Here is a 54,707-nt window from a genome sequence, read left to right on the forward strand (position 1 = left end):
AGTCCGGGTTCAGCCGGCAGTCTACACGGTCGAAGAACATCATGTGGCCGTATATGCCGGCAGGGACAATCAGACGATCGTCAAAGCGGACCGGCCCAAGGAACTGCTCTGTAACAGCATTCTAACGCCTTCGCTGGCTGCAGGCATCATGAATGCCAAGTATGTCAACGGACTTCCTTTATACCGGATCAGCCAGGAGTTCCTGAGAAATGACATCCACATCTCCCGGCAGGTGATGGCAAACTGGATGATTCAGTGTGCGGACCGATATCTGGGACCGCTTTATGATTACCTTCATAACAGGATGTACCGTTTCCATGTGCTGCAGGCCGATGAGACTCCGGTCAAGGCATCGAAGGATGGGCGTCCGGCCAACAGTAAGAGTTACATGTGGGTTTACCGGACGGGAAAGGGATATGGGGATACCCCTATTATCCTGTATGAATACCAGAAGACCCGGAAAGCAGATCATCCGCGGGAATTTCTGAAAGGATTCACAGGAGTAGTTGTCTGTGACGGATACTCCGCCTGCCGGAAGCTGGACAGGGAGAGCGGGACCATCGTTTTTGCAGGGGGCTGGACCCACGCGAGAAGGTATTTCGCTGACGCCCTGAAAGCATTGCCGAAAAAGGAGCATCCGGCAGCCAAAGATACGGTCGCTTACGAGGCGCTCAAACGGATCGGCGCAATCTACCATCTGGATAACCAGCTCGCTGATCTGAAACCGGATGAGCGCAGAAAACAGCGTCAGATCAATCTCAAACCTCTGGTGGAGGCTTTCTTTGCGTGGGCAAAAGAGATCCAGGCTTCCGGCCGTCTCTCCAAAGGAAAAACACTGGATGGGATAAACTACAGCATCAACCAGGAAGAGGCATTAAAAGTATTCCTGGATGACGGCGAAGTCCCGCTTGATAATAACGCAACGGAAGGAGCGCTGCGCAGCTTCTGCCTGCACAAACATGCATAGAAGCTGCTCGACAGTATCGACGGCGCAAAATCCAGCGCGATCATCTACAGCATTACGGAAACAGCAAAAGCGAATAACCTGAGTCCTTTCCGTTATTTGGAATACGTTCTGACCGTAATGAAGGACCATCAGGAGGATACGGATTACTGTTTTATGGAAGAACTGCTTCCCTGGTCTGAGCAGTTGCCGGAAATCTGCCGGAATAAAACAAAAACAACAAATGTGTAAGCCGGCTGCCGGAAACGGCGGCTATAAAACGGGCCGGTACTCATGGTTTACTGTGTACGTTTTTTATCTATCAGAATATCTGCCTTAGAGTGGAGAAAAGAGGAGTTTTTATGAAGCTGGTACCCGTCCGCCATGATCAATATGGAGAATACCGCCTCACCCTGATGTTCGACTGCTATAAATGGGATCCGCAGTTTCTGGATAAGGGAACCATCGCGCCATATGCCCTGGTCCTGACCCGGGAGGAGCATGAAGAGCTGGCAGAGCTGACAGAGGCGCTCGACCGGGAGACCAGGGCTGCGGAGCAGTTCCTGAACAGGCATCCGGAGCTTTCCGGGCCTCTGGCTCTTCCGCGGAGCCTGAAGAAAGAGATACGATCGATGCGCGGCTATGAGCCGGAGCGGCATATCCGGCTCATGCGGTATGATTTTCACCCTGTGGCAGAGGGCGGATGGGCGGTCAGCGAGGTGAACAGCGACGTGCCCGGCGGATTTGCGGAGGCTTCGCTGATGCCGGAGGCTGCGCTGCGTTATCTGGAAGGGGCAGAGAAGGAAAAATGCCGGTACATAGATTTCGGGGAGATTCTGACAGGGGCGGTTCAGAGAAAGGTGCCGGCCGGAGGCCGGATCATGCTGGTGCACTGTACCTGTTACAGTGATGACAGGCAGGTCATGCAGTTTTTGGGAGACCGGCTGGAGGAGAAGGGCTTCCGCGTCCTTTACGGAGCGGCGGATCATCTGATATTTCAGGGGAGGGAGGCATTCAGCATCCTGGATGGAAATGAAGGGAGGGTGGACGCCATTATCCGCTTTACGCCGTTGGAATGGCTGGTCAAGATGCGGCCAAAGCGCTGGCAGGGGTATTTTGACACGATCACCGTGTCCTGCAACCATCCCATTGCAATCTATGCCCAGACCAAGCGCTTTCCTTTTGTCTGGGATATCCTTGAGAAAAACGGAATCAGCATGTCTGTCTGGAGAAGCCTGCTTCCTGACACGCGGGAGGTCCGGGACGCCAGAGAAAAAGAAGGCTATATCTTCAAGCCTGCGTATGGAAGAGTGGGCGAGAAGATAGGAATTCCCGAAGCCTGCAGCGGGGAGGAATACCGGGAGCTCCTTGCGGAAGTAAAGAGAAGCCCGAAAAAGTTTCTGGCGCAGAAGCGGTTTCAGAGCAGGCCTCTGGAAGGGAAAAACGGGGAAGCGTTTCATCTCTGCCTGGGCTCCTATACGGTGGATGGAGCCCATGCCGGCTACTACGCCCGGGTCAGCGAAACACCCCGGATCGATTCCGGAGCGGCGGATTTGCCGGTTCTGATTGAAAAAGAAGGGAGAAGCTCATGACTGGTAAGGAAGCATATCGAATCTGGGCGCCGGAAGGCGGAAAATGGTCCGGCTGGGTCCGCCCGGTTCCTTTTCTGGCGGCGGAGACAGCTTCCAGAGCCTATCTGGATTTTTATTCTGCCGTGCCAGCGGCAGAATATGTTGATGAAGCATGGGCGGGCGCGGCGGTCATTGTCGATCTGCCCGGGACCGAAAGCGTCAGGGAAGGGATCGCGCTGGCAAAGGCCGGATACCGTCCGGTTCCCATTTACAACGGGACGGTGGAGCAGCAGGGGGCAAGAGCGGCGGCGGACAATCAGTCTGTGGGGAAGGCCCTGGTGATGAGCGCAGCAGAGCTGGCGCAGATTGAGATAAGTGGGGATGCGCTGCCGGCCTTTCTGACGGACAGCGGCCGCAGGAACCGTTTTCGGATGGAGCATTCCCTGTTTGACAACAGCTGGGACATATATCCCCAGGATCTGCCTTCGGCGGAATATTTTCAGAAGAACGAAATCCGGAAAATCATCGTAATCGGAGATGAAATCTCCGCAGATCTGAAGAAGATCCTGTACGGCTTTCAGAAAAAGAAAATGGAAATCTTTTTGGCGGAAAGGTATGGGATACCGAAAAGGGTCGTTCTTCACAGACCGATCCGCCGGATAGGGGACTAAAGGAGCAAAAGAAAGTGATAAGGTATGAAGGCAGGATCGTCCAGTTCGGATTCGGAGCGGTAGGAAAAAGCTTTTATGAGAAGGCGGCGGGAGAAATCTGTTTTGATGAAAACAGATATTTTGTCATTACAGGAGACCCGTCGGAGTTCGAAGCCTATGTAAATCTGGGAGGCATTGTCTCCAATTTTCTGGTCAGAGAGGTGACGAGAGAGAACTTTGCGCAGGTTTTTGAACCATATCTGAGCGAAGGAGATCTTCTGATAGATTTTGCGGATACGGTTGGGACAGGAGATCTCTGCGAGTGGTGCGCCCGGAGAAATGTGATGTACCTCAATACGGGGGAAGCGGACTGGCCAGACCACTGGTACAGCATTTTTGAGGAAAACGAGCGGAAAAACGCTCTGAAGAAAAAATATGCCGGGAGTTCTGCGGAGAACCGTCATCCCATCGTCCTGCAGCACGGCTGCAATCCCGGGCTGGTATCCCATTTTGTGAAGGCTGCCATCGCCTATGTGGCTGACACGCAGCACAGAAGGAACCGGCGCTTAAAGGAGCTGGTCCGCAGCGGAAGGTTTCCGGAGGCGGCCAGGGAGCTTGGCCTGAGAATGATTCATGTCAACGATATCGATCTGCAGGAAATCAGAGACAGCTACCGGAGAGACCGGCTTTTCAGTACCTGGAGCCCGGATTCCTTCTGGTTTGAGATGCTGAGCGAGGCAGCTGCCAGCATCGGGCCTCATGAAGAAATTGATTTTGAAGAGAAATGCAGGCTCACAGACAAGGAAAAGGGATATCTGGAATTCCGGAGTCCTGCGGCGCAGATAAAGGGGCGTACCTTTTATCCGGGCGGAGCCTTTGACGGATTTCTGGTGCCTCACGAAGAGACAGTTTCCATAGCAAGGAGCCTGGAGATACGGGAAAACGGAAGGGCAGTCTACCGTCCCACGGTACTCTTTCTGTACCGTCCCTGCGCTTACGCAGAAGCGTATTTTCGGGATGCCAGGGTCAATGACTACCCAAATCCCGATCCGTCACGGCCTTTGGACTGCGAGAATGAGAATGGGCGGACGATTATCCGGGGCTATGTGTATCCTGCGGATACGGAGATTGTATATCAGGAAAAGCTCACCTCCGGGACGGAGTATGTGGGCGTGCTTCTTCTGGGAGAGCATTTTGAGCCTGTTTGGGTGGGAAACCGGACAGAGCCCTCTTTCCTTTATAAAAAGAAAAAGGGCTCTTACTGGCAGACGCCGACCATTACGCCCGTGGCCGTGTCTGCGCTGGCAGCAGTCTGCTGGATGCTGAAAAACAGGGACAGGGGCGGCATCTATTTTCCGGATGATATTAAAGAATACTCTTATATTATTAAAACTGCTGAGAAATCTATTTCCCGGACAATCTACAAAACCTTTTCCAAAAAGGAGCTGGCGGAAGCGCTGCAGATCGACTTCGGAAGGCTTCAGGTGAAGGATTTGCTGACAGCGCTGTGACAGCCTGAGGATGGCTCTGCGGCGGCTCAGTGGCCGCCGCCACCTCCCCCGCCGCCGCGGCCTCCCCCGCCATAGCCGAAGCCGCCGTGTCCTCCGAAGGAACCGTGGGGCCTGGAAGCATGGAAGGAGCGGCCATAATGGCGGAAACGTCTGGAACGGTAATAGCCGCTGTGGAGAATGGGGCTCTCCGCGGCATTGGGACATTTCAGCGTAATGGCCTTCAGCTTCTTTTCGGACAGGCCGAAGGCTGCCGCGTAGACCAGATACTTTTCTCCCATGGAGCTCTCCATGATGATGCTGTCCTGGCTGAAAGCGTCACTCTTCAGCCAGCGGTAAAAGCTTCTCCATTTTGCGTATTCATTTTCTCCGGACTGGGTGAGCAGGATATAGCTTCCGGCTCGGATTTTGAGAAAGACAGAGCAGGCGATGCAGGCCGCGCCCAGAAGGAAGAAGCCTCCAAAGGCGAAATCCAGGCGGGTAAAACAGGTGATGAGGTTCAGCAGTACCGCAATCACGCCGCATACGAGAAGGAAGGAGGCGCGGGATCTCAGGAGCTTTTGTACCTCAGCATAGTCTGCCTTCTGGAAATAGCCCTCGTTGATGCCCGTATTTACAATGGATTTCTCCAGGCTTTTCACGAAAGCGCCGGTGTTTTCCCAGTCTTGCGAGACCCTGGACTGGAATGCGCTCATCAGGATGGAGCCTGAAGCCGTATGGCGCACCAGCAGGTTATAATAATATGCTTCACAGACCGTCAGAGGCTCTGAAAAGCTGACCGGCGTCTGCTGGGTGGATACGGAAATGGTAATCCGCGCGTCCTCGGATGAAACCTCATCAATTCTGACATAACCCTTACGCGCCAGGCTCAGAAGCAGCGCAGAGTAGACTCCGGGACGGATCTTCGTTGTCTTATGCTTGCAGAATACCAGGAAGGCGGCGAAATTGGGGTCCAGATCACCGGGAATTCCTCTGAAATAGCCTGTATTTTCATCCGCCTTATAAAAGATGTGCTTCTTCCTGATGCGGACGCCTGCAGTGAGGCAGTAGATGACTGCCGCAGCCGCGCCGGCAGCGCACAGAAGGAATGCGATGGTTTTGTAGGTCTGGTACGTCTGTGGAGCTTCCGCATAGGCCTGCTGCTCTGCGCGTATTTCGTCCAGAACGTTGTCCCCGGAGTAATCGTTTGAGGGGGCATATTCCGTAAAAATGTGCCGGTCACTGCCGTATGAGACCAGATCAAACTCGATGTATTCATTGTAGGGCCGGAATTTCAGCTGATCCTTATCCAGCGCAAAGGAAAAGGTATAATAGCCCGGATTGGCGTCCGCGGATTCCGTGACGGGAAAGCTGGCGGCGTTCGTGCCGTAGGTAGTCACCTCGTAATTGCCGGAAGAGGGCATATCCTTGTCCGGGAACAGAATCTGAGCCCGGAAGGAATCCAGGTGCCGGACATTGCTTCCCGAGTAAAGGGCCAGGTACAGGTCAGAACAGTCGTTGTACCGCAGGGCGGCATTGTGCATCTCGTATTCGATCTCGAATACCACCTCTTCCCGGTACAGTCCGTCCACATAGAAAAAGACACACTCATATCTGGCCTGGGATTCGCTGTACGGGCCTTCGCTGTGATACCATTTGCCGGGACCATAGAAAGGATTGGCGCTTACATAGTCGTAATCCTCCCAGTACAGCTTCGGGCTCTCCTCGTAGACGATTTCCGTGCCGTCCTCCAGTACCTGTTTCACGGAAAGTACGGTGTAATCGACCTTTACGCCGTCTATGTAATCCTCCGGCAGATCCCGCCACAGCTCCCAGTAGAGGTTGTCTCTGGAAGCGGCGTGCACGTCAAAGGTCAGCCGTTCTGTGATCCGGACGCTTCCGCCGCTTTCCGGTTCATCCATAACGACAGCAGTATAATCCACATCAGTAATCCTGGCGTAGTCAAAGGGATTCAGCTGCAGATCCGCAAGGGGAGTGCCCTCCGTGATTGTGGAGAAAAGAGGGACCACAATGAGAAAGAACAGGTAGCATATGAGAATTGCCCGAACAAGTTTGTTTTTCATTTTCAATCTTCGTCTCCTGTGGGAATGTATGCCAGCGCCGGCGTACAGGGGGATTATTCCTGATACAGCGCCGCTGTGTTCTGTATATATTTTCAGTATATAAAAAAGGGAAATGCCTGTAAAGATAAATTCACGGCAGCATACTTTTTCTTTAGAACATCAGAAATATATCAGACGGGAATCCCTTTTATTGTGGTAAATTTGGGAAGCCTTTATAAAGCATATTTATATGAGAAGCATGAAAATGCTTTAGAAACAAAGAATAATCCCTCCACAATAATGCCTTCGCATGGTATAATGTCGTCAGACATTATACTGTGCCGGATGGCATCCCCCGGAGGGACCATGTCCGGAGGACATGGTATAATGTCGTCAGACATTATACTGTGCGAAGGAGGAATTTGTGTGCGTGCAGAAGAACGCCGCCAGGCTGTTTTAAAACTGATTGAGCAGTCAGAAAAGCCCGTCAGCGCTGCGGCGCTGGCATCCCGTTTTTCTGTCAGCCGGCAGATTATTGTGGGAGATATCGCGCTGCTGAGAGCAGCCGGGGCAGAGATTTCCGCCACGCCCCGGGGATATGTGATTCTGCGGGACAGGATGGCGGGGATGGTGAAGCGGATTGCCTGCCGGCACAGCGCGGAGGACATGGAGGCGGAGCTGAATGCGGTCGTGGATCAGGGCTGCACTGTAGTGGATGTGATTGTAGAGCACCCGATTTATGGACAGCTCACCGGACCTCTTCATCTTTCCAGCAGATATGATGTGGCCCGGTTTATTGCGCGATCCGCAGAAGAGGACGCCCTGCCGCTTTCCAACCTTACGGAGGGAATCCATCTTCATACGCTGCTGTGCCCGGACGAGGCTGCGTTTCTGCGGGTAAGAGCTGCCCTTGGAGAGCTTGGCATTTTGCTGGAAGGATGAGAATAGGACGGGAAATTCGGGAAATAGATTGACAGAGGCATTTTACGGGAGTATAGTGTGGTATACAGGTGTCATGACACCTGTATGCTGCACTGTTTTTTTATATATACGGGGAGTGGAGGAGAATGGAAAAAATCAAAGCCTTTTTGAAAAGAAAAAATGTTGTGATCTCTGCAAAGCGGTATGGAATTGATGCCCTGGGCGCCATGGCACAGGGCCTGTTCTGTTCGCTCTTGATTGGTACGATTCTGAATACAATCGGAAGCCAGTTTCATGTGGGGTTCCTGACAGCAGAGCTGATTGCTATCAATGGAGTGGGCTATACCATTGGAGGAATGGCTTCTTTTATGAGCGGCGCCGCTATGGCAGTCGCTATCGGCTATGCCCTGCAGGCGCCGCCGCTGGTGCTGTTTTCTCTTGCGACCGTGGGCTATGCCTGTAATGCTCTGGGGCAGGCCGGAGGTCCTCTGGCAGTCCTGTTCGTGGCTGTGATTGCGGCAGAGGCGGGAAAACTGATCAGTAAGGAAACAAAAATAGATATTCTGGTGACGCCGGTTGTCACCACCCTTGTGGGAATCGGAGCCGCCTGGGTGATTGCGCCGCCTGTCGGCGCCGCGGCCGGCGCCTTCGGACAGCTGATTATGCGGGCGACGGATCTGCAGCCCTTCCTGATGGGAATCCTGGTATCTGTGCTTGTAGGCGTAGCGCTGACTCTGCCTATTTCCTCGGCGGCTATCTGCTCTGTTCTGGGGCTGACCGGCCTTGCCGGCGGCGCCGCAGTGGCAGGCTGCTGTGCGCAGATGGTAGGCTTTGCCGTCATGAGCTTTCGGGAAAATGGCTGGGGCGGCCTCGTGAGCCAGGGGCTTGGAACCTCTATGCTTCAGATGCCCAACATTGTAAAGAACCCCCGTATCTGGATTGCGCCCACGCTGGCCTCCGCTGTCACGGGCCCTATTGCTACCTGCGTTTTCCGGCTGCAGATGAACGGAGACGCTATCAATTCCGGCATGGGTACCTGCGGGCTGTGCGGACAGCTGGGTGTGTGGACCGGCTGGATAGCTCCCAGTGAGACAGCTCTGGCCAGCGGGGCGGCAGCTGTCACGCCGACTGCCTTTGACTGGGCAGGGCTGCTCCTGATTTCCTTTGTGCTTCCTGCCATTCTGGCGCCGGCTATCAATCAGGTCTGCCGCAGGCTGGGCTGGGTGAAGGACGGAGATTTAAAGCTTTCCTGAGAAGATAACTGGAAAGAGTATTTTTTACAAAAAAATACGTTTGGACTGGATAACTCTGAGGTTTTGTGATATGCTTAGATAGATAATGATTACGGCGCCGCACACAGTCCTGCCTTTCAGGCATGGAGAGGCAGGACAGTAAAAATGGCAGACAGAAAAGGCGTACGAATCAATACATAAGGAAGGTGAGCAATTGGAAAACTATACCAAGTACAAGCTGAAGGAAAAGGATGAGCTGACGTCCTTACTGGCCGATAAGGACAAGCTTTTCATTATCGCTTGTAACAAATGCTTCAAGGAATTCGAGACGGTTGATGAACCGGAATGCGCCGAGTTCGAGAAACTTGCTGCCGAACAGGGAAAGACTGTTACAGGCAGCGCCAGAGTAGATTTCCTGTGTAACAAAACCCAGACAGAGCAGAAGCTGCAGGATATGATTCCGGAAGGAACAGAGAATGTCATCGTGATTTCCTGCGGACTGGGTATCCAGACCATTGCGGATCTGGCAGGAAAACCCGTATATGCGGCCAGCAATTCATTGAATTATACGGGATACCATGGAATGGCGCTTACAGAGCGCAAATGTGATGCCTGCGCGCAGTGCTATCTGAACGTGACAGGCGGCGTCTGTCCGATTGTGGACTGCTCCAAGAGCCTGGTAAACGGCCAGTGCGGCGGCGCGAAGGACGGAAAATGTGAGGTAGACAGCAGCAAGGACTGCGCCTGGGAGAAGATCTACCGGAGACTGGAGAAGCAGGGACGTCTGGAAGAATTCCTGAATCAGCCGGTACAGCTGCGCGACTATTCCAGGGTGAATGTGAAATTTGTCAATGATTATGTGAAATCCATCCGCGAGAACCGTCTGGATGGCTATTATGGCGGTGTGCATCCCAACGAGCGGAAGGAATTTACCGAGCACCTGCCGCTGAAGCAGTTCCCGGATCCGGAAGAGGTTGTGATTCCTCTTTCCATGCATGCCGGTGCTCCCGCAAATCCTGTGGTACAGGTAGGGGATACCGTGAAGGTGGGACAGAAGATCGGCGAGGCTGCCGGCTTTATCAGCGCTCCCGTACATTCCAGTGTCAGCGGTACGGTCACAGCCATTGAGGAGCATGGACATGCTACGAGAGGCACCTGTCTGTCTGTCGTGATTAAGTCCGATGGAAAGAATACGCTGGACGAGTCTGTAAAGCCCCGCAAGCCCCTGGAGGAGCTGACTCCGGATGAGATTGTGGAAATCGTAAAGGAAGCGGGAATCGTCGGCATGGGCGGAGCAGGGTTCCCGACCTCTGTGAAGCTGAAGCCTGCCAAGCCGGTGGATACGATTCTGCTGAACGGCTGTGAGTGCGAGCCGCTTCTGACTGCGGACCACAGAGTGCTCCTGGAGTATGCGGATGACGTTATCTATGGCCTGAAGGCTATCATGAAGGCAGTAGATGCTGAAAGGGGGCTGATTGTCATTGAGGACAACAAGCCCGATGCCATCGAGCTGATGAAGGAAAAGACCGCAGCCTTTGATAATATGGATGTGGTAGTGGCCAGGACAAAATATCCCCAGGGCGCTGAGAAGATGCTGATCAAGCGCGTGACGGGAAGAAAGGTGCCCAGCGGCGGCCTTCCGGCAGACGTGGGATGCATTGTGAGCAACATCAGCACTACAAAGGCTATTTCTGACGCCATTCAGAAGGGCATGCCTCTGGTAGAGCGTGTGGTGACTGTAACTGGCGAGCATGTAAAGAATCCGGGCAATTTTGTCGTAAAGATTGGTACGAATACCGGGGATCTGCTGGATTACTGCGGCGCTGAGACGGGCGGGGATGTCACTGTCAAGGCCGGAGGGCCAATGATGGGCTTCGTCCTTTCTGATGTAAACGTGCCTATTATGAAGGGATCCAATGGTATTATTGCCGTAGATACAGATCATACCGTGGAGCAGCCCTGTATCAAGTGCGGCCGCTGTATGGATGTGTGTCCGATGGAGCTCTCTCCGCTGTACTTTGCAAAATATGCGGATGAGGAGAACTGGCAGGGTATGAAGGAGAAGAATGTCATGGACTGCGTAGAGTGCAGATGCTGTGAATATATCTGCTCCTCCAAGATTCCGCTGGTTACCAAGATCAAGGCCGGAAAAGCGGCGGTAAGGGGGATGAAGTAATATGTTGATCACAGAAATGAAAGCAAAAGAAACCCTTGCATCGCTGACAGACGGGAAAAAGGTCTTTATCATCAACTGTGAGGGATGCAAGGAAGTGCATTTCCCAGGGAAGGAAGCGAAGGAATTCCAGAAGGAGCTTATCAGTACCGGAAGGGTGACGGGAACCATTACTACAGATTATATCTGTAATCCGGACAATATGAAGCTCCGCCTGTCAAAGCATATGAGCGAGATCGAAGCAGCTGATGCGGTACTGGTATTCTCCTGCGGCGTGGGTGTACAGACTATTTCTGCTTATCTGGAGGATAAGCCTGTATATGCAGCCTGCGATACCTATCCGCTGCCGGGATTCCAGGGAGTGACTCCGCTGGAGTATCAGTGCGACCAGTGCGGCGAGTGCTGGCTGAACCTGACCGGAGGGATCTGCCCGATTACAGCATGCTCCAAGAGCCTGGTGAACGGACAGTGCGGCGGTTCCAAGGACGGCATGTGCGAGGTAGACAGCAGCATGGAATGCGGCTGGGAGCGTATCCAGAGACGCCTGGCGCAGATCGGACGTCTGGATCTGTTAAAATGTCCGACGAATGTGCGGAATTTTGCTACGGATGAAGAGGTTTCCAAATAAAAAGGAACCGTTAAAATTATAATGATTAGGAGCAATGGATAATGAAGATTACAGAGTTATTTGAACGCGGTGAATTTGTTGTTTCTGCAGAAGTTGGACCGCCTAAAGGATTCCATGTGGAGCATCTGCTGGAGGAAGCAAAGACTTATCTGAAAGGCGTACATGCCGTGAATGTGACAGATAACCAGTCCTCCGTTATGCGTCTTGGTTCCCTGGCTATGTGCAAGGCTCTGAAGGATGAGGGGCTGAATCCTATTTTCCAGCTGGCCTGCCGTGACCGCAACCGGATCGCGCTGGAGTCCGACCTCTTAAGTGCGGCTATGTTCGGCATTGACAATGTTCTCTGCCTGACAGGCGACCATACCAAGCTGGGCGATCATCCCCAGGCAAAGCCGGTATTCGATCTGGATTCCGTATCTCTGCTTCACACAGTGGCGAAGCTGGAGGAAGGCGAGGATCTGGGCGGAAACAAGCTGGTAGGAGAGCCGCCGAAGTTCGCGAAGGGAGCCGTTGTATCTCCCTGCAGCGATTCTGTGGACGCGCAGCTTGCAAAGATGGAGAGAAAGGTAGCCGCAGGCGCCGAATATTTCCAGACCCAGGCTGTATTTGAGCCGGAAAAATTCATCAAATTCATGGAGAAGGCAAAGCAGTTCGGAAAGCCGGTACAGCTGGGAATCATCATTCCCAAGTCTGCAGGCATGGTGAAATTCATGAACAACAATGTAGCCGGTATCCATGTGCCGGATGAGATGATCGAGGAGCTGAAAGCAGATCCCGAGAAGGCCAAGGCAGGCATCACCGGAGTGGAGATTGCGGCCCGCATCATCAAGGAATGTAAGCCCTATTGCCAGGGTGTACATATCATGGCCCTTGGCTGGGAGTCCAAGGTGCCGGCTCTGCTGGAGGCAGCCGGACTTTAAATTTTGGACGGCTGGTTTCAGACAGATAAAAGAATTACAAATAACTGCAGATAACTGCAGAAGAGACACCGGATTCAGGTTTTACTGAGTCCGGTGTCTTTGTGTAGAAGGGGTTTTGCCGGAAAAGAAGCCTGGAATCCGTGATTCTACTTCGGAGGGGTGTTCAGACAGCACGCGTTCCATGTCTACTCCTCTGACAGATGGGAAGTGCAATGGGGGCATCTCACAGCCGCAATGGGGATCTCGCTCATACAGTAAGGACATTTTTTAGTGGCCGGCGCTGCCGCGGCTTCTTTTTTATGCCCCAGAGAAGCCAGCTTGTTCACGGCCTTGAGCAGGCAGAAAAGTACAAAAGCCATAATCAGAAAGTTAAGCAGAGCGGAAATGAAATTGGAGGCAAAGCCTGCAATATCGCTCAGCCCGTAGGCCTGCGCCCCTGTCACGAAGTTCAGTATCGGATTGATAAAATTGTCTGTAAGGGAAGTGACGATGCTGGAGAAAGCGCCGCCGATAATGACGCCTACAGCCATGTCCATCATGTTGCCGCGCAGAGCGAAAGCTTTGAATTCCTGGATAAATTTCTTCATTTTTCATTCTCCTTTGTCAGTTGAAATATAGATTTGGAGCATGCCGCGAAGCTGCTCTCTGCTGCCACTATAACACAAAAAAGCTTTCCAGGATACCCGCTGCGGCGTTTTTACTGTTTATTTTCTGAGTTTTTCAGCGGCAGAAGCTTAGTGACATAAACGGCTGATACAGATGAAATGGAGCCTGCAGGAAGTTGGGCTTCAGAGATTTCTGAAAGAATTGACAAAAATATTTGTCAAAACCATTGACAAAGAAAGTTGTCAATGCTATAGTGATATTGACAAGAAAAGTTGTCAATCTACTTGTTGGAAGATGGGGGCACAGAGGATTCCGGAACCTTTGATGCCGCCAGAAGGCCTTTTTGGGCCACGCATGCGGAAAAAACAGAAGAAAAAGGGCAGCGGCAGAATGCAGGCGGCCCGGTCACTCAAAACATATCAGGATATTTCAGGGGGAATGAACGTTGCCATTATTCAATCATTTAAAGGAGTACCGCTCCAGGCTGGGCATCAACCAGACGGAGCTGGGAAAGCTGGCGGGGGTGTCCAGGCAGACTATCAGCCTGATTGAGCGGGGGGATTATTCTCCGTCCGTTACCCTGGCCCTGAAGCTGGCAAAGCTGTGCCAGGTTACTGTGGAAGATATTTTTGTATATGAGGAGGATGAGGAAGAATGAAGACCAGAAAGTCAAACAGTTATGTGAAAACAGGAATGTATCTGCTCATAGGCGCTCTGGCAGGAGGTGTGCTGGGAGCGGGAGCCTATATGATTCTGAGCAGCTGGGGGCAGGGATTCGAGGGTACTCATCCAATTATCTGGACAGTTCGGAAGCGGCCAGAAATGGCTTCCTGTATGCCTGCGCTGTCTTTATTATCTGTATGGTGTACGACAGCTTCTGGCAGATTCGTTATGTGAAACTGATACAGCTGGGCCATCCGGAAAAGACGGCAGATCCCTCCTCCAGAAATTTTCAGAAGAAATGGCTGGAAAGCTGTGATGAGGCAGAGAGGGAAGTGATTTACCGAAGCGCCTATAAGGCTTACGCAATGATGGGAAAGCTGGTTCCGGTACTGCTGGTGGTGACTATGCTCGCCAACCTGTTTTTTAACACGGGAATGCTGGCGGTAGTTATGGTAGCAGTGATCTGGCTGGCAGTGACGATGACCTACACCTGCTCCTGCGTAGCACTGAAAGAAGAGAAGGCGCTGATGAAGTAGAGTTCTGCTTTCGTTCCAATCAAAGAGGCGGGAGAAAACCACACGCGGTCTATGATTTTCTCCCGCCTCTTTATCAATCTTTCCTTTTAAAGTGCAGGAAGACATGATATGATGAAAAGAAGAAAGGTTGTAATAGAGAATATGATACGGGCGCGGAGGGAGAAACTAAAATGTTTACCATTTTTAATTCGGAAAGTCTCTGGATAGGCACGGATTTGAAGCGGTTCAACGAGATCCGGGACAAGCTGGATGCTGTAAAAATCCCATACAAATATAAAGTAAAAAACCGCCTCGGCCAGTGGGTCGGAAGGGGAACACTACGGGGAAATATGGGGAGCTTCGGAACTCCTTCTGATCAGATGTACCAGTATGAGATTCTGGTATACAGAAAAGATCTGGATAAGGCAAGATATATATTGGGACGGTCATAATACATTGTACAGGAGAAGAGAAATGAGACGGGAAGCGAATATAGAAGAATGGAAAAGACTTTATGAGGCAGCAGAAAAAATAAAAGAGAGAAAGCCCTGGGAATATCTCTGGGATATGGATCTGATTTGTCTGAAAGAGGAAGGAAAACCGGAAAAAGAGTCAGTATTTGTCAGCGTGCTTGGCAGGGGAGGAACCTGCTATGGGCTCAGTATTTACGAAGGATATGAAGGGTTGAATGATTTCTGGATGCTGGCCTTTCAGGACAGGATGAACCTTCTATCGGAGTATGTGATGTACAGCCAGCACTGCCTGACCTGCTACTGGGGGAACAGGGAGGAGCTTTCGAAGAAACAGAGGGATATTATCAAGGAACTGGGTTATAAGTTCCGGGGAAAGAATCAGTGGCTTTATTTTATGTCTTATCAGCCCGGATATATTCCTTTTCATATGAATCAGGCTGAGGTAAGGCGCATGACGCGTTATCTGGAGCTTCTGAACAAGGCTCTTCCGGCGTATCTGCAGGACAGGGATTCTGTAGCGTTTGAGAAAGAAGAAATGTTCACGTATATAGCTGGTAAAGATGAGAAAACAGATACCTGGAAGGCAGAGCGCCTGCCTTTTACTTCTTTTCAGTTTGCCAGTCTTACCATCCAGGATGAAGAGGTAGAGGAAGAACTGCGGCAGAGTCAGAAAAATGAAATGGTTCTGGAAGCAGATATTCCGTTTCTGGGAGCGGCAGTGACGGATAAGAAATACGAACGTCCGGCAAATCCGCAGCTCTGTATTCTGGCAGAGGCCAGAAGCCATATGATTATAAGGACGGAAATGACAGAACCGGATGAGGATGCGCGCGAAACCATGGCAGAGCTTATCGTAGGCTTTATCGAAAATTTTGGCGCCCCGAAAGAGATACGGGTCAGCAATCTGATTTTGGAGGCCATACTGGAGCATATCTGTAAACTGGCCGGAGTAAAGCTGCGGAGGGTAAAAGCTCTGAGCTGTATTTCTGATTTCACTGAACAAATGAGGAGATTCCGCTGAAAGGCGGAATCTCCTGCGTTACGCCTGCGTTAAATCGCGGCTTGTTTTTCCTGTGAGGTTTTTCTGCTTTTCATTTCTCCACCCCGAACAAACCGCCCCTGTGGGACAGGCCTTTTTACAGAGTCCGCAGCGGATACACTCCGGATCGTTGGCGTTTTTCACCGGGTTGCAGTTCATCTTGCAGGCCCGGGCGCAGGCGCCGCAGCCTGTGCATTTTTCCTTGTCCACCCGGTAACGGAAAACCGAGATGGGATTGAAGACGGAATAGATCGCGCCCAGCGGACAGAGATATTTGCAGAAAGGCCGGTAAATCACAATGGACAGCAGGACAATGACAATCAGCAGCACATTTTTCCAGGCATAAAGCCAGCCGATGGCGCTGCGCATGACAGGGTTTAAAAGCACCAGAGGAATGCCGCCCTCCAGAGTTCCTGCGGGACAGATCAGCTTGCAGAAGTATGGCGCGCCCTGTCCGAGAATGTCCGTCAGGAACATGGGCAGCAGGATGACAAACAGGATCAGGATCACATATTTCAGCTTCCGCAGCAGCTTGTCGCCCCGGAAGGTCTTCAGCTTTTTCGGAAACGGAATTTTGTGAAGCAGATCCTGAATCAGCCCGAAGGGGCACAGGAAGCCACAGACAAAGCGCCCCACAAGGGCGCCCACGAAAATCAGGAAGCCGGACACATAGAAGGCCCACTGATAATTGCGGCTTCCGATGACAGCCTGCAGGGCGCCGATGGGGCAGGAGCCCAGAGCGCCCGGGCAGGAATAGCAGTTCAGGCCGGGGACACATAAGCTTTTCAGCTTTCCCGTATAGATTTTCCCCTGGAGAAAGCCGGCCAGATAACTGTTCGTGATCAGGGCCCAGAGGAACTGGATTCCATGTCTGGGCCATTCATGGATTGATTTTATTTTCTTTGAATTCTTTTCCGTATTCTTTTCAGCCAATTCCGATACACTCCATACAGATTCTTACGGCCTTGTCAAAGACCACGCTCATTTCGCCCCGGGAGATGCCAAAAACCATCAGGCACAGACCTGCCGCGGCCAGAAGAATTCCCGCATGCCGGGAGAAAAAATTCCGCCCGCTCATTCGGTTCCTCCCAGCATTTCCAGCTCACTGTTCACGATCTCGGTCCAGTCTTCCAGAGAGCGGCTGCCAACATAGGCATATCCGGTCAGGTTTCCTTCGCTGTCCACGAAAAAGGTAGTGGGAATAGACTGAATACCTGTCAGAAGACCGTTCATCAGTCCAGCGTCCGGAATCAGGAAGGGATAGGTAGTTTCCAGTTCTTCCGCCAGTGTCTTTGCCGCGTCCAGAGCGTCGGCGTCCACACCGCCTTCTCCGTCAGCTGTATCCAGCACGATGCCCACCACGCCTACGCCTCTGTCAGCCATATCCTGGCTGAGCTGTTCCAGATAAGGGATCTCCGCAATACAGGGAGAGCACCAGGTAGCGAAGACATTTACCATAGTCAGGTCGTAATCCTGGAACATGGCTTCCGTATAAGCTTCGCCGTTGATATCTTCCATGGTGAAGCTTCCTATGTTATAGACAGTTTCCGATGCTGCTTCTTCGGAAGTATCCGGCGTTTCAGCAGCTTCCGTATCTGCAGTGCCCTCGGAGTTCTGCCCGTCGGCTTCGGAGCTGCCGGCGTCAGCGGATTCCAGAGAGGACGCACCTTTTTCGGAAGTGTTCTGCCCGGAAGAGCAGGCGGTCAAAAACAGACCGAGAAGCAGGATAAAAGCAAAAAGGACAGCGGTTTTTCTTTTTTTATGATTCATAGCGTCACCTCGCCGTTAAAGTTTTGTATGCCTATCATATCAGATCACAGGTTAAATTTCAGTAACAAAATCACAAAATTTGAAATGGAGCAGAAAAAATAGTTTAGGAATTGTTTAGATAATCTATCCGGATAATTTAGAACTCCGGTTTACGATTAGAAAAAGAACAGTAGATTTGATGTTTGTTATGGCGGCGTGTACGCCTTATTTGAGGATTTACAGGCACAGTTTCACAGGGAAGCAAAGGGGACTGTGTGATAAACTATCTTTTTCGGATTGGAGGTAGGACGATTACATGAAGAATATTTTGAAAAATATGGTAAACCGCAGGGTCGGTAATTCTGAAATTGTAGAAGTAGAGCAGCTTAATCCAGAGGAAGAAGAGACCATGTTTCTGCCTATAGCGAGCGAAGCTTTAAATATAACCGAGCAGTATAATCAGATCATTTTTTCTATGAGGCAGGGATCTGCCAGCTGACGTCAAAATTGGAAATTTTGAAGCAGGAATTTCAGGCGTGCAAAAACCGCAATCCAATCGAAAATATAGAAACCAGAGTAAAATCGCCGGAAAGCATCAAAGGCAAAATGGAAAGGAGGGGCGTTCCTCTTACTGTCAGCAGTATGGTAAAAAATATCATGGATATTGCGGGAATTCGTGTGGTCTGTCCATTTATATCCGATGTGTATTATATTGCGGATTTCCTGCTGAGACAGGAAGACATTGAGAAGATCCAGATTAAAGACTATATCAAAAATCCGAAAGAAAACGGGTACAGAAGCCTGCATTTGATTGTGATGGTTACCGTCTACTTTTCCGATCATAAATGTGATGTTCCGGTAGAAATCCAGCTTAGAACAATCGCGATGGAGTTCTGGGCGGCTCTTGAGCATCAGCTCCGGTATAAGAAGAACAGAAACCGGATGGAAGGTCTGCAGAAGCAGTTGAAGCAGTGTGCGGAGCTGATAACAGCGGCAGACTGTAAAATGCAGCAACTGGCAGATCAGTGGCTATAGTTTATTCAGAATGTTCCAGAGGTTCCCAATATTGCGACCGGTGTGGAAGAGCATTTGCAAAGGAATGCCCGGAATATGGGCAGACCGCAGATATAAAGGCAGATTACGGCAGCGGCTGCGGCAAAAATCCCCTCTTCGCTTATCGACGAATTCCCCTTTCTGTGTTATGATAATCAATGTATTCTCAGAAACAACAGAAAGGGGTATTTTCATGGAAAATACGTCTGAAAATAGAAAAACGGGCTCGAAACAGCACAGTCCGAACCGTCTCATCCTGGGCATTCTGGCCCATGTGTGAGCTAAAAGACGGTCACAACTGCTAAATAAAACTGAATAATGCAATAAAACCGCTTATTTTTTGAAATAGGCGGTTTTTTAACTTACTAAGGCCATTCAAGGAAACTTGAGTGGCTTTTTCTGTTTTAAGGAGGAATTGATCTTTGAATACTCAAATCATCGCCGTCGCTAACCAGAAGGGCGGCGTCGGCAAGACAACGACCTGTGCTAACTTAGGCATCGGGCTGGCCCAGGCCGGGAAGAAGGTCCTGCTGGTAGATGCTGACCCGCAGGCCAGCCTGACCATCAGCCTGGGCAACCCGCAGCCGGACAAGCTGCCCTTCACCCTCTCGGACGCAATGGGCCGCATCCTGATGGATGAGCCGATCAAACCCGGTGAGGGCATCCTGCACCACTCGGAGGGCGTGGACCTGATGCCCGCTGACATCCAGCTGTCCGGCATGGAGGTGTCGCTGGTGAACGCTATGAGCCGCGAGACCATTCTGCGGCAGTATCTGGACACCGTGAAGGGACAGTATTCCCATATCCTGATCGACTGCCAGCCATCCCTGGGGATGCTCACGGTCAATGCTTTGGCCGCCGCCAACCGGATCATAGTCCCCGTCCAGGCAGAGTATCTGCCCGCCAAGGGCCTGGAGCAGTTGCTGTCTACCATCAACAAGGTCAAGCGACAGCTGAACCCGAAGCTCCAGATTGACGGCATCTTGCTGACGATGGTGGACAACCGTACCAACTTTGCCAGAGAGATTGCCGCCCTGCTGCGGGAGACCTATGGCAGCAAAATCAAGGTGTTCGGCACCGAGATACCCCACTCGGTCCGGGCCAAGGAGACCAGCGCCGAGGGCAAGAGCATTTATGCCCACGACCCCGGCGGCAAGGTGGCCGAGGGGTACAAAAATCTGACGAAGGAGGTGTTGAAACTTGAAAAGCAGCGCGAAAAAAGTAGAACTGGCATCGGTAGATGACCTGTTTTCCACCGAGGAAAGCCGTGCCGACGCCCAGCGTGAAAAGGTTATGGAGATACCGCTGTCTGAATTGCACCCTTTCAAGGACCATCCCTTCAAAGTCAAGGATGACGATGCCATGATGGAGACCGCAGACAGCATCAGGCAGTACGGCGTACTGGTTCCAGCCATCGCCCGCCCGGACCCCAACGGCGGCTATGAGCTGGTGGCCGGACACCGGCGACACCGGGCCAGCGAACTGGCGGGCAAAGAGACCATGCCGGTGATTGTCCGGGACCTGGACGACGATCAGGCCACAATCATCATGGTAGACAGTAATCTTCAGAGAGAAAGCCTTCTCCCCAGTGAGAGGGCTTTTGTTTATAAGATGAAGTTAGAGGCCATGCGCCATCAGGGAGAACGCATGGATTTAACTTCCGCCCAAGTTGGGCGGAAGTTGGGCGGAAAGGAATCGAGGGAAATTCTTGCTGAACAAGTCGGACAGAGCCGTAACCAGATTTCACGCTATATCCGCCTCACCGAGCTGATTCCTGAACTACTGGACATGGTGGATGAGAAAAAAATCGCCGTCAATCCGGCCTATGAGCTATCCTTCCTCAAAAAAGAGGAACAGATGCAGCTTCTGGACGCAATGGATAGTGAGCAGGCCACCCCTTCTCTCTCCCAGGCCCAGCGGCTGAAAAAGTTCAGTCAGGAAGGGCGCCTCAACATCGACGTGATGCGGGCCATTATGAGTGAGGAAAAGAAAAGCGACCTGGATAAAGTCACCTTCACCAGCGACACCCTGCGGAAGTATTTCCCCAAGAGCTACACGCCAGCCAGGATGCAGGAGACGATCATCAAACTGCTGGAGCAGTGGCAGCGCCGCCGTCAGCAGCAGCACGACCGCTGAGAAAGGAGTTGCCTATGAGGGATATTTCAGCCAGGGAGCTGAAAGGACATAACATTCTCGCTGTGGAGCGATTTCGGGATGAGACCCGCTGGATGATCGAGTTTTCCGTCCGCTCTCCCCGCGCCGCCTATGGCAGCCCCGGCGATGAGATGCGCCTGTTTTTGACTGAGGATGGGTATCAGGCCGCTCTTTTAAGCCAGCAACGCCGGGAAATCAAAATCAAGCGGTACGCCCGCATTATCGAGGGGCATATCCTCGATTTCAAACCGAAAAAACACCGCCGTCACTCGTAAACAAACACCCAGGAAAAAGAGCGTTGCCATAAGAAAACATGAAAAAACCCAGTAAAATCAATGTTTTTTAGGGCAGCGGAAAACGGGGCAGGTCAAAACAACTGAATAATCAGACAGAAACAGGGTGTTGTCAAGTATGACAGCGCCCTTTTCTGTTCCCCGGCCAAGCCGAAGATTTTGAAAAAAGTCTGCGGCTTTTCTTTTTGCCCAAACGCAGAAAGGAGGCGACGGCCTATGTACTTCACTTCCGGCAACAGGCTAAGATGATGTAGATTTTTTCACAGATTTGTGCTATGCTTTTCCCTAAAGTCACCAAGTGACAAATAAGAATTTGAATATCAGTAAATTATGACCTCTCAACAGAGGTTACAGTGTTTTAATAAAATCCTCCAAAAGCCCTGAAAATAAAGGATTTATCGCAATGTATTCTCCTTATCTCTTTATACGGTTACACACAAGTTTACTCTTTCTCTCCTTGCTCATAAGGGCAAATACAAGGGCAAGAAAATCTCATAACAAGATATAACAGAGTGTGGCAATCGGGAAACTGTGATGTATGTGCGAATATATAATTTTGGAGGATTACAAAATGAAACAGTACATCTACAACGAGCAAAACGGTCTTTGGTATGAGCTATGGGGCGATTATTATATCCCCTGCTTGGAACTACCAACCGAAAAAGAAGAACGGCACATCGGCGTATGGGGGCAGCGGCATTTGCGGTATATCCGTGAGCATAAAAAGGCGCTTTATACCAGCCTTTTGACAAGCGGCAGGCTGCATTCCTACCTTGCCGATGTTGAGGAACAGGCGCAGGAGCTGTTTGACCGTCTTATGAAGCAGCGGGCAGAGCGTGAGGGCATTACCGAAACGCTGAAAACCGACAATCAAATGGAGTGGGTGCAGAGAATGAACGCCCTCCGGTTGGCGGTTACGGAAACCGTCAATGCCGAGGTGATCTTCGTATGAGAAAGAAGAAATACCACCTTTATTTGACGGCAGAAGAAAGACGGTATGTTTTTAACGCCCTGCTTGCGTACCGCAATAAGCTGCTGGCGCAGGGCAGATATACAGACCTTATAGACGAGGTAATGATAAAGCTGCAAAAATGAGCCTGTAACGCTTTCAGACGCAAAAACGAGGGGTAAGGGTACAAACACTTTGCCCCTCAAAGTTTAGGCTCTGGAAACGGCTTAAAATCACGCCTTTTTGACCTCTAAATGTCTACACGGCGGAATAGATGATTCGACCTGAATTGTTGATAGCGCACCCCATTTTTTCTCGAATAGAGGTTGAAAATCAGCGGGATTTGTGATAAAATTTTATATGTATATTTATGTTCAGAAAGGGGCTTGACAAAAATGGCGGCAGGAAGCACACTGGTAGCAAGCAAGCAAGCAAGCAAGCAAGCAAGCAAACACAGCATAACTGCGCCCTTTTTCCTTGTCAAGAGTACAATCGCATATTTTTCAAAGGCGTATTCCGCCCGTTTTTATACGGATGGGGTACGCCTTTTTGTGTTGCCTGATAAACAGTACAATTTTTTTCTCATAGAATTTACCGCTTAGTCAATCAAAAAAAGCAGGAGGTGAATTATATTGCAAGAAAAAGGGATCCCGGAAAGGCGTACAGCATTTCTGGAAACCTGCTTTGATACTTTTTGTGAAAACGGATTGGAAAACACGAGTTTGAAAATGCTTGCAGATGCTTGTGGGGTTACCAATGGGAGCTTACTTTATTATTTTGAAAGTAAGGATAATCTTGTAATCGAAGCCACCGCTCACTGTATGGCAAAGGTGGAAAATGACTTTATGGCACAGGCCCCCACCAGTTTTGCTGACATCGAACGATTTTTGCGGGAAATGCCTTATCTCACTGCAAAACTCCACGGAGCAAAATACCGCTTTATGTATCAGGTGTATGCAAGCCCAAAGTACCGGGAATACGGCAAGGAATTTTTCAAAGGTGTTAATATCAGGTATCACAATTATGCCGAACTGCTTTCCGGCAAACTGGGGATGCCCACAGATTTTATCCAGGGCATGACCTATCTGTTTGTCCGTGCCTGTGTTCATTATGCGCTGTTTGAGGACGAGGACTATCTACAGTTACAGTTAAATGCAATTCGTACTTCCCTGCGGGCATTTATTGCCATGAAAACAGGGAGTGAAAATTGGAAAGCAGGTGGTGCCCATGAGTAAAATCAATCGCTATGAATATGAGGGGAAGGTGATAGAGATTCCTTTGCGATGGGACGAACACTCTAAAAAAGAAATCGAGGATTACAGTTTGTTTATAGAACAATCCCCGATCTACACCCCGGAGGGACGTCCTATTCTTTTGACTATTGAGGACGCCTGCCCTCACGCCGTCATGGTAGATGATGATCCCGCAAGTATTGACTGCGGTTCCTGCGTCTACTTCCGGCAGCCAGCCGAATCCATTCTGGGTGCCTGCCACAATGAAAATATGCGCTGTGTTTCGGCAAAGCAAATGAACACAGGCGCAAACAAGGAGGAAACATTATGAAAAAACGATTGTTTGCAGCAATTGTCAGCCTGTGCATGATCGTGTCCATGCTGCCGACAATGGCGTTTGCCGAAGCAGGCGTACAGGACAGCGGTATTGTCACAAGCGCAAGCGGGCTGTGTGAACACCACACCCAGCATGATGAAAGCTGCAGCTACACCGAGGGGACTGCGGAAATTCCCTGTTCCCATGAACACGATGAGAGTTGCGGCGGGCTGACCGACCCGGAAGCCTGCAATCACACCCACGATGAAGCCTGCGGCTATGTTCCCGCCACAGAGGGAACGCCTTGCACCTATGTTTGCGAGATTTGCAATGCACAGGACAGCGGGAACCCAGAGGCTCCGTCCGACGCACAACCGGAAGAATGTACCTGTGAAACCCTCTGCACCGAGGAAGAAATCAATGGGGATTGTCCGGTCTGCTCTGCGGAGGGTGCCGAGCTGGACAAGGTTTGCGTCGGTGCAGCTCTGCTGTTGACAGCACCAACTTTGCGAACCGGCGAAATTAAGCTGTTTATAGGCGGTCAGCAAATCACAGAAAGCGGCTGCTATGAAAACAAAAATGGAACTTGGACAAAGGTTGACGGTACAGAACCTGCCAGCGGTCAGTTTTACTATGACGCCGCCACCTTCACCCTTACGCTGAATCAGGCGGAGATTACTCACGATCAAACTGTGAAAGTTGCAGAAGGTTACACCTACGAAGGTAGCGTGATTGCCTTTAGTCAAACTGCCGATGTTTCTCTCAAAATAGTAGTATCCCAAGGAACGAGTACCATAACGGGAACCGGCGGGATTCGTGTAGAGTCCACGACTGAAAATGCCTCCTTGTCTATTAAGGGTTCTGGCAGCTTAGATGTCGAACCGAAAGGGAGTAATTCAGGAATTACGCTTTGTAGTTCAAAGAATACGAACCTGGATATCGACGGTGCGGATGTTACAGCTTCATCTCCTGCCCAGTATGGAGTTTATCTAATCTCTAGTACCGACGCAACATCCACTTCTACTATTACGGTAAATAATGGAATCCTGACCACCGGTGGCAATGGTAATGTCGGAATTTACTATTATTGGTCTGGCACGAGCAATGCTGGCACTTCCAGCCTGACCGTCAGCGGCAACGCAGTGGTGGATACAAGAAACAGTCAAATAATGGCTCAGAATAAGGAAACGGTTGTTCAGGTTGGTGCAGGCAGCGATGGCAACGGAGGTATCGTCTTTAACGGCAAGAGCGGCACTGTCTACGGCGATGTGACCTTGCAGGAGGACTTGGAGATCGGTAATGACGAAACCCTGACCATCGGAAAGGACGCCAGCCTGACCGTCCCGGATGGAAAGACTTTGACCAACAACGGCACCATCAATGTAGAGAGCGGTGGCAAGCTGGAAGGCACAACGACCGGCAATGGCACGCTCAAAATCGCCCCCACTATTACCACCCAACCACAGGATGTGGAAGTAAAAGAAAATGAAACTGCCACCTTTAACGTGAAAGTCACCGGCACTGAGCCGTTGTCCTATCAGTGGCAGCAAAGTACCGACAACGGCCAAAGCTGGACGGATATTACAGGCGAAACCAACGCCACCTATACCATTGCGACTACCACAATGGACATGAGCGGCACTCAATACCGTTGTGTTGTGAAAAACAGTATAGATGAAGTAACAAGTGACGTTGCTCTCCTCAAGGTAAAACATAATTTGGTAAAGATCGAATATAAAGCACCAACCTGCACAGTGAATGGAAACGAAGAATACTGGACTTGCGACACCTGCGATAAATACTTCAGCGACGCCAACGGTGATACCGAAATTGCAAAGGATTCCTGGATTATTAGCGCAATTAATCATGATTGGAACGATGCGGTTTACACATGGGGCGATGACGGAAGCACCTGTACGGCTACCCGTACCTGCAAAAATGACAGCGCTCATACGGAAACATCCAAGGCAACGGTAACAGATGCACAGACCAAAGCGCCGACCTGCACAGAGAAAGGCGAAACCACCTATACGGCTACCTTTGAGGCTGATTGGGCGGTGACACAGACAAAAGTGATTGTTGACATCCCGGCCACCGGCCACAGCTATGGCGAACCGGAATGGAGCTGGTCGGAGGATGGAAAAACCTGCACCGTGACATTTACCTGTGAAAAGGATGAAACCCATAAGGAAACTCCGGTGGTAACGGTTACATCAGCAGTAAAGACGCCAGCCACCTGCACGGAAACAGGCGTAACCACTTATACGGCAACCGTTGAATTTAACGGCCAGATCCACACGGATACGAAGGATGTGGCAGACATCCCGGCCACCGGCCACAGCTATGACAATGGCAAATGTACTGTCTGCGGTGCGATTGCTTCCGATTTCAAGGTCATCATCACAGCCGGGGCAAACGGTAGCTGGCAGAAAGGCACAAAGGACGGTCTTACCTTTACTTCCAATGCAGCTTATAAACACTTCCAGAAGGTACAGGTAGACGGCAAAGACCTGGATGCTTCCAACTACACAGTAAAGGAAGGCAGCACCATTGTCACTTTGAAAACTTCCTATCTGGAAACTCTGTCTGTGGGCAAACACACACTGGCTATCGTTTCTGAAACCGGTACTGCTACTACGGAATTTACCATCAAGGCAGCGGCTGTTACTGACGATACCCAATCGCCGCAGACCGGCGATGACAGCAATATCGCCCTTTGGATTGCGGTACTGCTTGCAGCGGGCACTGCCCTGACCGGCACAGCCGTTTACAGCCGCAAGAGAAAATATAGCAAATAAATCCATATATAACATGCGCTCTGTGGAAGAAAGCCACGGGGCGCATTCTTTATGTATGCACCGCAGGAAGCCTGCGGTGTTGTTTTCGATGTGAAAGCTATCGTTCCCTGTCGTGGGTTTTGGGCTTTGGCTTTTGCCTTCTGCCCTCCGCCTGAAGCTGGCGCAGGCGCTTCAGCACGCTCTCCCGCCGGGGCGGCTTTGCCTGCTCTTTTTGGGCGGGTTTCTGTTTTTCCCTGACCTGCCGCTCCCATGCGGCAAGGTCACGGTTGTACTGCTCCACAACAGCCTCCGCCTTGCGGTAGGTTGCCATGAACGCCTGCACATCGGGATAACCGTCCTCTTTCAGAACATCGGGCAGTTTATCCAGATTTTCAGCGATTTCCTTTTCTGTCCGCTGTATCTGCTCTGTGAGCGCCTTGCGCTCCTTACCTTTGAAAATCCCTTTTGTATCGGCAAGCTGCTGTTTCAGCTTCGGAAGTACCGTATCCTGCAATCCTCAGCAAGCAATTATAGAATTTTGTAGGGTTATAAAGCCCAACGGAAGATTATTGATTAGTGACTACTGGAAACCATTTCCCATTCGCCAGATAATGAATTTGTTTTTGCCATACAGCAATGATGGTGATGTAAAAATATATTCTCAAAAAGAAATTATGGCGTTTCTGGAAACAGCTCATTTTGATGTGACTTGTTATGAACACACAAATAGTTCCTCATACATAGTTATTGCAAAAAAGGAATTTTGACAATTCCGTTTTATATGTAACATTCTGCCCGGCGGCAGAAAAGAAAAAAACCGTTGCCGGGCAGGTTGATTTCGTGCGCTCATTCCACATATTCCAGCGGCGGTTTTGAGAAATCAAGGCCGCCGTTTCTCTTTTCCCGGCGCAGGATCGGCGGCCCACGGAGGGAGCCGCCATGCTGATATGTTCTGTTTTTCAAAAGCGTAATTTCTTAAAAAAAGCCTGTACCCAACAGGGGGCAGCTCCGGCCACGAGTATGAACTATACCATGTAAGACAACTTCATATATCTTTCATTTCCGCCCGGTGGGTCTATGACCTGCCGGGCGAATTTTGTCGGTTCCTGCGGTTTTTCGGTGCGGGCCGGAGCTGCCGCAGCAACATAGACAAAGGGGGCGGCGCAACCGGCCCCGGCTTCTCACTCTCCCGCAGATCGGGGGTGAGAAGATGAAGTACACCCCTGATGGTTATGGAGAACGCTGCCGGTTTGACGCTTTCTGCAAAACCGTTCTCCGCAACGAGGCCAGAACCCACCTGCGGGATTTGGGCCGCCAGCGGAACCGGGAAACCGAGTTCAGCGCCTTGTCCCAGCATGAAATGGACAAGCTCTGCACAGTGGACGAATACCCAAGCGACAACTTCCTATTCACGGCCTATGGCTACACTCTGCATATCCGTGACGAGCTAGTGGCCGCTGCCTTTGCCAGTCTGCCGGAACAGGAGCAGGGCATTTTGATCCTGCATTGTGTGTTGGAGCTGACAGACGGCGAGATCAGCAAACTTGTTGGAATGTCCCGCAGCGCCGTCCAGCGGCACCGCACCAAGGCCCTGAACGAATTGCGGAAACGATTGGAGGACGAAAGGAGGAAACCGAAATGAAGCAACCGACTTTCTGTGGGCGGGCGCTGTTGCCCCTGTCTGTGATCGAGGCGGCCCGCGCCGGTGATCCTCTGGCCGTGGAGCGCGTCTTGCGGTACTATGAGGGCTACATGGACAAGCTCTGTACCCGGACGCTCTACGATCTGGACGGTACGCCTCGTGTGCGGGTGGACGAGTACATGAAGCGCCGATTACAAAGCAGACTGATCCGGGCCATTCTGAACAGCCCATAAGAAAGCGCCGGGCGCGGCGGCCTGTTGGCCCTGCGCCCGGCGTTTTCCTATGGGGGATATTCTACGCATTTCAAATCCCGTTTCGGCGGGGATTGAAGCAATCCTATTGCCGCCCTGTCAATCGTCCGTCAGAAGCCCGCTATGGCGGCCTATTCAGCGGCTTAACTGCGTAGCTTGCAGGTATCTTTTCCGCTGTCTTTTGGCATTTAACTTGTGTAGCTGTTTTGCATTTGTGTTCTTTTCTATTGACAACTTGCATAAGTGTGACTATACTGTACTTATCGAATAAGTACGCCAAGTACGGAAAGTACGGTGATAAAATGGAAATACTTATCAGCAATAGTAGTGATAAGCCGATTTATGAACAAATTTGTATTCAAATTAAAAGCATGATTATGGACGGAACGCTTTCGGCAGGTGAAGCATTACCCTCTATGCGTGCTTTAGCAAAAGACCTGCATCTTAGTGTCATTACCGTTCAAAGAGCCTATGAGGATTTGACAAGAGATGGTTTTATAGAAACGGTGTCTGGCAAAGGTAGTTTTGTTGCGGCCCAGAATAAGCAATTTATCCAAGAAGAACAACTAAGAATTGCCGAAGGATTGTTACAAAAGGTGGCTGAAATTGGCCGGTCACACGGGATTGATTATCAGCAAATGGCTAACATTTTGAAACTGTTTTACGAAGAATAGAAGCGAGGTATTGTATGGACAGTATTTTGGTAACAGATTTGTGTAAATCATTAGGGGATTTCACGTTGGATCATGTATCTTTTCGTGTTCCCCAAGGAAGAATTGTTGGGTTTATTGGTGAGAATGGAGCAGGCAAAAGTACAACAATAAACCTCATTCTTGATGAATTAAGCCCTGATGCCGGAAAGATCGAAGTTCTCGGAAAAAATAATTCTCGTTGTTCTGCAAGAAATGATGTAGGAGTTGTTTTTGACGAATGTAATTTCCATGATGTTTTCAATGCGAGAATTATAGGGAAAATTTTATCTGGCGTTTTTTCCGCATGGAATAACGAGCTATACTACGGCTATCTAAAGAAGTTCAAAATTCCTGAAAAGAAACCCATCGGTTCTTTTTCAAAAGGGATGAAAATGAAGCTCTCTATAATCTGTGCATTGGCTCATTCACCCAAGTTACTAATTCTGGACGAAGCAACTACGGGGCTTGATCCAGTTGTTCGTGACGAGATATTAGACCTGTTTTTAGATTTCATTCAAGACGAATCCCATGCGATTTTCTTTTCTTCGCATATTACGTCCGACATTCAAAAAATTGCCGATTATGTAATTCTAATTCATCAAGGAAAGATTATTTTTGAGGAACAAAAGGACGATTTGGTCTACCATTACGGTATATTGAAATGCCGCCGTAGCGATTTTCCCTCTTTGTCCCCGGACGACTACCTTATTTCTCGCCAAACAACCACCGGAATTGAATGTTTGGTAAAAGACAAGGAACTGGCAAAGAGAAAATATAAAAATATGATTGTGGATAATGCAACTCTGGAAGATATAATGCTTTTCTATATTAAGGGGGGAACATCATGCGAGGATTGATTTATAAAGACGTTCAGCTTTTCTTTAGGAGCATTGATAAAAAGCTAATCCTGATTGCTGTTGTTGCGATTGCATTACTTTTGACAAAAGCTGGTGTTTACGGCGGATTGATGGGGAGCATCATGCTGGCCATGACAGTAAGTATGCAGAATATTATGACGTTCGCCACAGATGAAAAGGTTGATTGGAAAAAATATCAGAAAGCCCTTCCCATTAGCAATACATCTGTGATTGTCAGCAAGTATCTTTCTGTCCTGATTACCCTGATAGTTAGCGTTATTGGCAGTGTTGTATTCTCTTTGGTGTCCTGCGTGATTCATGGCAAGTTTGACATCATGTTATTGGGGCTATCAGTATTGAGCGCCATTGTTGTTCCTCTGATCTGGACAGGAATTTGTTTACCTCTTACCTTTTGGTTTGGTTTCCGTTCTGCACAAACAATGGGTTTAATTGTTGTAATTCCGATCTTTTATATGATTAAATTTTTCGAGGATGGCCCCGGCTTATCCGAGCTTCCGACTTCAATTTCAACCTATTTATTTTGGATTTGCGTTGCAGCTATTGCTATTTTTATAATATCCATTGTAGTTAGCCTCTTGGGGTATTCAAAGAAAAAATGATGAATTGGGCGATTGACACTAAAGAACGGTTGTATCAGAAACTTGCGGATGAAATATTCTTTCGTGTTTTACATGGCGAGTTTCCACCGGGAAGTAAACTTCCATCCCGTACCGTGCTTATCAAAGAAGCAAATACAAGTCAAGACACTTTGCGAAAAGCACTTGTGCAACTTACAGTTCAAAAAGTATTGTTCAAAACGCGGCAAGGTGTCTATGTAACGTCGGATGAACAAGTGTTGAAAAAAGTGCGGCAGCAATATATCGAGAGAACAATCAGCAAATGTCAAAGTGCGTTAAAAAAGGTTAATTGTGAAGCAAACATTCAGATTGAAAATGAATTTGAGTAATAAGAAAGCGCCGGACGCGGCGGCCTGCTGGCCCTGCGCCCGGCGTTTTCCTATGGGTTTATTCTACGCATTTCAAAGCCTGTTTCGGCGGGGATTGGAGAAATCCTATTGCCGCCCCGTCAATCGCTTGTCAGAAGCCCGCTGTGGCGGCCTATTCAGCGGCTTAACTGCGTAGTTTGCAGGTATCTTTTCCGCTGCCTTTCGGCCTCTTGCTTTCGGCGCATCCGCACCGCACAATCGGGGCAGTATTTCGCCCGGTTGGATTTCGGTGTAAATGCAGCACCGCACACGGCGCACCGCTTCACGCTGTCCCGGCTCTGGATGATCTCGGCATACAGCGCCCCGTCCAGTGGGAGAACAGCGGCACGAAACCACCGGCACAGCAGCGAATGGGAAACTTTACTTTTGAAGAAATGAACCTGCTTTGTATCTACAACACCGGCAGCCGCACCGGGCTGATGGAGGCTCTGACCGAGATGCGCGGCGAACTTTCGCCGGAGGAAACGGAACTGCGGGAGCTGACGGACAGCGCCCTGATGAAGCTCCAGGCTATGAGCGACGATGCGTTTGCTCAGCTGGAACTGTACCCGGATTTTGATGAATAAGCAAATACTTGATAATTGCTGCCTGTTGTGGTATATTTATAGTTAGTTGATGCTAACTGGAAATATCTTCGGATGTACAAAGAGGTAGAGGCTATGAAAAAAACACTAATTGGCGGTTTTTTAACTTTGAGTGGAACGATTGGCATTGTGATTCTGCTGGCGGCTTGTATCTTAAATCCCGTAACGAGTTGGATAACACCACCGGGCAGATTGATTTGTACCATGCTTGAACATGGTATTGCTGTTCCCATCGGTTGTTTTTCAATCATATTTATCACTGGGTTGTTTATTTTAGGAATTGAATACAGGAAAAAGATATAAATATATCAAGAAGGGGTTGGGAATGGGAAATGGGAATTGTAAAAAAATTATTTAATAGCACAAGAAAACCAGAAGGCTTGCTGGGCGAACTTATGGTGAAAAGTATGAATAAAGGCCACGCTGCTGTTTCGGATTGGGGGATGGAGCATATTACAAAATTGCACCCATCTAAAATCATAGATCTGGGGTGTGGAGGTGGGCGAAATGCAGCAGAATTATTAAAGCGATTTCCGGCTGCAACGGTGCATGCTTTAGATTACTCTGAGGTTTCTGTCCAAAAAACAAAACAGTTCAATCAGCAAGCGATTAAAAACGGAAGATTGCAGGTTACTCATGCAAATGTTTTGCAGCTTCCTTTTAACGCAGACACTTTTGATTTGGCTACAGCATTTGAAACTGTATATTTCTGGCCGGGACCTCTTGAGAGTTTTAAACAGGTGTACCGAATCCTCAAAAAAGGTGGCTGTTTTTTAATTGTGAATGAATCCGATGGTACAAATAAAGCGGATGATAAGTGGTTGAAAATCATTGACAACATGAAAATTTATACTGTAGAGCAGTTAGAATTTTTTCTAACTGAAGCAGGATTTTCAGAAATTACTATCGATCAGAAAAACAAAAAACATCATATCTGTATTCTGGCAAAAAAATAGGTAATAATGGTATAAGCAGCAGGAAATCTTCAAGGTTTCCTGCTTTTCTTTTACCCAAAACTGAAAGGAGGATAAATAACCATGCCATCCAAAGCTGAATTTTACCGGCAGATGGCCGAACAGGTATCGACCCAGCTTGTGGGAAGCTGGAAGGAATGGACGGCTTTTCTTACCACTGCCGCGCGCCTTTATAAGTACCCGTTCCATGAGCAGATGATGATTTACGCCCAGCGCCCGGATGCCACCGCCTGCGCCGAGTATGACCTGTGGAACAACCGTATGGGCCGCTACGTCCGGCGCGGTTCCAAGGGCATCGCCCTGGTGGATGATTCCGGCGACCGGCTCCGTCTGCGCTATGTGTTCGATATTTCCGACACCGGCACCCGTGAACATTCCCGCACCCCCTGGCTGTGGACGCTGGAAGAATCCCATACTGCTCCGGTCGCAGCCATGCTGGAAAACCGTTATGAAATGACCGGGAGCGATCTTGCCGAACAGCTGACCCGTGTGGCCGGAAAACTGGCAGAGGAATACTGGACGGAGTATCAACAGGACATTCGCCACATCGTTGACGGTTCATTCCTGGAGGAATATGATGAAATTGACATCGGAGTACAGTTCCAATCAGCCGCCACTGTCAGCATCGCCTATGCCCTGATGTCCCGCTGCGGACTGGAGCCGGAACAGCACTTTGATTACGAAGATTTCATGCCGATCTTTGACTTCAACACCCCGGCCACTGTCAGGGCGCTGGGAACAGCCGTCAGCCAGGCAAGTCAGCAGGTGCTGCGGCAGATCGGCGTCACCATCCAAAACTACGAACGCGCACAGATCGCGGAAAGGAGCGTCACACATGGAGAACAACCTGACCTACATCCAGAACGGGGACTATCTGATTCCCGAACTGAAGCTGACCGAGCAGCCGCCGAGGCCCCTGGGCAAGTACGGCAGGATGCGGAAAACCTATCTGAAGGAGCACCGGCCCATCCTGTACAACCAGCTGTTGATGACCGAGAAGCTGTACCCGCACCTCGCGGAGATCGACGAGACGGCGAACCGGCGTCTGGAGCAGATGATGCCGAAGCTGGCCGAGGCAGCGGGCGCAACGGAGCAGCTGAAAGCCCGCGACCCGATGAAGTGGGTGGGCCTGATGAACACCTGCAAGGCTCAGGCGGAAGAAATCCTGCTAGCGGAACTTATCAACAGCTGACCTTAAACCTGTTCCTCTCCGAAGCGGAACAAATAAAAGCCATCGACGAAGGATCGAGCGTACAAACGCCCGGTCCTTTTTCTATGCCGGAACACCATACCACGACAGAGCGCCCGGCAGCGCCCCAGCGCCGGACGCTGACCCAAGCCGAGATTGACGCGGCTATCCAGGAATGGAACGGCAATATTGAGAGCAAGCACGCAGTCGTGCGCTATATGAAGGACCACGCCCGTGAAAAGGACACCGCCGCCTGGCTGCGGCAGGAGTTTGGCGATGATCTGCCTGCCTTGTAAAAAAGAGGGTAAAGTCTCACGATTATGAGTTATATGAAGGCTTGCATGATCCAATCGTTACTCAAGAACAGTGGGACGCCGTAAAGGCCAAGCAGAGAGAAAGAGGCCATGTTTCGGTTAATACAAACAGGAAGTTGGCTAATCCTTTTGCTTCTATTTTATATTGTGAAAAATGCGGTGCGCTTATGAAGCGAAATGTCCCTAGCAAAAAGCAGAGTACATTGCCTTGGTATCGCTGCCCAACTAGGGGGTGTAACTGTCGGGCAATCAAATGTGATTTTGCAGAGGATGCGATTTTGGATGCAATGAGAAGTTGGTTGGCAGAATATACGATCAGGGTAAAATCAGATGATCTTCCTCAAACAGATCCTATTGATACAGCCTTATCTGTTGTTCAAGGTCAACTGGCTCAACTTCGCACACAACAGGACAATATTTGCGAATACTTAGAGAAAGGCGTTTATACCGTTGAAATGTTCACAAAACGCAATGAGACATTGATGAAAGAGCTTCGAAAGCTGCAAGCCTCAGAGGATGACCTGCTGAAGCAGAAGGAATCCAAGAGCAGTACGAAAAGCATTGAAGCAGAGGTAATACCTACAACACAGCAAATCCTGGACAGTTATCCCCACCTATCGGTAGAAGAAAAAAATCGGTTGTGGAAAATTGTCATGAAGAAAATCACAATGTATCGAACTCCAGAAGGAGACTTTACCCTACATATTTATCCAAAGCTCCCTATGGGAAACACGCCGTAGGCTGTAGGCGAGTTCAAATCTATATCTCGACGCTGCCCTCCTCTTGTGATATACTAATCTATAGTATGTCTTTACGAGAGGAGGATTTTTTATGGGCCGACAGGCCAACGAAACGAAGCCTATCAAACATATTTGTGCGGGTCTGTTGGCCCATGTGGACGCCGGGAAGACGACCCTTGCGGAGAGTATGCTTTACCACTGCGGCAGCATCCGTAAAGCCGGACGGGTGGATCATGGGGATACCCATATGGATACCTATGAGCTGGAGCGGTCCAGAGGAATCACGATTTTCGCCAGCCAGGCGCAGCTGGCCCTGGCCGCCCGAAGCGGCGCGGATGACAGCGGGGCAGAGCGGGAATCTCTGATTCAGGCAGCTCTTGTGGACACGCCGGGACATGTGGATTTTTCGGCGGAAATGGAGCGCACCCTGTGGATACTGGATTACTGTATTCTCGTTATCAGCGGAGCGGACGGTGTGCAGGGCCATGTGAGAACCCTGTGGCGCCTGCTGTCCCAGTACCGGATTCCGGTCTTTCTCTTTATCAACAAGATGGATCAGCAGGGAACGGACAGAGAAACCCTGCTGGCAGAGCTGAGAGCGGAGCTTGACGAGCGGTGCGTGGACTTCTCAGAGGACCGCGGCCCAGGGGAGCTGTGGGAGGATCTGGCGGTCTGTGATGAGGAGCTTCTGGAAGCATATCTGGAGAAGGGAGAGCTCCCGGATGAACGAATCGCGGAAAAGATAGCGGACAGAAAGGTGTTTCCCTGTTATTTTGGTTCCGCTTTGAAGGATGAGGGCGTGGAAGAGTTCCTGAAGGGGCTTGGGCGTTTTCTGATCTGCCCGTCTTATCCCGGGGAGTTTGGCGCGCGTGTCTATAAGATAGGAAGAGACGGCCAGGGAAACCGTCTGAGCTATCTGAAGGTGACCGGAGGCAGCCTGAAGGTGAAGCAGAATCTGACCGGAGAGCGGGACGGAGAGGTATGGGAAGAAAAGGCAGACCAGCTCCGGCTCTATTCCGGGGCCGGATTTCAGCCCATTCAGGAAGCGGAGGCAGGGACGGTCTGCGCAGTGACGGGTCTGTCCCGCACTTATGAGGGAGAGGGGCTTGGCCTTGAGGAGAACGGACCTGTGCCGGAGCTGGAACCTGTGCTGACTTATCAGCTTCTTCCGCCGGAGGGCGTCAATCTTCATGAGCTCCTGGGAAATTTAAGGACCCTGGAGGAGGAGCTTCCGGAGCTCCATGTGGTCTGGAGAGAGGAGCTTGGAGAGATTCATGTCCGTGTGATGGGCGAGGTTCAGCTGGAGATTTTAAAAAATCTGATGGAAGAGCGCTTTGGCGTGCCGGTGGAATTCGGCGCGGGCAGTATCGTATATAAGGAGACGATTCGGAACACTGTGGAGGGCGTGGGCCATTTTGAGCCCCTGCGCCACTATGCGGAGGTCCATCTTCTGCTGGAGCCCGGGAAGCCGGGCAGCGGACTGGTCTTTGAAAGCCGCTGCAGCGAGGATGTGCTGGACCGGAACTGGCAGAGGCTGATTCTGACTCATCTGCGGGAGAGGAACCATCCGGGAGTGCTGACGGGATCGGACATCACGGATATGAAGATCACGCTGATGTCCGGCAGGGCCCATCCCAAGCACACGGAGGGCGGTGATTTCCGCCAGGCTACCTACCGGGCAGTGCGCCAGGGCCTGAAGCAGGCGGAGTCTGTGCTTCTGGAGCCCTTTTATGAGTTCCGTCTGGAGGTGCCGCCGGACCGGGTAGGCCGGGCCATGACGGACATCCAGAAGATGGGAGGAAGCTTTTCTGAGCCGGGCCAGGAAGGCAGACTGATGCTGCTGACCGGCATGGCTCCGGTATCGAAGCTGCAGGGGTACAGCGCTGAGGTGACTGCCTACACAAAAGGAGAAGGCAGATTTTCCTGCGTGCTGAAGGGCTACGGTCCCTGCGCGGACGCGGATGAGGTGATCGCGGCAGCAGGCTACGACTCGGAACTGGATGCGGAGAATCCCACAGGGTCTGTCTTCTGCGCCCACGGGGCAGGCTTTTATGTGCCCTGGAATCAGGTCTTTTCCTATATGCACCTGGAAAGCGCGCTCCGGCCTGAAAAGACGGCAGAGCGCACCGGCCTTGCCGCCGCCAGGCAGAGCCGTTCCTCTCTGGGCGCGGTAGATCCGAAGGAGCTGGAGGAAATTTTTGAGCGTACTTATGGCCCTATCCGCCGTGACCGGCAGGGTGTGGGACGCCGGGAGAGGGTCTTCCGTCCCGATCCGGAGGATGAGCCGGTCCGTAAGATCAAGAGCCGGAGAGGAGAAAAGGAATATCTTCTGGTGGACGGCTACAATATTATTTTTGCCTGGGACGAGCTCAAAGAGCTGTCAGAGCTGAACCTGGAATCGGCCAGGGGACGGCTGATGGACATTCTCTGCGATCTGCAGGGAGCTCTTGGCTGTACGGTGATTCTGGTATTTGACGCCTACCGGGTGGAAGGAAACCGGGGCGAAGTCATGAAATACCACAATATCCATGTAGTGTATACAAAGGAGGCCGAGACGGCCGATCAGTACATAGAAAAGACGGTTCACGAGATCGGAAGAAAGCACCGGGTGACGGTGGCTACGTCCGACGGTCTGGAACAGGTGATTATTCTGGGCCAGGGAGCGGCCAGGCTGTCGGCGGCCGGACTTCATGAGCTGGTGCAGCTTACGAAGGAACAGCTGCGGGAGACGGTCAGCCAGACGGAGCCGGGCGGAAAGAACTACCTGTTTGAGCAGCTTTCGGAGGACACGCGGCGGCTCATCGAGGAGATCCGCGCAGGAAGTACGGAAGAAGAAAACGGATAGCGATTCAGTGCGGGCCCAATTCTTACAGGAAAGAAACAGAACCGTTACAAAATGACAGAGAATGAGGAAAGCAGGAGATATAGATGAATAAGAAAGAGATATCCGAAATCAAAAAGCAGCTGACGCCGGAGAACTGCGCGCTGACGCGGCTCTGCGCCTGCTATGTGGACGGAGAAAAGAATAAAAAAAGCGAGATGAAGGAAGCGTTTCTCTCGCAATCGGAGGAAGAGTGCTTCAAGTATTTTGAGATTTTCCGGAAGAGCCTGTCGGGAACCGTAGGAAAGAACCTGATCAATCTGGAATTTCCGCTGGACGCGGAGATGGAGGGCGGGGCCCAGGAATTTCTCATGCGCCTTAAGGAAAGCCGTCTGAAGGACGACGAGCTTCTGGAGGAATTTTATGACCGGATCATCGAGAGCTTTGACTATGGAGAAAATTATCTGATTCTTCTGGTCCATGGCGCATATGATATACCGGGAAAGTCTTCTGACAACGAGGAAATGTTTGACGCTTCCGACGAGGTGTACGAGTATCTGCTCTGTGCGGTCTGTCCTGTAAACCTGTCCAAAGCAGGCTTAAGCTACGACGCGGAGAATAACCGGTTCGGCTCCCGGGTGCGGGACTGGCTGGTGGAGCTTCCCATGGCAGGCTTCCTGTTTCCGGCATTCCAGGACAGAAGCACGGATCTGCACAGTATGCTATATTATTCCAAGAATCCGGAGGAGCTGCGGGATGATTTTGTGGAAAAGCTTTTTGGCTGCAGCACGCCTCTGTCCGCGGGAGATCAGAAGGAAACCTTCAACGCCATGATTGAGGAGACTCTGGGCGAGGAATGCGATTATGAGGCGGTCCGCAATATCCACGAAAAGCTCCAGGAGCTGGTGGAGGAGCGGAAAGACGAGCCGGAGCCGCTGGTGCTTGACAAGGCTGAGGTAAAACAGCTTCTGGCAGGCAGCGGCGTGGACGCGGAGAAGTTTGAAGAGCTGGAGGAGCGCTACGAGGAGACGGCGGGCGCCCAGACAGAATTTCTGGCCTCCAATATCATCAATACGAGAAAATTTGAGATTAAGACGCCGGATGTGGTGATTCAGGTGAATCCGGAAAGGGCCGATCTGGTGGAAACCAGAATGATAGACGGCCGCCAGTGTCTGGTGATCCCGGTGGACGATTCTGTGGAGGTCAACGGTATCTCTGTCCGGACACTGGACAAAAGAAATATGGAAAAGAGGGATTTTTGATGCGGGAGCAGCTGACAAAGCATGACGTGGAAAAGATACAGGAAGAGATTGACCACAGAAAGCTTGTGGTGCGCAAAGAGGCCATCGAGGCGGTGAAAGAGGCCCGGGCGCAGGGAGACTTAAGCGAAAATTTTGAGTATTACGCGGCAAAGCGCGAGAAAAACCAGAATGAAAGCCGAATCCGCTACCTGGAGCGGATGCTGCGCACGGCTGAGATTATCGAGGATGAATCCGGCGCCGATGAGATAGGGCTGAATACCCGCGTGGAGCTTTATTATGAGGATGAGGACGAGACAGAATGGATCAAGCTCGTGACTTCCATCCGCGGAAATTCCATGGAAGGGCGCATCAGCATTGAATCGCCCCTTGGAAAGGCCATCCAGGGTCATAAGGCGGGAGACCGGGTCCATGTACAGGTGGGAGACGGCGGCTACGATGTGGTGATCCGTTCCATTGAAAAAGACGCCGGGGATGAGGATGAGATAAGAAAGTTTTGACAGTAACCGGGAAAGAACCTTCGGAATCATGATTTGCCATGCAAGGATTGACCAGACGGTGCGTTTGGGGTAGACTAGAGATATGCGCAGCGGGCGTCATGCCCGCTGTGTTCCTGTGATAAGGGAAAGACTGCCGGAGGCAGAAGGAATATAAGAAGAACGGGGAGAAATGATGAATACAGGAATGATGGTGCCGTTTGTGAAGTGGGCAGGCGGAAAAAGACAGATGCTGGAGCAGCTTACGTTGCGCATGCCTGATGAATATGGAATATATTATGAACCCTTTGTGGGAGGCGGAGCCCTGGCTCTCTATCTGGAGCCGGAGCGGGCTTTCTTAAATGATATTAACAGAGAACTGGTCCATACCTATACAGAGATCCGGGATCATCTGGATACGATTCTGGTGCTCCTGGATACCATGGACAAGGTGACCTGTACTAAGGAATACTATTATGAGATGCGGAGCCGCTACAATGAGAAGCTGAGGCTGCAGGATTATGACACAGAGATGGCAGCCCTGTTCATTTATCTGAACAAGCACTGCTTTAACGGCCTGTACCGGGTGAATACCCAGGGCCAGTTTAATGTGCCCTGGAATCAGAAGCAGCAGGTACGCTCCATGGATATGGAGAACATTAAACGGATTTCCGCTTTTCTGAAATCTGTGACAATCACCTGTCAGGACTTTGAGGCATCTCTGAAAGGGATAAAGAAAGGGGATTTCGTTTATTTTGACAGCCCCTATGCCCCTTTGAATCCCGCCTCTTTTGATTCTTATACGAAGGAAGGCTTTGCGGAGGAGGAGCACCGCCGGCTGGCAGGCCTGTTCCGCCGGCTGACGGACGAAGGCGTATACTGCATGCTGACCAACCATAATACGGAGCTGATCCGGGAACTGTATGACGGTTTTCTGATTGAGGAGATTGACGTGCGCCGGGCCATCAATTCCGATCCGAAGAAGCGGACCGGAAAAGAGGTCATCATCCGAAATTACGGAGAGGCGGTCAAGGACGCGGAGCACGGGGAATGAAGCACGTTCTGGATGAAGACCTAATTTATGAGATTCTTTCCGTGGTGGAAGAGATCCCGGAAGGATGTGTGGCCACCTATGGACAGATCGCCAGACTCATTGGCCGGGAGAAAAATTCCAGGCTGGTGGGAAAGGTGCTAAGCATGGCGGAATATTACGGGCAGTATCCCTGCCACCGGGTCGTGAACCATGCGGGAAGGCCGGCGCCGGGCTGGAGAGAGCAGGAGGAGCTGCTGCATGAGGAAGGCGTGGAGCTGAAAAGAAACGGCTGTGTGGATTTGAAAAAGTATCAGTGGGACTGCTGAGAATGTATGGAAAATCCGGCCGAAAGAGCTGAAAGAATGAAAGCAGGGAGCCGTTCCTTCAGTGGGCGGCTCCCTTCGTGTATGGTATTTACGTGGTAATATAAGTATTGTATCCCTTCTGGCGCACTTCCCGCTCCATGGCGATGGCGTTGCTTAAACGGGAATATGCTCCTACCTGCACCTTATACAGGCCATCCTGGTAAATGATGTAGGCCGGGAAGCCGTCGTTTTCCAGAAGGCTTAACAGATTGTCGGCGTTCTGCCGGTCGCGGAAGGCCCCTGCCTGCACCCGGTACAGTTCCTGCTCCGGGCCTGTGCCCTCAGGCATGGAGGGGCATACAGGGCAGTTCTGCCCGTTTCCCATTATATTATTTCCCATATTGTTTCCCATCGAATTTCCAGTCATATTTCCTCCTCCTGATACATTCTGATTTTCCAGTGTTTCCATGATGCCGTCAGCGATCCCCTGGGCTATGGCCTGGAATCGGGAATCAAACAGCTGATTATCTGTAGTGCTGTCGATGAATCCTGCCTCCACAAGAAGGGCGGGCATCTGCGTGCTGTTCAGCACCACCAGATTGGGACGGATGCTTACGCCTGCGTTGCGGAACCCCAGACGCTCCAGATTGGCGTTGATGTTCTGGGCCATTTCCTTTTTGATGCCGGAATCGTCGTAGATCAGTGTCTGGACTCCCGAATATTTCCCGGGATACTCTGCAGCGTTCCGGTGAATCGAGACGAAAAGATCCGCTCCTTCTTCGTTGGCGATGGCTGCCTTCTGCCCTACGGACTGGGTGGTGTCCGTAGTTCTTGTGTAGCTCACGTCATAGCCGTTTTCCTCCAGAATCCGTCCTACCGCCATGGCAAGGCGCAGGGCATCATCGCTTTCCCGGCGGCCCTGATATACCGCGCCGGGGTTGCTCCCGCCGTGTCCGGCGTCCACTACTATTTTTGTCGCCATGCAATCTCCTTATCAACTGAAAGTACATTCTTCACCCATAAGATATGCGTGTAAACTGTGTCTTGTGAAAATAAATAAAGTGGTGTATCATGAATACGGCTTTTACTTTTCCTGCCCGTTCCGAATCCGAAAAACGCGGCGGATTCCGAAGGAAAAGGGAACATGACTGTAAGAAAACAGAAAGGATTTGCATAGAATGAAACAGAAATGCGCGGTGATCACGGGAGCGTCCCGAGGGATAGGAGCCGCGGCGGCAGAGCGCTTCGCGGCCGGCGGCTGGAACCTGGCTCTTTCCTGTGTCCGTTCCCGGGAAACATTGGAGGAGCTGGCCCGGAGACTTCACGCCAAATGGGGGATCACCTGCCTGACCTATATGGGAGACATGGGACGGGAGGAAGCGGTCCGGGAATTTTTCGGCAGGATAGAAGAGAGCTTCGGGGGCGCCGGCGTGCTGGTTAATAACGCGGGAATCTCCCGGGTGGGCCTTCTGGAGGAAATGTCCCTGGAAGAATGGGAGGAGGTTATGCGCACCAATGTAACCTCTGCTTTCCTCTGCGCAAGAGCGGCCATTCCCTATATGCTCCGCAGAAAGTCCGGTTCCATCATCAATGTGTCCTCCGTCTGGGGCTGTGTGGGGGCTTCCTGCGAGGCGGCCTATTCCGCCTCCAAAGGAGCGGTCAATGCCCTGACCCGGGCGCTGGCCAAGGAACTGGCTCCCAGCGGCATCGCGGTGAACGCGGTGGCCTGCGGAGCGGTGGATACGGATATGAACGCCTGTTTTTCTCCGGAGGAGCGTCAGGAGATTGCAGAGGAGATCCCTGCCGGACGGTTTGCCCTTCCTTCGGAAGCGGCGGATCTGATTTATACCCTTGCGGAGCGCCCGTCCTATCTGACCGGACAGATCATCCGGCTGGACGGCGGGTGGATTTAAGTACTTTATGAGAAACATTGCCGCCCGGGGAGGCGGCAGGAGGGAGTAAGTTATGAAAATTATCAAACAGTTCGGGATTATCTTTTCCCTGTGCTGGATCGCCACGGTGATTGAGGAGCTTTTACCCATCGCCTTTCCGGCCAGTGTCATTGCCATGCTGCTTCTGCTGCTCTGTCTGATGACAGGCGTGCTGAAGATTGACCATATCCGGGAGAAGTCGGATTTTCTTCTGGCGAATATGGCTTTCTTTTTCATTCCGGCCGGAGTGAATGTGATCAACTATCTGGATATCCTGAAAGCGAACTGGCTGCCGCTTCTGCTGATCTGCGTGATTACCACGGTTATCACCTTTGCGGCCACTGCCTACAGCATCCGTCTTACCATCTGGCTGCTTGGCCGGAGGAAAGGAGCAGACAGATGAGTGATATATTTTCTTCTCCTTTCTTTGGAATCGCCCTCAGTATTCTGACCTTCTGGATCGGCGTAAAGCTTCAGAAGCAGCTGAAATCGGTTCTGTGCAATCCGCTGCTGATTGCGATCCTGCTTACATCGGTGGTGCTTCTGGCTTTTGATATTCCCTATGAGAGCTACAACGAGGGCGGAGCCGTCATCAATATGTTTCTGACCCCTGCCACGGCCTGCCTGGCAGTGTCGATCTATACAAAGATACAGATCCTGAAGAAAAACTGTATTCCCATTGTGGTGGGCTGTACGGTAGGTTCCCTGGCATCCATGGGAAGCGTCTGGCTGCTCTGTCAGCTTTTCGGCCTGGATGAGGCCATGACAGCCTCCCTGATCCCGAAATCCATCACCACCCCCATTGCCATGGAGGTCTGCCAGTCCCACGGCGGTATTGTGCCGGTGACTGTGATCGCGGTGATTTTCACGGGAATTCTCGGAAGCATTCTGGCGCCTTTCCTGATCCGCCTGTTTCGGGTGGACAATCCCGTGACAGCCGGCCTGGCCATCGGAGCCTGCAGCCACGCGGTGGGAACCTCCCGGGCGCTGGAGCTGGGCGAGACGGAGGGAGCTATGAGCGGCCTTGCCATCGGCGTCTGCGGAATCATTACGGTGCTTGTTTCCATGATTCTGCTGTGAGAACTGTGTGGTCAGTGGTTTTCATTTGCTCTATAGGGTATAGACGTTACTTTGTTGATTAATGGAAAATGGTACATGAATAAAAGCTGTAAAATTTCACGTTGAATTTTACAGCTTTTTGGGTATAATATAGATAGCAGAAACAATATGGAATCAAGGAAGGAGCTGAAAGAATATGGCAAATATTTTACCGGTATCTGATTTGAGAAATTATAATGAAGTCCTGAAAAACTGCCGCAAAGGTGAACCTGTATATCTTACTAAGAATGGCAGAGGACGGTTTGTTGTGCTTGATATAGAAGATTATGAGCGTGATCGTGCAGAGAAAAAGCTATTAATGAGGTTACAGGAGGCAGAGGAGGCAGTCAAAGACGGCGAAGGCTGGCTTAGCTTGGATGAATTAAAAGCACTTGTAGGGGAGTAAACGATGCTGAAATTACGAATTAACCCATTGGTTGCAGCGGATTTAAAAGAAATTCGTGAGTATATCGCTGAGGATAATGCAGAATGTGCTGCAAAGACGATGAAAGAAATTTATGGTAAATTTGAGAATCTTCAAATGTTTCCGGGGATAGGTGCAGATCTCTCCAGAAGAGTCAGTTTCCGAACAGATTACAAGTATGCAGCTTGGGAGAATTACGTGATCATTTATAAAGTGGGAGAAGAGTATGTGGAGATTTACCGGGTGGTAAATCGGTACAGGGATATTACGAGAATTTTTGATTAAAGTGCAGCCGTTGCAGCCATAAGGAGGGGAAAGAAGGAGCCGGCGGGGTGTTATGTGTCAGATTTGCCGCTTGCATTTCTGGTTTGATGCCGCTATAATAAAGCAAAAAAGACGCGCGCTTCCAGGCGCGCAGGCCGAAGGGGGCTTCCCGCGAGAGCGGGGAGCCCCCTTTTTTCCCCGGAGACAGGGTTCCCTGCCACAGAGCAGGATAATGGTATACGGAGGTGGGACCATGAGAGCTTTTGAGACGAACGACTGGCTGCTGCTGAACAGCATGATCTACAGGATTTATACCACGGAGGATTTTGAGACCATGCGGCAGCAGTTCCTGGAGCAGTTGAAAATGGTGATTGACTTTGACAGCGCGGATTTTTATCTGGCCAGCCAGGAGGGCGAAGGTCTCTGCGATCCGGTGACCATCAACTGTGACCCGGGCTTAAGCGCCGCCTATGACGAGCTGGATTACAGCAGGGGAATCATGTACAGCGGCAAGACGCTGATTTACAGGGAGACGGATATTATCTCCGATGAGGCCCGGGTGCAGACGGAATATTACCAGAAGGTCTACAGGCCGAACAACTGGCATTTCGCTCTGCAGATGGTGCTTGCGAGAAACAAGAGATTTCTCGGCGTGGTGAGCCTGTACCGGACCATCGGGAAGCAGGATTTCCAGTATGAGGATATCTTTGTGCTGGACATTTTAAAGGAGCATCTGGCCTGGCGCCTGTCCCGCAGCAGGAACCGGGACGAACAGGCGGGTGGAAAGCTTTCGGTATCCCAGGCGGCGGAGCGCTATGAGCTGACCCGGAGGGAGACCGCGATTCTGAAGCTTCTTCTGGAAGGAAAAGACAGCGCCGGAATCTGCGAGGAGGCCTCCATCAGTCCGAACACCCTGAAGAAACATATCTCCAGCATTCACCATAAAATGGGAACCAGAAGCAGGGTACAGCTTTTCAAAATGGTGCGGGAGATGGAATAAAAGCAGGCGGAATGTAACACAAAAGGGCCAGAAATGGTACGAAATACCCGGAAAGATGGTCTGAAAGAGCACTTGAAACGTGGTACGGAAAGGAGTATATTCTCAGATATCAATTAGCAGAAAAACGAAAATCTTATAGCAAGACCTGAAAGCAAGGGAGCTGTCTCAAAAGACAGCTCCCTTTGCCGTATATGGACAGACGGTGAACGGAGGAGCGTTTATGAAAGAAATTATCATTATCGTAAGACCTGAAAAGCTGGAGGACATTAAGCACATTCTGGACGAGGTGAACTGCGGAGGCATGACTCTGTCCACGGTCATGGGCTGCGGAACTCAGAAAGGCATGGTGGAGGAGCAGGGAACCAGAGAGCTGAAGGGCTTTCAGACGACCATCAATCTGCTGCCCAAGATCCGCATTGAGGTGGTGGTCAACGACCAGGATGTGGAGCCGATTATCTCGGCCGTCCGGGAAAGATGTGCCACAGACCATGCGGGAGACGGAAAAATCTTTGTGAGAAACATTGAGGAGGTCGTCCGTATCCGTACAGGAGAGCGGGGATTCAAAGCTCTGTAGCGGACGGCGGACGCGGGCCTGCCCGCTTCAGAAAAAGAGCAGTCGGAAGAGGTGGATATATGAGCGGCATTGTACAGCTGGAAGGTGTAAACAAATATTTCGGAAAAAATCATGTGGTAAAGAATTTGAACCTTTCCGTGGAAGAAGGAGAGTTTCTGACCCTGCTGGGTTCATCAGGCTGCGGCAAGACCACGACGCTGCGGATGATCGCGGGTTTCGAGGAGCCGACTTCGGGCAGCATCCTGGTGGAGGGCCAGGCGGTGGAGGAAAAGGAGCCTTTTGAAAGAAACGTCAATACGGTATTTCAGAGCTATGCTCTGTTTCCCCACAAAACCATTTACGATAACGTCGCCTACGGACTGAAAATGAAGAAGGTGCCGAAGACGGAGATCGCCCGGAGAGTGAAGGAAATCATGGCTCTGGTACAGCTCACAGGCTTTGAGGAGCGGTATCCGTCCCAGCTTTCCGGCGGGCAGAAGCAGAGAGTGGCCATCGCCCGGGCCCTTATAAACCGGCCCCGCGTGCTGCTTCTGGATGAGCCTCTGGGAGCCCTGGATCTGAAGCTGCGCAAGCAGATGCAGCTGGAGCTGAAGCGGCTCCAGAGGAAGCTGAACATTACCTTCATCTATGTGACCCATGACCAGGAGGAAGCGCTGACCATGAGCGACCGGATCGCGGTCATGCACGACGGGATTCTGGATCAGCTTGGGACTCCGGAGGAAATTTACGAGCAGCCCCGGACGAAATTTGTGGCGACTTTCATCGGAGAGACCAATATTTTTGAGGGCAATATCAAGGAGCTTGCCATGGGCAGGGTGGCGGTCCGTATCGAAAACGGCGTGATCCGGGGCTGCGGATATGGTTTTTCCAGAAACGAGTACATCACAGTTTCCGTGCGGCCGGAGAAGATGAAATTTTCTGCAGCTCCGGTCAAGGGCTTCCAGCTGGAGGCTCAGGTGAAGGATTACGTCTACGCGGGTTCTGTGGTGAAATGCATCGCGGTTCTGCAGAACGGCATGGAGATCAAGATGGACCGCCTGGCAGGAGAGGAACTGCCGGAGCCCGGAAGCATCATTCATCCCTGGTGGGAGGAAAAGGACGCGGTGCTGCTCCACAATCCGGAGAATCAGGTGCTGAAAATGATAGACAGTATGCCTTTGATATAGGGAGGTGGCGTAAATTTGGAAAAGACGAAGAAACATTCCCGGCACAGTTTTCGGAGCAATACGCTGCCGGCAGTGGTGATGACAGGCCCGATGACGCTTCTGCTGCTTCTTCTTGTGGCTGCCCCGCTGATTTATGTGGGAGTCATGAGTTTCTGCTCCATTGACGAGTATTATAATGTGGTTTTCCGCTTTACCACTGAGAATTACGCCCGCCTGGCGAGCACAGATTATCTGAAAATCTACGGGCAGTCCCTTCTGATAGCTTTTGTGACCACGGTCATCTGTATCCTGATTGGATATCCCTTTTCCTGGCTGATTGCCCGGACGAAAAGCAAATACAAAAAGATTCTGTATATGCTGGTGATCGTTCCCTTCTGGACCAACTCGCTGATCCGCGTCTATGGGTGGAGAACCTTTCTGGGAACGAACGGCTGGCTGAATACGGCGCTGCAGTTCCTGCATCTGACAGACGGGCCGCTGGATTTCCTGTATAACCGGGGAACGACGATTCTGGGCATGGTCTACTGCCTGCTTCCGTTTATGATTCTGCCGCTGTACACGTCCATCGAAAAGCTGGATCAGAGCCTTCTGGAGGCTTCGGCGGATCTGGGAGCAAAGCGGGCAAAGACTTTTCTGGAGGTAGTCCTGCCGCTGACCTCCGGAGGCATTTTTTCCGGAAGCATTATGATATTTATTCCCTGCCTCGGATACTTTTTCATCTCGGATATCCTGGGCGGCGGCAATTCGGATGTGATCGGAAACCTGATTGAACGGCAGTTCCAGAGCGGAAACAACTGGCCTCTGGGCGCGGCCCTGTCCATCGTGCTGATTGTGATTACGCTGATCCTTGTGAAGCTGTACCAGAGGATGGGCGGCAGCATGGAGAGCCTTGGCGTCTGACGGGGAAGGAGGAGTCTGAATGAAAAGAAAAAAGAGAGAACGGGCCAGAAAACGGCTGGGAGCCCTGTTCTGCGCTCTGGTTTATCTGTTTTTATTTCTTCCCATCAGCGTCATTGTGGTAAATTCCACGAACGCCACCACCTCAAAGCCTTATCTGAGCTGGAAGGGGTTTACGCTGGACTGGTATGTGGAATTGTTTGATAATTCCGCGCTGCTGGAATCCTTCGGGAATACCATGGTGATTGCCCTTGTCAGCACTCTGCTGGCGACGGTCATCGGGACCCTGGGAGCGGTAGGCATGTACCGGTATAAGTTTAAGGGAAAAAATCTTCTGGACGGCCTTCTGTACATACCGGTGGTGATTCCGGAGATCGTACTTGGAATCTCCCTTCTGACGATCTTTGCCCTTGTGGATATTCCCAGAGGCATGCTGACGCTGATTCTGGCTCATGTGACCTTCTGCGTTCCATATGTAATCTTTAATGTAAGAGCCAGGCTTGCGGGCTATGACAGCTCCATCGAGGAAGCAAGCCTTGACCTGGGCGCGAACCGGGTACGGACCTTTTTTGAGATTACCCTTCCGGTGCTGGCGCCGGGAATCGCGGGAGGAGCGCTTCTGGCCTTTACGCTCTCTATCGATGATGTGATTATCAGCTATTTTGTAAATGGCCAGACGAAGACCTTTCCGCTCAAGGTCATGGAGAGCATCAAGAGCGGTGTGGCGCCGGATGTGAACGCACTTTCCACTCTGATTCTGCTGGGTACGATTGTACTGGTGGTTCTGACTCAGAGTGATCTTTTAAAAGTAAAAAGGAAAGTGAAAAAGAGGAAAAAGGAGGAAGTATTATGAAAAAGAGATGGATTTGTTCTGCGCTGACACTGACGCTGGCGGCCGGTCTTCTGACAGGCTGCGGAAGCTCTGAGAGCGGTGCCGGGGATGCCGGAGAGTTGAATGTGTTCGTCTGGACGGAATACGTTCCGGACGCGGTATTTGAAAAATTTGAGGAGGAGACCGGGATCACAGTCAATGTGTCCACCTATTCCTCCAATGAGGATATGCTGGCCAAGGTAAAATCCGAGTCCGAGGGGGCTTATGATGTGGTGCTTCCCAGCGATTATATGATTGAGCAGATGATCGCCCAGGATATGCTGGAGGAGCTGGATCAGGACGCGCTTACGAACCTGTCCAATATCGGGGAGGCCTATCTGGACCCCTCCTATGATCCCGGCAACGTCTATTCCGTGCCTTACCAGGGCGGCGTGGCAGCTATCGCGGTCAACACTTCCATGGTGGATATCGATATCACCTCCTATGCGGATCTCTTTGATTCCGCGCTGGCAGATTCCCTGGTAGTCCTGGACGATTACCGGGCAGTGATCGGCATGACGGCCCGCAGCATGGGTTACAGCATGAATGAGACAGACCCGGAGCTCCTCTCCCAGATCGAAGAGAAACTGCTGACGCTGAAGGATAATATCCGTCTGTATGATTCTGACAGTCCCAAGTCTGCGCTGATTTCCGGGGACTGCGCCGTGGGCTATGTGTGGAGCGCGGAGGCGGCTCTGGCCATGGAGGAGAATCCGGATATTGAGGTGGTATATCCCACAGAGGGAGCCTACCTCTTTATGGATAACTGGGCGATCATGAAAGGAACAGAGCATTACGACGAAGCCATGGAATTTATCAACTTCATGCTGGATTCCGAGACGGCTCAGATGGTATCGGAGGAATTCCCGTACCTGAACGCGAATACGGCGGCCATAGAGGCCATGGGTGAGGAGTTCTCCTCCAATCCGGCGAAAAATCCTCCCGCGGACGTCATCGCGGCAGGGGAGTATGTGCAGAATCTGGACACGGATACTCTGGCCATCTATGACGAGATGTGGACGAGACTGAAAGAGTAAGGACAGGATATTTTACAGCAATCGAGGCGGTAGGAATGAAGATTGATTTTTTATATCTGAGTGAGAAAGATATGATAGAAGCGGGCGTGCTGAACGCCGCCCGCTGCATCGAAGCCATGCGGGAGACCATGTCACTCTTTGGAAAAAAGGATTTCCTGCTGGGAGGCCCGAGGGCCGACGAGCACGGCCTGCAGGTGAATTTCCCGGCGAAATCCGATATTCCCGGCTTTCCGCTGGATGACGGGCCGGACCGGCGTTTCATGGCCATGCCGGCCTACCTGAGCGGAAAATATCATGTGGCCGGGCAGAAATATTATGGTTCCAACAGCCACAATCTGCAGAAGGGGCTGCCCCGTTCCATCCTTCTGGTAACACTTTCCGATGTGGACACCGGGGCGCCTCTGGCGATTATGTCGGCCAATCTTTTAAGCGCCATGCGGACCGGCGCCATGCCGGCCTTGGCGGCGGAGTACCTGGCGAAAAAGAATTCCAGGGTACTCTCCCTGATCGGCCCGGGCGTCATCAACAAATGCGCTCTGCGCTGCTATATGGAAGCGCTTCCCAGCATCGATACGGTGAAGATCAAGGGCAGCACGCCGGAATCCAGATCGGCCAGAGCCATGAAGGAGTACATTGAGGCGGAGTATCCGCAGATTCAGAAGATTATTCTCTGTTCCACCCTGGAGGAGGCCTGCAGGGAGGCGGATGTGGTCAGCGAGGCCGTGTCTGTGACAAAGGCAGAGATGGAGGAATTCAAGCCGGACTGGTTTGACAAAGGGACCGCGGTATTTTCCATGGGCAGCTTTTTTGTGAAGGAATATGAAAAGCTTCTTGGCACGCGGATGGTGGTGGACAATTATGGCATGTATGAAAAGTATATGAGCAATTTTATCGCCAGAGGACCGGTGGATGAGTTTGGAAAGAAGCGGGAATGGTGCATTATGGGCATGCACTTTGTCCATCTGGTGAATAGCGGCCAGGCGGAAAGAAGCCAGGTCGTAAATCTTTCGGATCTGGTAAACGGAAAGGCAAAAGGCCGGACCTCCGACGACGAGGTGGTTATGTGCAGCATCGGAGGCATGCCGCTGGAGGATCTCTCCTGGGGCTGGGAGTGCTGGCAGGAAGCCCGGAGAAAAGGGCTCGGAACGGTTCTGAACCTGTGGGAGGAGCCCTATATGAAATAAGAAAAACAGGACAGAACGGACAGGAGGAGAACCTTATGGAATATCCCGGAATTGAATTTTTGTACTTAAATGAAGAAGATATGATACGGGCCGGTGTAAAAGACATGAAGGGCTGTATCGAGGCCATGGAGGAGGTTGTCAAATGCCTGAACGCGGGAGACTACTGTATGGGAGGGGAAAACCACAACTCTCATGGCTGTCAGGTTTCCTTCCCGAAGACCTCGCCTTTTCCGAACATGCCGAAGGATGAGGGAGACGACCGGAGATTTATGGCGATGCCGGCCTACCTGGGCGGACCCTTTGATCTGATGGGAATGAAATGGTACGGCTCCAATATGGCCAATAAAGCCCTGGGGCTGCCACGTTCCATTCTGGTGGTGATGCTCAATGACAAGAACACGGGAGCGCCGCTGTGCCTGATGAGCGCGAACCTGTTAAGTGCCATGCGGACCGGAGCCATTCCCGGAGTAGGAGCGAAATATCTGGCAAATCCGGATTCAGAGGTCTGCGCCATCTGTGGCCCTGGCGTCATGGGAAGAACGACGCTTGCGGCGCTGACGGCGGCCTGCCCGAACCTCCGCAGGCTGAAGGTGAAGGGACGGGGCAGGGCTTCTCTGGATCGGTTTACTGCTCATGTAAGAGAGACGTATCCCCAGTTCGCAGAAATCGAAGCTGTGGATACGGTGGAGGAACTGGTAAAGGATGCGGATGTGATTGCCTTTACCAACACAGGGGGCACAGATCCTTCCACCTATCCCTTTGTGAAGGGAGAATGGCTGAAGCCGGGCGCGCTGATTCTGGGCTTAAGCGCCTTTGATATGGAGGATGAATTCCTGGCCCGGAAGTGCAGGCTTGTGGTGGATAATATGCGGCTCTATGAGGCATGGGAGGAAGAATTCCCCTACCCTTCTTTTGGAGCAAACAATATCATCGGCTCCAAATTTACCGACATGGCCCACGACGGAAAGCTGGACAAAAGGGAGATATATGATCTGGGTGATATTATCTATGGCCGCCGTCCGGGAAGAGAAAGCCCGGAGCAGATCCTGGTCATGTCCGTGGGCGGCATGCCTGTGGAGGATGTGGCCTGGGGCAAGGTCTGCTATGACAATGCGGTGCGGCTTGGGCTCGGCACAAAGCTGAAGCTCTGGGACCGGCCTGATATGTGCTGAAAAGGCGGGGCCGGAATATGGAACCGGGAGGAGAGAGCGGAAATGAAAGCAAGAATAGATCAGCATCCGATTCTGGGAGAACCGGAGAAAGGAAGGCCGGTGGTCTTTACCTACAATGGGCAGGAGCTTACCGGATACGAGGGCGAGCCTGTGGCTGCCGCCCTGAAGGCGGCGGGAGTCATGGTCCATCGGTATACAAAAAAGGAGCATAAGCCCAGAGGAATCTTCTGCGCCATCGGGCGCTGTACGGACTGCGTCATGATTGTGGACGGAAAACCAAATATCCGCACCTGCATCACGCCTCTTAAGGAGGGGATGAAGGTGCAGACCCAGTACGGCGTGGGCGCAGAGCCTTTCGCGGAGCAGGAAGCGGCGGAAAGGAAGGGAGATTTATGAAACGGTATGATTTGATTGTAATCGGGGCAGGACCCTCCGGTCTCTCCGCGGCAATCGAGGCGGCAAAGAGGGGGCTTCATGTGGCGGTATTTGATGAAAATGGGAAGCCGGGCGGCCAGCTGTTCAAGCAGATTCATAAATTCTTCGGCTCCAGGGAGCATAAGGCAAAGCTCCGGGGCTTTACCATCGGCCGCCAGCTTCTTGCGGAAGCCGACGCGGCAGGCGTGGAAGTCGTGCTGAACGCGGTGGTGATCGGCCTTTACCTGGATAAAGAGGCAGTGGTCCGTCTGGGAGATGAGATCCGCCACTATAAGGCGGACGCCATCATCGCGGCCACCGGCGCTTCAGAAAACATGGTGACCTTTGAGGGCTGGACCCTGCCGGGCGTCATCGGCGCAGGCGCAGCCCAGACCATGATGAATCTTCACGGCGTCCGCCCCGGAAAACGGATTCTGATGCTTGGCAGCGGAAACGTGGGCCTGGTGGTCAGCTTTCAGCTTCTCCAGTGCGGCTGTGAGGTGGCTGCTCTTGTGGACGCGGCGCCCCGCATCGGCGGCTACGGCGTCCACGCGGCCAAGGTGGCCCGGACGGGCGTGCCCTTCTATCTGTCTCATACGATTGTGAAGGCAGAGGGAGAGGATCATGTGACCGGAGTGACGATTGCGCAGGTAGATGAGAAATTCCAGTTCATTCCCGGAACCGAGAAGCATTTTGATGTGGATACCATCTGTCTGGCAGTGGGCCTTTCCCCTATGTCCCAGCTTCTGAAGATGGCGGGCTGCCGGATGGAGGACAATCCGAAAAAGGGCGGCCAGGTGCCTGTCTGCGATTCCTATGGGGAGACCAGTGTGCCGGGAATCTTCGCGGCCGGAGATGTGTCCGGCATTGAGGAGGCCAGCTCGGCCATGATCGAAGGCCGGATCGCCGGGGCGGCAGCGGCCTGCCGTCTTGGTTTTATAACAAAGGAAGAGCTGGAAGAGGCCAGCAGCGCGTACCGGGCTTCCCTGTCTCAGCTCCGCCAGGGAATGTTTGCCCCGGAGAACAGGGGAAAGCTTCTGGAAAAGACAGAGGAGGGCGTGGATATTTCCATGAATCTTCTGCGGAAGGGATATCTCCTGGATGAAGAGGTGGAAAAGTATCCCGGTGTGACGCGCCGCAAAGGGATTCATCCGGTGATTGAGTGTTCTCAGAACATTCCCTGCAATCCCTGCCAGGACGCCTGCGCGAAGGGCTGCATTCAGGTGGGGAAAAAGATTACTTCTCTTCCGGTGGTGGACGGGGAGCATCCCTGTATCGGCTGCGGGATGTGCGTGGCCTCCTGCTCCGGGCAGGCGATTTTTCTGCTGAACGAGGATTATGACGAGACTTCCGCCACAGTGACGCTGCCCTGGGAATTCCTTCCGGCGCCGGAAAAGGGCGCAAAGGGCACGGCTCTGGGAAGAAACGGAGAGCCGGTCTGCGAGGCGGAGGTGCTGGAGGTCAAGACCGCCAAAGCCTTTGACCAGACCCGGCTTCTGACCATGCGGATTCCGAAAGAATATGCCATGAAGGCCCGGTTCTTCCGGGCTGCGGAAAGCGGGGTGGGTGCATGAACCAGGTAAATGACAGATCAAGAGATTTGGGGCCGATGGTTCCTCAGCCGGATGACGACCGGATCATCTGCCGCTGCGAGGAGATTACCAAAGGAGAGATCCGCCAGGCGGTCCATGACGGAATGTTTACGCTGACAGAGATCCGCCGGTATCTGCGGACTGGCATGGGGCTCTGCCAGGGCCAGACCTGCGCGAAGCTGGTGAAGGGAATCGTGGCCCGGGAGCTGGGCGTATCCCCGGCAGAGCTGGAGCCTGCCACATCCCGGGCGCCTGTGCGTCCCATCGAAATGCGGGTATTTGCAAAGGAAGGAAAGGGGGATGGAGCGGATGAGTAACTGCGCGGAAGTGATCATTATAGGCGGCGGAGTCATCGGCTGCGCCACGGCCTATTATCTGGCAAAGGAAGGAACCTCCGTGATTGTGCTGGAGGGCAGCGATCACATCGGAAACGGCGGGTCCAGCCGGAACGGCGGCGGCGTGCGCCAGTCGGGCCGGGACCCGAGGGAGCTTCCTCTGGCCATGTACGGTATCCGGACTCTCTGGCCCCACTT

General features: G+C 51.6%; 67 protein-coding genes and 1 pseudogene (1 of these 68 running past the window's edge). 59 read left to right on the forward strand and 9 right to left on the reverse strand.

Annotated features, from left to right (window positions below; all coding sequences use genetic code 11):
* From tnpC to B5E77_RS11385, 5 genes are all read left to right on the forward strand, one after another.
* Positions 1-967 (forward strand): IS66 family transposase (gene tnpC, locus B5E77_RS16820; RefSeq protein ID WP_242963708.1); only part of this gene is annotated, 967 nt, incomplete at its 5' end.
* A gap of 51 nt (positions 968-1,018) precedes the next feature.
* Positions 1,019-1,195, forward strand: a complete 177-nt coding sequence (locus B5E77_RS17670) for a transposase domain-containing protein (RefSeq protein WP_334293265.1) — start codon at positions 1,019-1,021, stop codon at positions 1,193-1,195.
* Positions 1,196-1,305: 110 nt separating this feature from the next.
* Complete coding sequence (locus tag B5E77_RS11375; protein WP_087165490.1) at positions 1,306-2,535, forward strand: glutathionylspermidine synthase family protein; 1,230 nt, start codon at positions 1,306-1,308, stop codon at positions 2,533-2,535.
* Positions 2,532-3,185 (forward strand): hypothetical protein, encoded by a 654-nt coding sequence (locus tag B5E77_RS11380; protein ID WP_087165491.1) that lies wholly within the window; start codon positions 2,532-2,534, stop codon positions 3,183-3,185. Before B5E77_RS11375 ends, B5E77_RS11380 begins: the two co-directional genes overlap by 4 nt.
* Positions 3,186-3,199: 14 nt before the next feature.
* Entirely contained in the window at positions 3,200-4,675 is a 1,476-nt protein-coding gene (locus B5E77_RS11385; RefSeq protein ID WP_087165492.1) for a saccharopine dehydrogenase NADP-binding domain-containing protein, read from the forward strand.
* 26 nt (positions 4,676-4,701) lie between these two features.
* Here the strand turns inward: B5E77_RS11385 and B5E77_RS11390 are convergent, their stop codons facing one another.
* Positions 4,702-6,735, reverse strand: a complete 2,034-nt coding sequence (locus B5E77_RS11390) for a DUF2207 family protein (protein WP_087165493.1) — start codon at positions 6,733-6,735, stop codon at positions 4,702-4,704.
* Positions 6,736-7,140: 405 nt separating this feature from the next.
* Here B5E77_RS11390 and B5E77_RS11395 point away from each other — a divergent pair, with 405 nt between their 5' ends.
* From B5E77_RS11395 to B5E77_RS11415, 5 genes are all read left to right on the forward strand, one after another.
* Entirely contained in the window at positions 7,141-7,656 is a 516-nt protein-coding gene (locus B5E77_RS11395; protein ID WP_204248048.1) for a transcription repressor NadR, read from the forward strand.
* A gap of 125 nt (positions 7,657-7,781) precedes the next feature.
* Positions 7,782-8,888 (forward strand): PTS transporter subunit IIC, encoded by a 1,107-nt coding sequence (locus B5E77_RS11400; protein ID WP_087165494.1) that lies wholly within the window; start codon positions 7,782-7,784, stop codon positions 8,886-8,888.
* Positions 8,889-9,081: 193 nt separating this feature from the next.
* Positions 9,082-11,043: an electron transport complex subunit RsxC gene (rsxC, locus tag B5E77_RS11405; protein ID WP_087165495.1), complete on the forward strand. Its 1,962-nt coding sequence runs from the start codon at positions 9,082-9,084 to the stop codon at positions 11,041-11,043.
* Position 11,044: 1 nt separating this feature from the next.
* On the forward strand, positions 11,045-11,668 hold the full coding sequence (locus B5E77_RS11410; protein ID WP_087165496.1) for a methylenetetrahydrofolate reductase C-terminal domain-containing protein: 624 nt from the start codon (positions 11,045-11,047) through the stop codon (positions 11,666-11,668).
* Positions 11,669-11,709: 41 nt separating this feature from the next.
* On the forward strand, positions 11,710-12,588 hold the full coding sequence (locus B5E77_RS11415; RefSeq protein ID WP_087165497.1) for a methylenetetrahydrofolate reductase: 879 nt from the start codon (positions 11,710-11,712) through the stop codon (positions 12,586-12,588).
* Positions 12,589-12,773: 185 nt separating this feature from the next.
* Here the strand turns inward: B5E77_RS11415 and mscL are convergent, their stop codons facing one another.
* Entirely contained in the window at positions 12,774-13,175 is a 402-nt protein-coding gene (gene mscL, locus B5E77_RS11420) for a large conductance mechanosensitive channel protein MscL (RefSeq protein ID WP_087165498.1), read from the reverse strand.
* A gap of 464 nt (positions 13,176-13,639) precedes the next feature.
* Between mscL and B5E77_RS11425 the strand changes: the two genes are divergently transcribed.
* From B5E77_RS11425 to B5E77_RS11440, 5 genes are all read left to right on the forward strand, one after another.
* Positions 13,640-13,852: a helix-turn-helix transcriptional regulator gene (locus B5E77_RS11425; RefSeq protein ID WP_087165499.1), complete on the forward strand. Its 213-nt coding sequence runs from the start codon at positions 13,640-13,642 to the stop codon at positions 13,850-13,852.
* Entirely contained in the window at positions 13,849-14,091 is a 243-nt protein-coding gene (locus B5E77_RS17295) for a hypothetical protein (protein WP_242963723.1), read from the forward strand. The genes B5E77_RS11425 and B5E77_RS17295 overlap by 4 nt, the downstream gene beginning before the upstream one ends.
* On the forward strand, positions 14,046-14,393 hold the full coding sequence (locus B5E77_RS11430) for a DUF3169 family protein (RefSeq protein ID WP_442911333.1): 348 nt from the start codon (positions 14,046-14,048) through the stop codon (positions 14,391-14,393). The genes B5E77_RS17295 and B5E77_RS11430 overlap by 46 nt, the downstream gene beginning before the upstream one ends.
* A 170-nt stretch (positions 14,394-14,563) precedes the next feature.
* On the forward strand, positions 14,564-14,824 hold the full coding sequence (locus B5E77_RS11435) for a hypothetical protein (RefSeq protein ID WP_087165501.1): 261 nt from the start codon (positions 14,564-14,566) through the stop codon (positions 14,822-14,824).
* A gap of 22 nt (positions 14,825-14,846) precedes the next feature.
* On the forward strand, positions 14,847-15,866 hold the full coding sequence (locus tag B5E77_RS11440; RefSeq protein WP_087165502.1) for a DUF7309 domain-containing protein: 1,020 nt from the start codon (positions 14,847-14,849) through the stop codon (positions 15,864-15,866).
* Positions 15,867-15,884: 18 nt separating this feature from the next.
* Here B5E77_RS11440 and B5E77_RS11445 read toward each other — a convergent pair whose 3' ends face one another.
* The 3 genes from B5E77_RS11445 to B5E77_RS11455 are packed head-to-tail and all read right to left on the reverse strand — an operon-like array spanning position 15,885 to position 17,654.
* Positions 15,885-16,817: a 4Fe-4S binding protein gene (locus B5E77_RS11445; RefSeq protein ID WP_087165503.1), complete on the reverse strand. Its 933-nt coding sequence runs from the start codon at positions 16,815-16,817 to the stop codon at positions 15,885-15,887.
* Positions 16,810-16,962, reverse strand: coding sequence for a CD1871A family CXXC motif-containing protein (locus tag B5E77_RS11450; protein WP_087165504.1), 153 nt, complete (start codon positions 16,960-16,962; stop codon positions 16,810-16,812). The genes B5E77_RS11445 and B5E77_RS11450 overlap by 8 nt, the downstream gene beginning before the upstream one ends.
* Positions 16,959-17,654 carry a TlpA family protein disulfide reductase gene (locus tag B5E77_RS11455; protein WP_087165505.1) on the reverse strand — a complete coding sequence of 232 codons (696 nt, stop codon included), beginning with the start codon at positions 17,652-17,654 and terminating at the stop codon, positions 16,959-16,961. The genes B5E77_RS11450 and B5E77_RS11455 overlap by 4 nt, the downstream gene beginning before the upstream one ends.
* Before the next feature lie 295 nt (positions 17,655-17,949).
* On the opposite strand from B5E77_RS11455, the gene B5E77_RS17300 reads away from it, so the two are divergent.
* From B5E77_RS17300 to B5E77_RS11500, 10 genes are all read left to right on the forward strand, one after another.
* Positions 17,950-18,132, forward strand: coding sequence for a hypothetical protein (locus B5E77_RS17300; protein WP_242963710.1), 183 nt, complete (start codon positions 17,950-17,952; stop codon positions 18,130-18,132).
* 8 nt (positions 18,133-18,140) lie between these two features.
* Positions 18,141-18,668: a GTP pyrophosphokinase gene (locus B5E77_RS11460; RefSeq protein WP_242963711.1), complete on the forward strand. Its 528-nt coding sequence runs from the start codon at positions 18,141-18,143 to the stop codon at positions 18,666-18,668.
* Positions 18,669-19,108: 440 nt separating this feature from the next.
* Positions 19,109-19,930, forward strand: coding sequence for a ParA family protein (locus B5E77_RS11465; RefSeq protein WP_087165506.1), 822 nt, complete (start codon positions 19,109-19,111; stop codon positions 19,928-19,930).
* Positions 19,887-20,822 carry a ParB/RepB/Spo0J family partition protein gene (locus B5E77_RS11470; RefSeq protein ID WP_087165507.1) on the forward strand — a complete coding sequence of 312 codons (936 nt, stop codon included), beginning with the start codon at positions 19,887-19,889 and terminating at the stop codon, positions 20,820-20,822. Before B5E77_RS11465 ends, B5E77_RS11470 begins: the two co-directional genes overlap by 44 nt.
* A gap of 14 nt (positions 20,823-20,836) precedes the next feature.
* On the forward strand, positions 20,837-21,115 hold the full coding sequence (locus B5E77_RS11475; protein WP_087165508.1) for a DUF5720 family protein: 279 nt from the start codon (positions 20,837-20,839) through the stop codon (positions 21,113-21,115).
* 589 nt (positions 21,116-21,704) lie between these two features.
* Positions 21,705-22,085 carry a TnpV protein gene (locus B5E77_RS11480; protein ID WP_087165596.1) on the forward strand — a complete coding sequence of 127 codons (381 nt, stop codon included), beginning with the start codon at positions 21,705-21,707 and terminating at the stop codon, positions 22,083-22,085.
* Entirely contained in the window at positions 22,082-22,228 is a 147-nt protein-coding gene (locus B5E77_RS17100) for a hypothetical protein (protein ID WP_162990697.1), read from the forward strand. The genes B5E77_RS11480 and B5E77_RS17100 overlap by 4 nt, the downstream gene beginning before the upstream one ends.
* A gap of 486 nt (positions 22,229-22,714) precedes the next feature.
* The gene (locus B5E77_RS11490) at positions 22,715-23,317 is read left to right on the forward strand and encodes a TetR/AcrR family transcriptional regulator (RefSeq protein ID WP_242963712.1); all 603 of its coding nucleotides are present in this window, start codon (positions 22,715-22,717) and stop codon (positions 23,315-23,317) included.
* Positions 23,310-23,645, forward strand: coding sequence for a hypothetical protein (locus B5E77_RS11495; RefSeq protein WP_087165510.1), 336 nt, complete (start codon positions 23,310-23,312; stop codon positions 23,643-23,645). Before B5E77_RS11490 ends, B5E77_RS11495 begins: the two co-directional genes overlap by 8 nt.
* Entirely contained in the window at positions 23,642-26,428 is a 2,787-nt protein-coding gene (locus B5E77_RS11500; RefSeq protein WP_087165511.1) for an immunoglobulin domain-containing protein, read from the forward strand. Before B5E77_RS11495 ends, B5E77_RS11500 begins: the two co-directional genes overlap by 4 nt.
* Positions 26,429-26,525: 97 nt before the next feature.
* On the opposite strand, the gene B5E77_RS11505 is transcribed toward B5E77_RS11500, so the two are convergent.
* Positions 26,526-26,921: a hypothetical protein gene (locus B5E77_RS11505; RefSeq protein ID WP_087165512.1), complete on the reverse strand. Its 396-nt coding sequence runs from the start codon at positions 26,919-26,921 to the stop codon at positions 26,526-26,528.
* A gap of 696 nt (positions 26,922-27,617) precedes the next feature.
* Between B5E77_RS11505 and B5E77_RS11510 the strand changes: the two genes are divergently transcribed.
* From B5E77_RS11510 to B5E77_RS11535, 6 genes are all read left to right on the forward strand, one after another.
* On the forward strand, positions 27,618-28,049 hold the full coding sequence (locus B5E77_RS11510) for an RNA polymerase sigma factor (protein WP_087165513.1): 432 nt from the start codon (positions 27,618-27,620) through the stop codon (positions 28,047-28,049).
* Entirely contained in the window at positions 28,046-28,282 is a 237-nt protein-coding gene (locus tag B5E77_RS11515; protein WP_087165514.1) for a helix-turn-helix domain-containing protein, read from the forward strand. The genes B5E77_RS11510 and B5E77_RS11515 overlap by 4 nt, the downstream gene beginning before the upstream one ends.
* A gap of 320 nt (positions 28,283-28,602) precedes the next feature.
* Entirely contained in the window at positions 28,603-28,974 is a 372-nt protein-coding gene (locus B5E77_RS11520; protein WP_087165515.1) for a GntR family transcriptional regulator, read from the forward strand.
* Positions 28,975-28,988: 14 nt separating this feature from the next.
* Positions 28,989-29,849, forward strand: a complete 861-nt coding sequence (locus tag B5E77_RS11525) for an ABC transporter ATP-binding protein (RefSeq protein ID WP_087165516.1) — start codon at positions 28,989-28,991, stop codon at positions 29,847-29,849.
* Complete coding sequence (locus B5E77_RS11530) at positions 29,837-30,469, forward strand: ABC-2 transporter permease (RefSeq protein ID WP_087165517.1); 633 nt, start codon at positions 29,837-29,839, stop codon at positions 30,467-30,469. The genes B5E77_RS11525 and B5E77_RS11530 overlap by 13 nt, the downstream gene beginning before the upstream one ends.
* The gene (locus B5E77_RS11535) at positions 30,466-30,816 is read left to right on the forward strand and encodes a GntR family transcriptional regulator (RefSeq protein ID WP_087165518.1); all 351 of its coding nucleotides are present in this window, start codon (positions 30,466-30,468) and stop codon (positions 30,814-30,816) included. The genes B5E77_RS11530 and B5E77_RS11535 overlap by 4 nt, the downstream gene beginning before the upstream one ends.
* Before the next feature lie 155 nt (positions 30,817-30,971).
* Here B5E77_RS11535 and B5E77_RS17305 read toward each other — a convergent pair.
* Positions 30,972-31,214: pseudogene (locus tag B5E77_RS17305) on the reverse strand (hypothetical protein); the annotation flags it as partial.
* On the opposite strand from B5E77_RS17305, the gene B5E77_RS11545 reads away from it, so the two are divergent.
* The 3 genes from B5E77_RS11545 (at position 31,206) to B5E77_RS11555 (ending at position 32,395) form a co-directional block, all read left to right on the forward strand.
* Entirely contained in the window at positions 31,206-31,421 is a 216-nt protein-coding gene (locus B5E77_RS11545) for a transposon-transfer assisting family protein (protein WP_021659624.1), read from the forward strand. The pseudogene B5E77_RS17305 and the gene B5E77_RS11545 sit on opposite strands and share 9 nt — an antisense overlap.
* A 93-nt stretch (positions 31,422-31,514) precedes the next feature.
* A complete protein-coding gene (locus B5E77_RS11550) occupies positions 31,515-31,742 on the forward strand; it encodes a hypothetical protein (protein ID WP_021659625.1) in 228 nt (75 codons plus the stop codon).
* 29 nt (positions 31,743-31,771) lie between these two features.
* Entirely contained in the window at positions 31,772-32,395 is a 624-nt protein-coding gene (locus tag B5E77_RS11555) for a class I SAM-dependent methyltransferase (RefSeq protein ID WP_073261358.1), read from the forward strand.
* Here B5E77_RS11555 and B5E77_RS17025 read toward each other — a convergent pair.
* A complete protein-coding gene (locus B5E77_RS17025; RefSeq protein WP_162609690.1) occupies positions 32,333-32,959 on the reverse strand; it encodes a hypothetical protein in 627 nt (208 codons plus the stop codon). The two genes, B5E77_RS11555 and B5E77_RS17025, sit on opposite strands and share 63 nt — an antisense overlap.
* 289 nt (positions 32,960-33,248) lie before the next feature.
* On the opposite strand from B5E77_RS17025, the gene B5E77_RS11565 reads away from it, so the two are divergent.
* The 8 genes from B5E77_RS11565 to B5E77_RS11600 all read left to right on the forward strand — a co-directional run bounded on the left by B5E77_RS11565 (position 33,249) and on the right by B5E77_RS11600 (position 40,571).
* Positions 33,249-33,605: a TnpV protein gene (locus tag B5E77_RS11565; protein ID WP_021659629.1), complete on the forward strand. Its 357-nt coding sequence runs from the start codon at positions 33,249-33,251 to the stop codon at positions 33,603-33,605.
* 83 nt (positions 33,606-33,688) lie between these two features.
* Positions 33,689-33,898 carry a hypothetical protein gene (locus B5E77_RS11570; RefSeq protein WP_087165520.1) on the forward strand — a complete coding sequence of 70 codons (210 nt, stop codon included), beginning with the start codon at positions 33,689-33,691 and terminating at the stop codon, positions 33,896-33,898.
* Positions 33,899-33,939: 41 nt separating this feature from the next.
* Entirely contained in the window at positions 33,940-34,656 is a 717-nt protein-coding gene (locus B5E77_RS11575; protein WP_087165521.1) for a zinc ribbon domain-containing protein, read from the forward strand.
* 91 nt (positions 34,657-34,747) lie between these two features.
* The gene (locus B5E77_RS11580; protein ID WP_087165522.1) at positions 34,748-37,501 is read left to right on the forward strand and encodes a translation factor GTPase family protein; all 2,754 of its coding nucleotides are present in this window, start codon (positions 34,748-34,750) and stop codon (positions 37,499-37,501) included.
* 83 nt (positions 37,502-37,584) lie between these two features.
* Positions 37,585-38,739, forward strand: a complete 1,155-nt coding sequence (locus B5E77_RS11585; protein ID WP_087165523.1) for a DUF4317 domain-containing protein — start codon at positions 37,585-37,587, stop codon at positions 38,737-38,739.
* Positions 38,739-39,236, forward strand: a complete 498-nt coding sequence (gene greA, locus B5E77_RS11590; protein ID WP_087165524.1) for a transcription elongation factor GreA — start codon at positions 38,739-38,741, stop codon at positions 39,234-39,236. Before B5E77_RS11585 ends, greA begins: the two co-directional genes overlap by 1 nt.
* 169 nt (positions 39,237-39,405) lie before the next feature.
* Positions 39,406-40,266, forward strand: coding sequence for a DNA adenine methylase (locus B5E77_RS11595; RefSeq protein ID WP_330394686.1), 861 nt, complete (start codon positions 39,406-39,408; stop codon positions 40,264-40,266).
* Entirely contained in the window at positions 40,263-40,571 is a 309-nt protein-coding gene (locus tag B5E77_RS11600) for an MGMT family protein (protein WP_087165526.1), read from the forward strand. Before B5E77_RS11595 ends, B5E77_RS11600 begins: the two co-directional genes overlap by 4 nt.
* A gap of 88 nt (positions 40,572-40,659) precedes the next feature.
* Here the strand turns inward: B5E77_RS11600 and B5E77_RS11605 are convergent, their stop codons facing one another.
* Positions 40,660-41,532: an N-acetylmuramoyl-L-alanine amidase gene (locus tag B5E77_RS11605; RefSeq protein ID WP_087165527.1), complete on the reverse strand. Its 873-nt coding sequence runs from the start codon at positions 41,530-41,532 to the stop codon at positions 40,660-40,662.
* A gap of 196 nt (positions 41,533-41,728) precedes the next feature.
* On the opposite strand from B5E77_RS11605, the gene ymfI reads away from it, so the two are divergent.
* The 17 genes from ymfI to B5E77_RS11690 all read left to right on the forward strand — a co-directional run.
* A complete protein-coding gene (ymfI, locus tag B5E77_RS11610; protein ID WP_087165528.1) occupies positions 41,729-42,463 on the forward strand; it encodes an elongation factor P 5-aminopentanone reductase in 735 nt (244 codons plus the stop codon).
* Positions 42,464-42,515: 52 nt separating this feature from the next.
* Positions 42,516-42,884, forward strand: coding sequence for a CidA/LrgA family protein (locus B5E77_RS11615; protein ID WP_087165529.1), 369 nt, complete (start codon positions 42,516-42,518; stop codon positions 42,882-42,884).
* On the forward strand, positions 42,881-43,561 hold the full coding sequence (locus B5E77_RS11620) for an LrgB family protein (protein ID WP_087165530.1): 681 nt from the start codon (positions 42,881-42,883) through the stop codon (positions 43,559-43,561). Before B5E77_RS11615 ends, B5E77_RS11620 begins: the two co-directional genes overlap by 4 nt.
* Before the next feature lie 175 nt (positions 43,562-43,736).
* Complete coding sequence (locus B5E77_RS11625; RefSeq protein WP_087165531.1) at positions 43,737-43,985, forward strand: type II toxin-antitoxin system prevent-host-death family antitoxin; 249 nt, start codon at positions 43,737-43,739, stop codon at positions 43,983-43,985.
* Positions 43,986-43,988: 3 nt separating this feature from the next.
* Positions 43,989-44,288 carry a type II toxin-antitoxin system RelE/ParE family toxin gene (locus B5E77_RS11630; protein ID WP_087165532.1) on the forward strand — a complete coding sequence of 100 codons (300 nt, stop codon included), beginning with the start codon at positions 43,989-43,991 and terminating at the stop codon, positions 44,286-44,288.
* A gap of 232 nt (positions 44,289-44,520) precedes the next feature.
* Positions 44,521-45,267 carry a helix-turn-helix transcriptional regulator gene (locus tag B5E77_RS11635; RefSeq protein WP_087165533.1) on the forward strand — a complete coding sequence of 249 codons (747 nt, stop codon included), beginning with the start codon at positions 44,521-44,523 and terminating at the stop codon, positions 45,265-45,267.
* Between the two features lie 220 nt (positions 45,268-45,487).
* Positions 45,488-45,841 (forward strand): P-II family nitrogen regulator, encoded by a 354-nt coding sequence (locus tag B5E77_RS11640; RefSeq protein WP_087165534.1) that lies wholly within the window; start codon positions 45,488-45,490, stop codon positions 45,839-45,841.
* Positions 45,842-45,900: 59 nt separating this feature from the next.
* The gene (locus B5E77_RS11645) at positions 45,901-47,007 is read left to right on the forward strand and encodes an ABC transporter ATP-binding protein (RefSeq protein ID WP_087165535.1); all 1,107 of its coding nucleotides are present in this window, start codon (positions 45,901-45,903) and stop codon (positions 47,005-47,007) included.
* A gap of 15 nt (positions 47,008-47,022) precedes the next feature.
* Complete coding sequence (locus B5E77_RS11650) at positions 47,023-47,907, forward strand: ABC transporter permease (RefSeq protein ID WP_330394687.1); 885 nt, start codon at positions 47,023-47,025, stop codon at positions 47,905-47,907.
* 19 nt (positions 47,908-47,926) lie between these two features.
* Positions 47,927-48,757, forward strand: a complete 831-nt coding sequence (locus B5E77_RS11655) for an ABC transporter permease (RefSeq protein ID WP_087165536.1) — start codon at positions 47,927-47,929, stop codon at positions 48,755-48,757.
* On the forward strand, positions 48,754-49,812 hold the full coding sequence (locus B5E77_RS11660) for an ABC transporter substrate-binding protein (RefSeq protein ID WP_087165537.1): 1,059 nt from the start codon (positions 48,754-48,756) through the stop codon (positions 49,810-49,812). Before B5E77_RS11655 ends, B5E77_RS11660 begins: the two co-directional genes overlap by 4 nt.
* Positions 49,813-49,847: 35 nt before the next feature.
* Positions 49,848-50,996 (forward strand): tyramine oxidase subunit B, encoded by a 1,149-nt coding sequence (locus B5E77_RS11665; protein WP_087165538.1) that lies wholly within the window; start codon positions 49,848-49,850, stop codon positions 50,994-50,996.
* 35 nt (positions 50,997-51,031) lie between these two features.
* Positions 51,032-52,168, forward strand: coding sequence for a tyramine oxidase subunit B (locus B5E77_RS11670; RefSeq protein WP_087165539.1), 1,137 nt, complete (start codon positions 51,032-51,034; stop codon positions 52,166-52,168).
* A gap of 42 nt (positions 52,169-52,210) precedes the next feature.
* A complete protein-coding gene (locus B5E77_RS11675) occupies positions 52,211-52,564 on the forward strand; it encodes a (2Fe-2S)-binding protein (protein WP_087165540.1) in 354 nt (117 codons plus the stop codon).
* Positions 52,561-54,156, forward strand: coding sequence for an FAD-dependent oxidoreductase (locus tag B5E77_RS11680; protein WP_087165541.1), 1,596 nt, complete (start codon positions 52,561-52,563; stop codon positions 54,154-54,156). The genes B5E77_RS11675 and B5E77_RS11680 overlap by 4 nt, the downstream gene beginning before the upstream one ends.
* The gene (locus tag B5E77_RS11685) at positions 54,153-54,491 is read left to right on the forward strand and encodes a (2Fe-2S)-binding protein (protein ID WP_087165542.1); all 339 of its coding nucleotides are present in this window, start codon (positions 54,153-54,155) and stop codon (positions 54,489-54,491) included. The genes B5E77_RS11680 and B5E77_RS11685 overlap by 4 nt, the downstream gene beginning before the upstream one ends.
* On the forward strand, positions 54,484-54,707 hold the 5' portion of the coding sequence (locus B5E77_RS11690; RefSeq protein ID WP_087165599.1) for an NAD(P)/FAD-dependent oxidoreductase. 904 nt of this gene lie beyond the right edge of the window; only the first 224 of its 1,128 coding nucleotides appear in the window; it begins with the start codon at positions 54,484-54,486; its stop codon lies beyond the right edge, outside the window. Before B5E77_RS11685 ends, B5E77_RS11690 begins: the two co-directional genes overlap by 8 nt.

It is taken from the genome of Lachnoclostridium sp. An131 (assembly GCF_002160825.1).
In the GTDB taxonomy this organism is placed as follows: Bacteria; Bacillota; Clostridia; order Lachnospirales; family Lachnospiraceae; genus Laedolimicola.

What these genes read in the sequence shown, in the direction of transcription:
- B5E77_RS11665 (WP_087165538.1), top strand. Translation starts at nt 49,848, where the DNA reads ATGAAGATTGATTTTTTATATCTGAGTGAGAAAGATATGATAGAAGCG.
- B5E77_RS11450 (WP_087165504.1), bottom strand. Translation starts at nt 16,962, where the DNA reads ATGAGCGGGCGGAATTTTTTCTCCCGGCATGCGGGAATTCTTCTGGCC.
- B5E77_RS11530 (WP_087165517.1), top strand. Translation starts at nt 29,837, where the DNA reads ATGCGAGGATTGATTTATAAAGACGTTCAGCTTTTCTTTAGGAGCATT.
- B5E77_RS11680 (WP_087165541.1), top strand. Translation starts at nt 52,561, where the DNA reads ATGAAACGGTATGATTTGATTGTAATCGGGGCAGGACCCTCCGGTCTC.
- B5E77_RS11410 (WP_087165496.1), top strand. Translation starts at nt 11,045, where the DNA reads ATGTTGATCACAGAAATGAAAGCAAAAGAAACCCTTGCATCGCTGACA.
- B5E77_RS11455 (WP_087165505.1), bottom strand. Translation starts at nt 17,654, where the DNA reads ATGAATCATAAAAAAAGAAAAACCGCTGTCCTTTTTGCTTTTATCCTG.
- B5E77_RS11415 (WP_087165497.1), top strand. Translation starts at nt 11,710, where the DNA reads ATGAAGATTACAGAGTTATTTGAACGCGGTGAATTTGTTGTTTCTGCA.
- B5E77_RS11620 (WP_087165530.1), top strand. Translation starts at nt 42,881, where the DNA reads ATGAGTGATATATTTTCTTCTCCTTTCTTTGGAATCGCCCTCAGTATT.
- B5E77_RS11480 (WP_087165596.1), top strand. Translation starts at nt 21,705, where the DNA reads ATGAAACAGTACATCTACAACGAGCAAAACGGTCTTTGGTATGAGCTA.
- B5E77_RS11545 (WP_021659624.1), top strand. Translation starts at nt 31,206, where the DNA reads ATGGGAAACTTTACTTTTGAAGAAATGAACCTGCTTTGTATCTACAAC.
- B5E77_RS11555 (WP_073261358.1), top strand. Translation starts at nt 31,772, where the DNA reads ATGGGAATTGTAAAAAAATTATTTAATAGCACAAGAAAACCAGAAGGC.
- B5E77_RS11630 (WP_087165532.1), top strand. Translation starts at nt 43,989, where the DNA reads ATGCTGAAATTACGAATTAACCCATTGGTTGCAGCGGATTTAAAAGAA.
- B5E77_RS11645 (WP_087165535.1), top strand. Translation starts at nt 45,901, where the DNA reads ATGAGCGGCATTGTACAGCTGGAAGGTGTAAACAAATATTTCGGAAAA.
- B5E77_RS11525 (WP_087165516.1), top strand. Translation starts at nt 28,989, where the DNA reads ATGGACAGTATTTTGGTAACAGATTTGTGTAAATCATTAGGGGATTTC.
- B5E77_RS11585 (WP_087165523.1), top strand. Translation starts at nt 37,585, where the DNA reads ATGAATAAGAAAGAGATATCCGAAATCAAAAAGCAGCTGACGCCGGAG.
- mscL (WP_087165498.1), bottom strand. Translation starts at nt 13,175, where the DNA reads ATGAAGAAATTTATCCAGGAATTCAAAGCTTTCGCTCTGCGCGGCAAC.
- greA (WP_087165524.1), top strand. Translation starts at nt 38,739, where the DNA reads ATGCGGGAGCAGCTGACAAAGCATGACGTGGAAAAGATACAGGAAGAG.
- B5E77_RS11600 (WP_087165526.1), top strand. Translation starts at nt 40,263, where the DNA reads ATGAAGCACGTTCTGGATGAAGACCTAATTTATGAGATTCTTTCCGTG.
- B5E77_RS11400 (WP_087165494.1), top strand. Translation starts at nt 7,782, where the DNA reads ATGGAAAAAATCAAAGCCTTTTTGAAAAGAAAAAATGTTGTGATCTCT.
- B5E77_RS11375 (WP_087165490.1), top strand. Translation starts at nt 1,306, where the DNA reads ATGAAGCTGGTACCCGTCCGCCATGATCAATATGGAGAATACCGCCTC.
- B5E77_RS11510 (WP_087165513.1), top strand. Translation starts at nt 27,618, where the DNA reads ATGAAGTACACCCCTGATGGTTATGGAGAACGCTGCCGGTTTGACGCT.
- B5E77_RS11570 (WP_087165520.1), top strand. Translation starts at nt 33,689, where the DNA reads ATGCCGGAACACCATACCACGACAGAGCGCCCGGCAGCGCCCCAGCGC.
- B5E77_RS11675 (WP_087165540.1), top strand. Translation starts at nt 52,211, where the DNA reads ATGAAAGCAAGAATAGATCAGCATCCGATTCTGGGAGAACCGGAGAAA.
- B5E77_RS11500 (WP_087165511.1), top strand. Translation starts at nt 23,642, where the DNA reads ATGAAAAAACGATTGTTTGCAGCAATTGTCAGCCTGTGCATGATCGTG.
- B5E77_RS11435 (WP_087165501.1), top strand. Translation starts at nt 14,564, where the DNA reads ATGTTTACCATTTTTAATTCGGAAAGTCTCTGGATAGGCACGGATTTG.
- B5E77_RS11635 (WP_087165533.1), top strand. Translation starts at nt 44,521, where the DNA reads ATGAGAGCTTTTGAGACGAACGACTGGCTGCTGCTGAACAGCATGATC.
- B5E77_RS11515 (WP_087165514.1), top strand. Translation starts at nt 28,046, where the DNA reads ATGAAGCAACCGACTTTCTGTGGGCGGGCGCTGTTGCCCCTGTCTGTG.
- B5E77_RS11685 (WP_087165542.1), top strand. Translation starts at nt 54,153, where the DNA reads ATGAACCAGGTAAATGACAGATCAAGAGATTTGGGGCCGATGGTTCCT.
- B5E77_RS11615 (WP_087165529.1), top strand. Translation starts at nt 42,516, where the DNA reads ATGAAAATTATCAAACAGTTCGGGATTATCTTTTCCCTGTGCTGGATC.
- B5E77_RS11475 (WP_087165508.1), top strand. Translation starts at nt 20,837, where the DNA reads ATGAGGGATATTTCAGCCAGGGAGCTGAAAGGACATAACATTCTCGCT.
- B5E77_RS11565 (WP_021659629.1), top strand. Translation starts at nt 33,249, where the DNA reads ATGGAGAACAACCTGACCTACATCCAGAACGGGGACTATCTGATTCCC.
- B5E77_RS11670 (WP_087165539.1), top strand. Translation starts at nt 51,032, where the DNA reads ATGGAATATCCCGGAATTGAATTTTTGTACTTAAATGAAGAAGATATG.
- ymfI (WP_087165528.1), top strand. Translation starts at nt 41,729, where the DNA reads ATGAAACAGAAATGCGCGGTGATCACGGGAGCGTCCCGAGGGATAGGA.
- B5E77_RS11580 (WP_087165522.1), top strand. Translation starts at nt 34,748, where the DNA reads ATGGGCCGACAGGCCAACGAAACGAAGCCTATCAAACATATTTGTGCG.
- B5E77_RS11390 (WP_087165493.1), bottom strand. Translation starts at nt 6,735, where the DNA reads ATGAAAAACAAACTTGTTCGGGCAATTCTCATATGCTACCTGTTCTTT.
- B5E77_RS11640 (WP_087165534.1), top strand. Translation starts at nt 45,488, where the DNA reads ATGAAAGAAATTATCATTATCGTAAGACCTGAAAAGCTGGAGGACATT.
- B5E77_RS17295 (WP_242963723.1), top strand. Translation starts at nt 13,849, where the DNA reads ATGAAGACCAGAAAGTCAAACAGTTATGTGAAAACAGGAATGTATCTG.
- B5E77_RS11520 (WP_087165515.1), top strand. Translation starts at nt 28,603, where the DNA reads ATGGAAATACTTATCAGCAATAGTAGTGATAAGCCGATTTATGAACAA.
- B5E77_RS11550 (WP_021659625.1), top strand. Translation starts at nt 31,515, where the DNA reads ATGAAAAAAACACTAATTGGCGGTTTTTTAACTTTGAGTGGAACGATT.
- B5E77_RS11655 (WP_087165536.1), top strand. Translation starts at nt 47,927, where the DNA reads ATGAAAAGAAAAAAGAGAGAACGGGCCAGAAAACGGCTGGGAGCCCTG.
- B5E77_RS11535 (WP_087165518.1), top strand. Translation starts at nt 30,466, where the DNA reads ATGATGAATTGGGCGATTGACACTAAAGAACGGTTGTATCAGAAACTT.
- B5E77_RS11440 (WP_087165502.1), top strand. Translation starts at nt 14,847, where the DNA reads ATGAGACGGGAAGCGAATATAGAAGAATGGAAAAGACTTTATGAGGCA.
- B5E77_RS11595 (WP_330394686.1), top strand. Translation starts at nt 39,406, where the DNA reads ATGATGAATACAGGAATGATGGTGCCGTTTGTGAAGTGGGCAGGCGGA.
- B5E77_RS11605 (WP_087165527.1), bottom strand. Translation starts at nt 41,532, where the DNA reads ATGGCGACAAAAATAGTAGTGGACGCCGGACACGGCGGGAGCAACCCC.
- B5E77_RS11625 (WP_087165531.1), top strand. Translation starts at nt 43,737, where the DNA reads ATGGCAAATATTTTACCGGTATCTGATTTGAGAAATTATAATGAAGTC.
- B5E77_RS11660 (WP_087165537.1), top strand. Translation starts at nt 48,754, where the DNA reads ATGAAAAAGAGATGGATTTGTTCTGCGCTGACACTGACGCTGGCGGCC.
- B5E77_RS11495 (WP_087165510.1), top strand. Translation starts at nt 23,310, where the DNA reads ATGAGTAAAATCAATCGCTATGAATATGAGGGGAAGGTGATAGAGATT.
- B5E77_RS11380 (WP_087165491.1), top strand. Translation starts at nt 2,532, where the DNA reads ATGACTGGTAAGGAAGCATATCGAATCTGGGCGCCGGAAGGCGGAAAA.
- B5E77_RS17300 (WP_242963710.1), top strand. Translation starts at nt 17,950, where the DNA reads ATGAAGAATATTTTGAAAAATATGGTAAACCGCAGGGTCGGTAATTCT.
- B5E77_RS17100 (WP_162990697.1), top strand. Translation starts at nt 22,082, where the DNA reads ATGAGAAAGAAGAAATACCACCTTTATTTGACGGCAGAAGAAAGACGG.